The organism is Streptomyces netropsis, from assembly GCF_014203545.1.
Lineage (GTDB): Bacteria > Actinomycetota > Actinomycetes > Streptomycetales > Streptomycetaceae > Streptomyces > Streptomyces netropsis.
On sequence record NZ_JACHJG010000008.1, the window covers coordinates 295,192 to 352,862 of the forward strand.

General features: G+C 70.8%; 45 protein-coding genes, 1 pseudogene and 1 riboswitch (2 of these 47 only partly in view). Of the genes and pseudogenes, 17 read left to right on the forward strand and 29 right to left on the reverse strand.

The window, feature by feature from the left end; genetic code table 11:
• The 17 genes from FHS38_RS20850 to FHS38_RS20930 all read right to left on the reverse strand — a co-directional run.
• On the reverse strand, positions 1-3,401 hold the 5' portion of the coding sequence (locus FHS38_RS20850) for a putative baseplate assembly protein (protein WP_184735531.1). It extends 484 nt beyond the left edge of the window; the window shows 3,401 of its 3,885 coding nt (coding positions 1-3,401); its start codon is at positions 3,399-3,401; its stop codon lies beyond the left edge, outside the window.
• On the reverse strand, positions 3,398-6,592 hold the full coding sequence (locus FHS38_RS20855; RefSeq protein ID WP_184735533.1) for a putative baseplate assembly protein: 3,195 nt from the start codon (positions 6,590-6,592) through the stop codon (positions 3,398-3,400). Before FHS38_RS20855 ends, FHS38_RS20850 begins: the two co-directional genes overlap by 4 nt.
• On the reverse strand, positions 6,592-7,011 hold the full coding sequence (locus FHS38_RS20860; protein WP_229822617.1) for a GPW/gp25 family protein: 420 nt from the start codon (positions 7,009-7,011) through the stop codon (positions 6,592-6,594). The genes FHS38_RS20855 and FHS38_RS20860 overlap by 1 nt, the downstream gene beginning before the upstream one ends.
• Positions 7,008-7,340, reverse strand: coding sequence for a hypothetical protein (locus FHS38_RS20865; RefSeq protein WP_184735535.1), 333 nt, complete (start codon positions 7,338-7,340; stop codon positions 7,008-7,010). The genes FHS38_RS20860 and FHS38_RS20865 overlap by 4 nt, the downstream gene beginning before the upstream one ends.
• 15 nt (positions 7,341-7,355) lie before the next feature.
• Positions 7,356-7,871 carry a phage baseplate assembly protein V gene (locus FHS38_RS20870; protein WP_184735537.1) on the reverse strand — a complete coding sequence of 172 codons (516 nt, stop codon included), beginning with the start codon at positions 7,869-7,871 and terminating at the stop codon, positions 7,356-7,358.
• Positions 7,872-7,930: 59 nt separating this feature from the next.
• A complete protein-coding gene (locus FHS38_RS20875) occupies positions 7,931-9,073 on the reverse strand; it encodes a hypothetical protein (RefSeq protein ID WP_184735539.1) in 1,143 nt (380 codons plus the stop codon).
• Positions 9,066-9,431: a LysM peptidoglycan-binding domain-containing protein gene (locus FHS38_RS20880; RefSeq protein WP_184735541.1), complete on the reverse strand. Its 366-nt coding sequence runs from the start codon at positions 9,429-9,431 to the stop codon at positions 9,066-9,068. The genes FHS38_RS20875 and FHS38_RS20880 overlap by 8 nt, the downstream gene beginning before the upstream one ends.
• Positions 9,431-10,081, reverse strand: coding sequence for a hypothetical protein (locus FHS38_RS20885; protein ID WP_184735543.1), 651 nt, complete (start codon positions 10,079-10,081; stop codon positions 9,431-9,433). Before FHS38_RS20885 ends, FHS38_RS20880 begins: the two co-directional genes overlap by 1 nt.
• Positions 10,078-10,671: a hypothetical protein gene (locus FHS38_RS20890; protein WP_184735545.1), complete on the reverse strand. Its 594-nt coding sequence runs from the start codon at positions 10,669-10,671 to the stop codon at positions 10,078-10,080. Before FHS38_RS20890 ends, FHS38_RS20885 begins: the two co-directional genes overlap by 4 nt.
• Positions 10,672-10,698: 27 nt before the next feature.
• On the reverse strand, positions 10,699-16,842 hold the full coding sequence (locus FHS38_RS20895; protein WP_184735547.1) for an eCIS core domain-containing protein: 6,144 nt from the start codon (positions 16,840-16,842) through the stop codon (positions 10,699-10,701).
• Positions 16,839-17,165, reverse strand: coding sequence for a hypothetical protein (locus FHS38_RS20900; RefSeq protein ID WP_184735549.1), 327 nt, complete (start codon positions 17,163-17,165; stop codon positions 16,839-16,841). Before FHS38_RS20900 ends, FHS38_RS20895 begins: the two co-directional genes overlap by 4 nt.
• Complete coding sequence (locus FHS38_RS20905; RefSeq protein WP_184735551.1) at positions 17,156-19,141, reverse strand: ATP-binding protein; 1,986 nt, start codon at positions 19,139-19,141, stop codon at positions 17,156-17,158. The genes FHS38_RS20900 and FHS38_RS20905 overlap by 10 nt, the downstream gene beginning before the upstream one ends.
• A gap of 69 nt (positions 19,142-19,210) precedes the next feature.
• Positions 19,211-20,485 carry a Pvc16 family protein gene (locus FHS38_RS35535; protein ID WP_229822615.1) on the reverse strand — a complete coding sequence of 425 codons (1,275 nt, stop codon included), beginning with the start codon at positions 20,483-20,485 and terminating at the stop codon, positions 19,211-19,213.
• Positions 20,482-21,216 (reverse strand): hypothetical protein, encoded by a 735-nt coding sequence (locus FHS38_RS20915; RefSeq protein WP_184735553.1) that lies wholly within the window; start codon positions 21,214-21,216, stop codon positions 20,482-20,484. The genes FHS38_RS35535 and FHS38_RS20915 overlap by 4 nt, the downstream gene beginning before the upstream one ends.
• Positions 21,209-21,940: a T4 family baseplate hub assembly chaperone gene (locus FHS38_RS20920; protein ID WP_184735555.1), complete on the reverse strand. Its 732-nt coding sequence runs from the start codon at positions 21,938-21,940 to the stop codon at positions 21,209-21,211. Before FHS38_RS20920 ends, FHS38_RS20915 begins: the two co-directional genes overlap by 8 nt.
• Before the next feature lie 11 nt (positions 21,941-21,951).
• Positions 21,952-22,476: a contractile injection system inner tube protein gene (locus tag FHS38_RS20925; RefSeq protein WP_087924793.1), complete on the reverse strand. Its 525-nt coding sequence runs from the start codon at positions 22,474-22,476 to the stop codon at positions 21,952-21,954.
• 7 nt (positions 22,477-22,483) lie between these two features.
• Positions 22,484-24,334, reverse strand: a complete 1,851-nt coding sequence (locus tag FHS38_RS20930) for a phage tail sheath C-terminal domain-containing protein (protein ID WP_184735557.1) — start codon at positions 24,332-24,334, stop codon at positions 22,484-22,486.
• A 907-nt stretch (positions 24,335-25,241) separates the two neighbouring features.
• Here FHS38_RS20930 and FHS38_RS20935 point away from each other — a divergent pair.
• Entirely contained in the window at positions 25,242-26,717 is a 1,476-nt protein-coding gene (locus FHS38_RS20935) for a UDP-N-acetylmuramoyl-L-alanyl-D-glutamate--2,6-diaminopimelate ligase (RefSeq protein ID WP_184735558.1), read from the forward strand.
• Between the two features lie 42 nt (positions 26,718-26,759).
• On the opposite strand, the gene FHS38_RS20940 is transcribed toward FHS38_RS20935, so the two are convergent.
• From FHS38_RS20940 to FHS38_RS20950, 3 genes are all read right to left on the reverse strand, one after another.
• A complete protein-coding gene (locus tag FHS38_RS20940; protein WP_184735560.1) occupies positions 26,760-27,443 on the reverse strand; it encodes an alpha/beta fold hydrolase in 684 nt (227 codons plus the stop codon).
• Between the two features lie 84 nt (positions 27,444-27,527).
• Positions 27,528-28,628, reverse strand: coding sequence for a calcium:cation antiporter (locus FHS38_RS20945; protein ID WP_184735562.1), 1,101 nt, complete (start codon positions 28,626-28,628; stop codon positions 27,528-27,530).
• Positions 28,629-28,724: 96 nt separating this feature from the next.
• Positions 28,725-30,083: a glycosyltransferase gene (locus FHS38_RS20950; protein WP_184735564.1), complete on the reverse strand. Its 1,359-nt coding sequence runs from the start codon at positions 30,081-30,083 to the stop codon at positions 28,725-28,727.
• Between the two features lie 1,663 nt (positions 30,084-31,746).
• Here FHS38_RS20950 and FHS38_RS20955 point away from each other — a divergent pair.
• The 6 genes from FHS38_RS20955 to FHS38_RS20990 all read left to right on the forward strand — a co-directional run bounded on the left by FHS38_RS20955 (position 31,747) and on the right by FHS38_RS20990 (position 40,640).
• Positions 31,747-34,053 (forward strand): NHL repeat-containing protein, encoded by a 2,307-nt coding sequence (locus FHS38_RS20955; protein ID WP_184735566.1) that lies wholly within the window; start codon positions 31,747-31,749, stop codon positions 34,051-34,053.
• Between the two features lie 18 nt (positions 34,054-34,071).
• A complete protein-coding gene (locus FHS38_RS20970) occupies positions 34,072-36,378 on the forward strand; it encodes an NHL repeat-containing protein (RefSeq protein WP_229822614.1) in 2,307 nt (768 codons plus the stop codon).
• Between the two features lie 116 nt (positions 36,379-36,494).
• Positions 36,495-37,685 carry a non-hydrolyzing UDP-N-acetylglucosamine 2-epimerase gene (gene wecB, locus FHS38_RS20975; RefSeq protein WP_184735568.1) on the forward strand — a complete coding sequence of 397 codons (1,191 nt, stop codon included), beginning with the start codon at positions 36,495-36,497 and terminating at the stop codon, positions 37,683-37,685.
• 17 nt (positions 37,686-37,702) lie between these two features.
• Positions 37,703-37,864, forward strand: coding sequence for a hypothetical protein (locus tag FHS38_RS20980; protein ID WP_184735570.1), 162 nt, complete (start codon positions 37,703-37,705; stop codon positions 37,862-37,864).
• Positions 37,865-37,920: 56 nt separating this feature from the next.
• Entirely contained in the window at positions 37,921-39,456 is a 1,536-nt protein-coding gene (locus FHS38_RS20985) for a hypothetical protein (RefSeq protein ID WP_184735572.1), read from the forward strand.
• Positions 39,457-39,554: 98 nt separating this feature from the next.
• A complete protein-coding gene (locus FHS38_RS20990; protein ID WP_221495188.1) occupies positions 39,555-40,640 on the forward strand; it encodes an NHL repeat-containing protein in 1,086 nt (361 codons plus the stop codon).
• On the opposite strand, the gene FHS38_RS20995 is transcribed toward FHS38_RS20990, so the two are convergent.
• Positions 40,628-41,740 (reverse strand): CapA family protein, encoded by a 1,113-nt coding sequence (locus tag FHS38_RS20995; RefSeq protein ID WP_184735575.1) that lies wholly within the window; start codon positions 41,738-41,740, stop codon positions 40,628-40,630. The two genes, FHS38_RS20990 and FHS38_RS20995, sit on opposite strands and share 13 nt — an antisense overlap.
• Before the next feature lie 293 nt (positions 41,741-42,033).
• Here FHS38_RS20995 and FHS38_RS21000 point away from each other — a divergent pair, with 293 nt between their 5' ends.
• On the forward strand, positions 42,034-42,519 hold the full coding sequence (locus tag FHS38_RS21000) for a hypothetical protein (protein WP_229822612.1): 486 nt from the start codon (positions 42,034-42,036) through the stop codon (positions 42,517-42,519).
• A 142-nt stretch (positions 42,520-42,661) separates the two neighbouring features.
• Positions 42,662-43,111 carry a nuclear transport factor 2 family protein gene (locus tag FHS38_RS21005; protein ID WP_184735577.1) on the forward strand — a complete coding sequence of 150 codons (450 nt, stop codon included), beginning with the start codon at positions 42,662-42,664 and terminating at the stop codon, positions 43,109-43,111.
• A 5-nt stretch (positions 43,112-43,116) separates the two neighbouring features.
• Here the strand turns inward: FHS38_RS21005 and FHS38_RS21010 are convergent, their stop codons facing one another.
• A complete protein-coding gene (locus tag FHS38_RS21010) occupies positions 43,117-44,079 on the reverse strand; it encodes a GlxA family transcriptional regulator (RefSeq protein WP_184735579.1) in 963 nt (320 codons plus the stop codon).
• Between the two features lie 71 nt (positions 44,080-44,150).
• Here FHS38_RS21010 and FHS38_RS21015 point away from each other — a divergent pair, with 71 nt between their 5' ends.
• The gene (locus tag FHS38_RS21015) at positions 44,151-44,483 is read left to right on the forward strand and encodes a cupin domain-containing protein (RefSeq protein ID WP_184735581.1); all 333 of its coding nucleotides are present in this window, start codon (positions 44,151-44,153) and stop codon (positions 44,481-44,483) included.
• Positions 44,484-44,528: 45 nt separating this feature from the next.
• Here the strand turns inward: FHS38_RS21015 and FHS38_RS21020 are convergent, their stop codons facing one another.
• The 3 genes from FHS38_RS21020 to FHS38_RS21030 are packed head-to-tail and all read right to left on the reverse strand — an operon-like array spanning position 44,529 to position 48,590.
• Positions 44,529-45,191, reverse strand: a complete 663-nt coding sequence (locus FHS38_RS21020; protein WP_184735583.1) for a response regulator — start codon at positions 45,189-45,191, stop codon at positions 44,529-44,531.
• 1 nt (position 45,192) lies between these two features.
• Positions 45,193-46,368: a sensor histidine kinase gene (locus tag FHS38_RS21025; protein ID WP_184735584.1), complete on the reverse strand. Its 1,176-nt coding sequence runs from the start codon at positions 46,366-46,368 to the stop codon at positions 45,193-45,195.
• Positions 46,369-46,373: 5 nt separating this feature from the next.
• Complete coding sequence (locus FHS38_RS21030) at positions 46,374-48,590, reverse strand: MMPL family transporter (RefSeq protein ID WP_184735586.1); 2,217 nt, start codon at positions 48,588-48,590, stop codon at positions 46,374-46,376.
• A 219-nt stretch (positions 48,591-48,809) separates the two neighbouring features.
• A riboswitch (cobalamin riboswitch) is annotated at positions 48,810-49,033 on the forward strand.
• A 297-nt stretch (positions 49,034-49,330) separates the two neighbouring features.
• Between FHS38_RS21030 and FHS38_RS21035 the strand changes: the two genes are divergently transcribed.
• Entirely contained in the window at positions 49,331-50,197 is an 867-nt protein-coding gene (locus FHS38_RS21035; protein ID WP_184735588.1) for a GHMP family kinase ATP-binding protein, read from the forward strand.
• Positions 50,194-50,394: pseudogene (locus FHS38_RS36145) on the forward strand (cysteine synthase family protein); the annotation flags it as partial. The gene FHS38_RS21035 and the pseudogene FHS38_RS36145, both read left to right, overlap by 4 nt.
• Positions 50,395-50,788: 394 nt before the next feature.
• Here FHS38_RS36145 and FHS38_RS21045 read toward each other — a convergent pair.
• The gene (locus FHS38_RS21045) at positions 50,789-51,508 is read right to left on the reverse strand and encodes a TetR/AcrR family transcriptional regulator (RefSeq protein WP_184735590.1); all 720 of its coding nucleotides are present in this window, start codon (positions 51,506-51,508) and stop codon (positions 50,789-50,791) included.
• Positions 51,509-51,667: 159 nt separating this feature from the next.
• Positions 51,668-51,835: a hypothetical protein gene (locus FHS38_RS21050; protein WP_184735592.1), complete on the reverse strand. Its 168-nt coding sequence runs from the start codon at positions 51,833-51,835 to the stop codon at positions 51,668-51,670.
• A 272-nt stretch (positions 51,836-52,107) separates the two neighbouring features.
• On the opposite strand from FHS38_RS21050, the gene FHS38_RS21055 reads away from it, so the two are divergent.
• The 4 genes from FHS38_RS21055 to FHS38_RS21070 are packed head-to-tail and all read left to right on the forward strand — an operon-like array spanning position 52,108 to position 56,227.
• Complete coding sequence (locus FHS38_RS21055; protein ID WP_184735593.1) at positions 52,108-53,076, forward strand: alpha/beta hydrolase; 969 nt, start codon at positions 52,108-52,110, stop codon at positions 53,074-53,076.
• Positions 53,069-54,235 carry an acyltransferase family protein gene (locus FHS38_RS21060; RefSeq protein ID WP_184735595.1) on the forward strand — a complete coding sequence of 389 codons (1,167 nt, stop codon included), beginning with the start codon at positions 53,069-53,071 and terminating at the stop codon, positions 54,233-54,235. The genes FHS38_RS21055 and FHS38_RS21060 overlap by 8 nt, the downstream gene beginning before the upstream one ends.
• Positions 54,236-54,260: 25 nt before the next feature.
• Positions 54,261-55,559 (forward strand): sensor histidine kinase, encoded by a 1,299-nt coding sequence (locus FHS38_RS21065; RefSeq protein ID WP_184735597.1) that lies wholly within the window; start codon positions 54,261-54,263, stop codon positions 55,557-55,559.
• Positions 55,556-56,227: a response regulator gene (locus FHS38_RS21070; RefSeq protein WP_184735599.1), complete on the forward strand. Its 672-nt coding sequence runs from the start codon at positions 55,556-55,558 to the stop codon at positions 56,225-56,227. Before FHS38_RS21065 ends, FHS38_RS21070 begins: the two co-directional genes overlap by 4 nt.
• A 3-nt stretch (positions 56,228-56,230) precedes the next feature.
• Here the strand turns inward: FHS38_RS21070 and FHS38_RS21075 are convergent, their stop codons facing one another.
• Positions 56,231-56,596 carry a VOC family protein gene (locus tag FHS38_RS21075; protein WP_184735601.1) on the reverse strand — a complete coding sequence of 122 codons (366 nt, stop codon included), beginning with the start codon at positions 56,594-56,596 and terminating at the stop codon, positions 56,231-56,233.
• Positions 56,597-56,716: 120 nt separating this feature from the next.
• The gene (locus tag FHS38_RS21080) at positions 56,717-57,508 is read right to left on the reverse strand and encodes an alpha/beta fold hydrolase (protein ID WP_184735603.1); all 792 of its coding nucleotides are present in this window, start codon (positions 57,506-57,508) and stop codon (positions 56,717-56,719) included.
• Positions 57,509-57,643: 135 nt separating this feature from the next.
• Between FHS38_RS21080 and FHS38_RS21085 the strand changes: the two genes are divergently transcribed.
• Positions 57,644-57,671: the 5' end (the start) of a lipase/acyltransferase domain-containing protein gene (locus tag FHS38_RS21085; RefSeq protein ID WP_184735605.1), read on the forward strand. It continues 1,214 nt past the right edge of the window; only the first 28 of its 1,242 coding nucleotides appear in the window; its start codon is at positions 57,644-57,646; its stop codon lies off the right edge, out of view.

Below are 57,671 nucleotides of genomic sequence, written 5' to 3' on the forward strand. Positions count from 1 at the left end.
AGGTCCCACGTGTGGTCGGGGTGCACCCGGACGTTGGCCGCGACGATGAGCAGCACCAGTTCCCGTACGGCCACGGTGACCGGTACCCGGGGGTCGCCGTGGGCGGCGAGGGAGGACCGCAGGGTGCGGACGATGTCGGAGTCGTCGCCGAGTTCGATGTCGTCGACGCCGGCGACGGTCAGGTGCACGCTGCGCCGGGTGCCGTCGAAGATCTCCCGGGCGCTGGCGCGGCCGATGCCGGCCCGCGAGCGGGCGAAGTCCTCGTAGTCGGCCACGGAGACGAGGCGGTCGAGCGCGGTGACGGACAGGGGGATGTTGCGGCGGGCGAGCCCGGGGCCGTCCGGGTCGGCGCCGCCGGTGGCGGGCAGCGGGTTGACGACGGCGGTGACCCCGAGGGGGCGGGTGGTGGGCTGGGTGATGCGGCCGGCCTTGACGTTGGCGGATCTGCCGACGCCGATGCGGTACCGGGCGCGGACGTTCTCGTGTCCGGTGGGCAGGCGCGAGCCGTGCACGCCGTCGCCGAAGGTGATGGTGGTCCGCCCGGCGGCGGCATCGGAGGGATCGGCCGCACCGGTGGTGCCGGTGACGAATACGCGTTCCTGCGGGCCGCGTCCGGCGAGGCTGTCGACCTCCCGCCAGCGCACCCCGTCCACCCGGACCTCGAGGGTGCTCTGCGCGCCCAGCGCGTTCTCGGCGGCGAGCCAGGTCAGCGGGGACTGCCAGAGGGTGAACGTCTGGTTGGCCCGGCCCGCGTCGCCGCTGCCGATCGGTTCGTCGCGGGTGGCGCCGTGGGTGGCCCGTGCGACGTTGCCGTGGATGCGCAGGGTCTCGCGCCGGTAGCGGTGGGCCAGGTCCGCGGTGAGCACGAGCGTGGTGTGCACCGCGTCGCCCGGCAGCGCGGGGTCGACGCTCTGCCGGGCGCCGGCGACCATGGCGAGCTCCGTGCCGCGCACCCCGGTGGTGCCGGGGATGTCGGTGCGCTCGCCGCTGAAGACCAGCCAGCGGCCGGGTGCCAGCCCGTCGTACAGCCCGGCCAGCTCGATCTCGTTGCCGTGGACGTCCTCGGTCACCGTCTCCTCGGCGAGGCGGAGGGCGTCGCCGCGGGCGTGGACGGTGGCGTCCCTGATGTGGGCCAGGGAGACGTCGTCGGCGTCGAGCCAGTCGTCCTGGAGGGTGAGTTCGGTGACCTTGCCGGTGATGCCGAAGGCGGCACGGGAGAGGACCCGCACGCCGGTGACCCGGGTGACGACCAGGGCGAACTCCTTGCTGCCGGGGATCTGGCCGGGGCTGCCCTTGCGGGGGCGTTCGACGGCGACCCAGCTGCCGGGGCCGATGCCGTCGTAGACGGCGTCGAGGGCCAGCTTGTTCCGGTCGGTGACCTCCAGTTGCGTGCCGATGGTCACGCTGACGGTGGAGGGCTTCCCGGTGGGCGTCCTGCGGGCCACGTTGATCGTGAGCCGGCCGAGCGTCCGCTGCTGGGCCGACTCGTCGGGCCCCAGGGGGTATTCCACGGTGGCGGCACCGTCGGTGACGGTGACCAGCACCCTGTTGTCGCTGTTGGGCCGGGAGACGAACACGGTGGCCTTGGGCAGTTTGGGCAGCAGCTCCGCACGGACACCGAGCTTGTGCGGGTCCGGGGGCGGCGGGGGTGCAGCCTCGCCCGCCGGGTCGGGATCCCGCTCGGGGGGCGGCAGCTGGGTGCTGACCTGTACCTCACCGGGGCCGACGTCCTCGACCTTCTCGTTCATCTCCTCGTCGCTGCGGAGCTTGAGCTCCTTGGTCGGCGAGGAGGAGTCGGCGACCGAGTGGGTGAACGCGATCTTCGCCGGGACGGTGCCCGCGGTGTCGTAGGTGACCGTGGTGTCGAGCGAGGTGCTGCCGCTGAGCGGCCAGTCCTCGTAGTAGTCGATCTCGTTGTTGTTCTTGTAGTGGGGCTTCATGGGCGCGGTCGCGCCGAACGGCGTCGCGGTGGCCCTCATCACCTGGACCGTGGCCAGCGCCAGCGGCGCGGTCAGGTCCGCCTGCCGCCAGGCGTCGTGCAGACCGTCGCGGATCCTGGTGTCGAGCGCGGCCAGCAGTTGGGCACCGATGTCGGAGCCGGGCGCGTAGATGTGCTCGGGGTCCCGGGCGAGGTGGCGGGCGTTGGCCGGGGGCCGTACGGGCGCGGTCCGCAGGGCGGGCAGCAGGGCGCCCAGGCCACGGAAGGCCGGGGCGGCCGGTTCCGCCGCTGCGGACCGCTGCCCGCCGCGCTCCGCTCCGGGGGCGGTCCCGAGGCGCAGCCCGGCGAAGAGGGTTTCGCCCTTCCCGCCGGCGCCCGGCGGCTTCGAGGGCTGCGGCGGCTCCAGCGCACGGGCCTGCCCGATCAGTTCGGCGAACTTCGCGGCCAGCGCCTCGAACCAGCCGGCGATCTCCTGGTACCGGCGGGCGAGTTCGGCGGCCTCGTGGACCCGTTCCACGTCACGTGCCAGGCGGTCGGCGAGCGCGGTGGCGGTCTTGAGCGTGTCCAGGTCGCCCCGCAGCGGGGCGAGGACGTCCTTGTCGAACCGCTCGACGAGGCGGCTGCTCTTGGGCCGGGGGTGGGGCGAGTCCTTCGCCGCCGGCGTGATCCATTTCTCGAGCTCTTCGCGCAGCCTCTTCAGCGACGGCTGTGCGGCGACGGGAAGACCGATGGCGGTCACGTCGTTCTCACGGTCGAGGCGCACGTGGGGAACGGTGCGCAGAAACCTTTTGTCCCGGGCGGACTCCTCGGCGCTGAAGACGAACAGGAGCTGATCGCCGGGCTTCACGTTGTTCGCCGTACCCGCGACGAACAGCTCCGTGCGCTTCTCCAGCCGGTCGGGCGTCACCTGGTAGGGGCGGCGGCGCAGCACGGCGAGCTCGTTCCACGACCAGCGGGCGGACAGCTCCTCCGAGGTCTCGAAGGACTGCGGCTCCTCCCCCGGTCCCGGCACGCTCTGGCTGCGGGCGCCGCGCGGGATCAGCACGGGCGTCTCCTGGCCGGGGCGCGGGTCCCGGTCGAGGGTGTAGGCGAGGAAGGTGTCCGCGGCCACACCGGGGCGGGGCCGGTGCCCGACGAGCCTGCCGAGCAGGGTGAGGGAGCCCTCCTCGGTGGCGGTGCGCAGGTACCCCTCGTTGGCGATCCGTTCGGAGTAGAAGGTGAGCAGGTCGCCCAGGACGGCCCAGGTGTCCAGCAGGCCGATCGCCGGGTCGTCGGGGGTGCGTACGGTCAGGTCGCGCAGCGCCGGGTAGGCGGGTCCGGACAGCCGGGCGAGCATGGAGGACAGGAACTCCCGGTGGGTGCCCACCCGGTAGCGGATGGCGCCCTGGCCGGGCGGGTTCACCACCTCGGTGGGCGTGGCCGCCGAGGTGCCCCGGCAGCCGCAGTCGCATCGGCCGCTCATCGGCCGCCTCCGATCTCGATCGCGAGCCGGCCGTTCTCCGGCCGGTCCGGGTCGTTGTCGCATTGGGCGATCTCCAGCGGGCCCAGCCGCAGCACCCCGGCCTCCAGCTCACCGTCGTCGTGGTGGTGGAGCCGGCGCAGCCGGGTCGCGTGGACGCTCAGCACACCGGGAACCGCGGCGGCCGCGGCGACCAGACGGCTGACGCGGACGGGTTCACCGAAGGTGAGGGCGTCCGGATGGAAGAAGCCGAACCGTCCGTCGGGCAGGACCCCGGTGCCCAGGACCCGGCGCAGCTCGGCGAGGACGTGCCCGCGCTGGTGGCCGGGGGCGGCGCACACGGCGAGGGAGATGTCGAGCGGGACCGGGCGGGCCGGGTGGACCACCACGTCGTGGCCGATGCGCCGGTAGCCGTCGAGGACATGGCCGACGGCCTCCAGCAGGACGGGGCCGGGCGCGGCGGTGCCGAGCGGGTCGACGGCCACGTGGACCTCCTGGGCGGCGCCGGTCCAGCGGATGTCGGCGGCTGCGCGCTGCACCCCGGGGACGCGGGCGGCCAGTTCGGCGTAGTCGCCGGCGGTGACGGCGCGCAGCAGCGACCGTTTCGGAGCCAGGGGGGCGAGCTGGCGGACCTCGTCCAGGGACTCGGGTCCGGTACCCCCGGCGGCGGGCAGCGGGTTGCGTACCCGGGTGACCTCGCAGGAGCCGGAGCCGCACAGGAGAAGGTGGTTGACGGCCTCGGCACCGACATTGCCCGCCGGGCCGTTGCCGACCCGGTAGGCGATCTCCAGCCGGGAGCCGGGCGGCGGCGCGGCGCCGTGCCGGCCGTCGCCGAACCTCAGGGCGAGCCTGCCGTCGTCCTCCAGCTCGCCGACGAAGTGGCGGTCCCTGCGGCCGCTGGAGAGCAGGTCGCGGCGGGGCAGCCACCTCGCCCGGCGCCCGGTCCGGGTTCCGTCGGTCCGCTCGCCGACGGCGCTGACGGCCGGCAGGGCGGAGCGGGGATCCTGACCGGTCGCGGCGGCGGGGCCCGCGAGCCGGGGGTCTGCCGGGTCGAGGCCGTCGGCGTACTCCTCGCCCCAGCTGTGCCGCACCTCCCAGACGGTGCGCCGGTCGAGCACGCCGCCGGCGCGGGCCAGGGCCACGAGCACCGAGAGGCGGCGCAGCTTGCCCGCGAGCAGCCGCTTGCGGCGGGCGATCAGCTCGCGCAGGGCCTGGGCGGGCCGTTGGCCCAGCTGGAGCCGGTCGAGGGTGCGGGCGCCGAAGAGGACCGTCAGCTCGGCCGTCTGCTCCTGTGTCAGGTCTTCGCCCTCATGGACCTGGTGCCACAGTTCCTCCAGCCGTACGCGCATCCGCTCGGGAAGGGTGGCGAGGAGGTCGGCCTGGCCCGCGGCGACATGCGCGGGGGCGGGATAGGGGGTGGCCTGGGTGACGGGCGCGTACGGCAGTACGGGACGGAACCGTACGGGTGGGCGCGGATAGCCGGTCTGGGCGAGCAGGGTCTCCAGAGCGGCGGCCTGTGCGTCGGCGCCGGGCGGTACGACCTGCTCCTCGCCGTCGAGGCCGGGGACCAGGTGGATGTCGAGTCCGGCCCGGGCCACGGCCGCCTCGCCCACCAGTTGGTGCAGTTCACGGACGTGGTCGGGCTCCAGTTGGTGCCCCGAGCGGGTCAGGTCGAGAAGGTCGTGGAGGGCCGCGGCGGGGCCGGTGGTCTCCGCGCGGTCGCCGCAGCCGAAGTCGGGCGGCTCGCACCCGGCGACGACGACGGGGGCGGGCGGCACGCGAACGCACTCCGGGTCGCCGTCGCAGTGGGTCAGCGAACGGCCGTGGTCGACCAGGACGACGTTCGCCCGGGCGAGGCTGACATCGGTCAGGAGCGCGCAGTCGGTGCCGCCGCGGCTGGACAGGCACACCGGGAAGGTGAGGGCGTCTGCCGGGGCCCAGGTCACCTCCACGACGGGCTGGTCGTAGAGCTCGTCCACGGCAGGGGTGACCGAGGTGAGCCGGACGGCCTGGCGGTGGGCCGGGTCGGCGTCGGCGGGGGCGCCGGTGCGCGGACCGAGCACCTCCTCGATCAGCAGGACGTCGCCGGGGCTCAGTGCGAGGGCCCGTTCCCGGTCCTCGCCGTCTTCCCCGCCCTCTCCCGTGTCGCCCCCGCCTTGCCACTCGTCGCGCAGGGTCGCCGCGGTCGCTCCGGCGGGCAGGTAGCACTCCTCGTCGCCCCAGGTCCACAGGCGCACGGCGTTGTGTTCCGGGCGCAGGTCGAGGTCGCACCGGCCGAGCGGCTCGAAGACCTCCACCAGGGCGTTCTCGGCGATCGTGTCGAGTTCCCCGTCGGGGATCACGGTGCCCAGGTCCGGTCGTTCCTGCGGCTCGAGTCCGCTGACGTCCACGGCGGCGAACCGGAAGGTGCCGGCCTCCAGCGTCAGACAGCCGTCCACTTCCAGGGCCACGAACGCGCGGGCGTTGCAGCCATCGTGCATCGGGTAGTCGACGAGCCGGACGTGACGGCGTACGGAGACCCTGCGCCGGGCGGTGTCCAGGTACGCCTCCGTGGCCACCGCGTCCTGTTGGTAGCTGATCTGGTCGGCGGTGTGGGCGAGCAGTTCGACGAGCGTCACCCCGAGGTCCGGGACGTGTCGCTCGGCCCAGTCGGGGGTGGTGAGCGTCATCCGGTCCAGGGCCAGGCGCCGCAGGCTCTCGTAGTCGCGGGCGGTGTAGTCGATGACCGGGCGCGCCCCCGGCTCCGGCGGGCAGGGCTCCTGGGGGCGGCAGTCGAACGGGGTGGGACAGGAGCCTTCGAAGCCGAACTCGGCCTGGTGGTAGCGCGGGTCGAATCCCCGGTACGGCTGCTCGCCCGGCCGCCCGTAGGCGTCGGCCTCGACCACGCCCAGCCGGTAGCGGGAGGTGTCCCCCTTCCTGTCGACGGTGACCAGCATGCGGTCGTCGAGCTCAGGGTCCTCCTCCACCTCCACCGTGACCTCGACGGCGCGGATGCCCGTGACACGACGCCCGCCGTCGATGCGTATGTTCTGCGGGCCGATGTGGCACGGCGAGGGCGCCTTGCCGAGGAAGGTGACGGTGAGGGTACGGCCGTCGTCGCTCACCTCGATCCCGTCGACGCCGTTGAGTTCCGCCCGCCGGACGTCGTCCCGTCTGCGTTCCGTGGCGCAGTTCCGCGCCGTTGCCCCGCCCATCACGCCGCTCCCCGTCCTTCGAACTCCTCGACGCGGTGCGAACCGGTCCGGCGCACCACGTAGACCAGGTGCACCCGCACCACGTTCTCCTCGCTCACCACCTCGAGGGACTCCACCTCGATCACGTCACCGAGCCAGCGCTGCAGGGCCGCCTGCACGGTCAGCTGGAGCGCGGAGCCCAGCTCGGGGCTGTTCGGCGCGAAGACCAGGTCGAGCAGCCCGCAGCCGAAGTCGGGGCGCATCACGCGCTCGCCGGGGCTGGTGAACAGCAGTTGCTCGACGAGGTCGCGCACGTGGTCGTCGTATCCGGTGTCCGCGGTACGCCCCCGGCTGCCGATCCGGAACGGGAACGCGATGTCGGTCCGGCGCGGCCCCGCCTCGGGCGCCCGCATACCCACCGCCCCGCGCTGCTCGTTCATCGCCCCACCGCCCGCTGCTGGACCACGGAGACGTTGGGCGGGCCTTGCGGCGCCTGGTCGGCGGCCAGGCACAGGCCCGTGGAGGAGCGCAGTACGGCCGGCGAGCCGTTGATCCTGATCCGGGTGGAGGGCGCCACCCAGCGGATCGTCACGCACGGATGCGGCACGTTGGCCACGGTGAACGGGCAGCCGCTGACGGTGTAGAGGTCGGCCACCGAGCCGGCGACATTGCCACTGACCACGACCCGCGTCTGCGCGGGCAGGATCGTGGCCCGTGCGCCGTGCGGACAGGTCACCGTGGCGTTGACGTGTAAGAGATTCCCGGACAAAAGAACCCTCCCCTCTCAGGTCACGCTCAGGGCGTCCTGGTTGATGGTCACGGTCGGGCCGATGAGCGTGATCTTCGCTCCCTGGCCGTTGTCGATGTGGATCCCGGAGTCGTTGATCACGATGGAGGCGCCGTTCGCGGACTTGAGCGTGATCCCGGTGACCGGGTCGTCGGAGAGCACGAAAGTCCGCCGGCCCAGCGTCGTCTGCATGACGTGGTTGGGAGCGCCGGGAAGTCCGGTGAGCGCCTGGGCCGGCAGTTCGCTCTCGTGTCCGTACCAGCAGCCGGACCAGATGGGGTCGCTGGGGTTGCCCTGCTCGAACTCCATCCACACCCCGGACCCGACCGGGGGCACCGCGTAGTGCCCCATCCCCCGGCCGGCCACCGGGAAGCAGGGCATGGCCCAGTTGGACGGCGTCTCACCGAGGACGTCCGTCACCAGAGCCGTGATGCGGCCTCTCCGCTCCGGATCGGTGTTGTTCACCACGGTGCCCCGGTACTTGCCGAGGTAGCGGGTGGGTTCAGTGGCCATGCGTCTGCTCCTGTGCTCCTGCTCTGTCGGGCTCTGACAACTCTTGTGGCCCCTTGCGCTTACGGGCGCACGACGGGCGTGCGGGAGATCAGTCCCTCGCGGGCGAGGGTGAAGTTCTGTGTGTAGGAGCCTCGTTGGAGGTTGTGGGTGACGCTCTTGACGAAGTAGAGGCCGTCGTAGGTGATCCCGGCGCCGCGTACGCCGACGAGTTCGCGGGGGCGCAGCACATGGCCGTAGCGGACGACGTCGAGCTGCCCGGACCCCGACACCGCGTCGGCCGACTCCATGGCCTTGGCGAGGGTCTCGGCCAGGGCCGAACCGGTTTCCTTCTTGGCGGCGTCGTTGACCGTCGTCTTCTTCAGCGCGGGCGCGGGCTTGAGGGCCAGCGGGGGCCGCAGGATGCTCACTTCGGGGATGGGCAGCAGTGTCGAGATCTTGGTGGCGGGGATCTGCACCCGCGCCCTCGGCTCCTCGCGGGCGGTGCCGTCGAAGGCGAAGGTGAGCTGGTCGACGTTGGACAGGGCGTCCATGTTCACGTTGAGCGCGTGCTGGGGGATGCCGAGCCGCACTTCCGGCCCCCAGTAGGCCCGGCTCATACCGGGAACGGGCCCCGGGTCGAGGTAGAACACATAGCCGTTGGCCTTCGCCAGTTCGCTGATGTAGGCGAGGTCGGTCCCGTTCTGGGCCTCCACGCGGTGTGTCGGCACCGACATCTGCGGGATCAGTTCGGGGACGACCAGCGGGGTGATGCCGTACTGGGCGTACCGGGTCAGCATCACGGCGACCCGCCCGGCGGGCGACATCGCCGGATAGTCCGTACCGGTCCGGTCCTCCAGGTCCATCAGCACCGTCAGGTCCTCGCCGGTGACGGTGAGGGTGGACTGGCCGGGCTGGTTGCTGACCCCGACCTCCTGGCGGATGAGGACACCGTCCATGAGGACGGTCGGCGTGCCCTGGACGGTGACGACGAGCACGACCCTGATCTCGGGGTCGAAGAACCCACCCGGGAGCAGGGCGGTGTTGATCAGCCCGTTCTTCGACAGGTCGAACGCCAGCTGGAACCCGCTGCGCTGCCCGCTGGCCACGGTGACCTGGGCGGACAGCAGCGCGTCGGTGACGGGCTGCGGCACGGGCACGGGGATCCGCGGCCCCATCATCAGGGTCAGCCGGATCGGTCCGGTGGTGACCGGGGCGTCAGCCATTCGCGGCTCCGGGCACGCCCGCCGGAAGCGCGATCTTGAGCCTGCGCCCCGGCGTCCGGGTCAGCTCCCTGGGGTCGACGACGGGATTGGCGTCGGCGATCTGCCACCACTGCTCGGCACTGCCGAGGTAGCGGTACGCGAGCAGGTCCGCCCGGTCGCCGACGCTGACGGTGTGCTCGGTGAGAGCGCTCAGCCGGGCGGGATCGGGCAGCAGGCGCCGCCTCAGGTACGGGGTCTGCCGCCCGTCGTCCTCGGTGTGCACGGCGACGGGTATGCCGTGATAGCGGCTGGAGCGGGGATAGGCCGAGGGCGCGGGTATCGCGTCCGGTGTGCGGCCGTTCCCGGTCTCATAGGTCATCAGAAACCCCCTGCGTTCCCGAGCCCGAGAGCACTGCGGTTCCCGCCGGCCGCGGGCCCGACGAGCTGCTCCTTCTGCGCGAGATGCGCGAGGTAGAGCTCCGCACCGCGATGCCCGGTGGGCAGATCGTTGACGGTCAGCACCCGCAGCCCGATCCCGACCGAGGCCCGAATCGGATTGAGCTCGACGTCGAAGGCCTCCTCGGTGATGGTGAGCTCGGTGAGCCGGACGGGCAGCACGCGGCTGCGCCCCCAGGTGAACAGGGTCAGCGGCGCCTCGATCGGGGTGATCTCCAACGTCCCCAAGGAGGCGAGGTTCTGATTGCGCCGCAGCAGCGCGCTCGCCGGGTGCAGCAACGTCTCCAGCGCGGCCAGCTGAGGCTGGATCCCCTGCGGGACGGGCAGCTCCATCTGATCGGTGGCGTCGATCTCCGCCGTGAACTTCCACGTCTCGGCGGCGGGCCCCTTGAGCCGTAACGCCTCGGTCCGGTCACCGGCACCTTCGGCGCCGGCGCCTTGGGGGGCGAGGGAGCGCTCCAGGGAGTCGGGGTTGAACTGGAGGACGATGATGCCGCGGGGGGTGCCGCGTTGGGGGTCGACTATGACGATGCCGGAGCGGATGGGTTTGGGGAGGTCGGCGTAGCGGGTCATTGGCTCCCCTCCGCCTCGAATGCCTTCACAATGCTCAGCGCTCTCGACCGCACGTAGTCCTCTGGGTCTTCGAGCGAGACTCTGCGGATCACCGGTACGAACCGCTGGTACCCGGTGTAAGTCGTGGCCCACAGACCTGCGTAGCGCACTTTTGGCTCGCTGTTCGCGACGGTCTCACTGATTCTCCGGAACACACCCTCGTCGAACTCCGGCGGGGCGGCGAGCCCCATCCGTAGCACGTGCTGAGCACGCGTACGCGCGTCTTCCGCCTCATCGAACGCCCGGAACAGTTCATCGAGCCCCCATAGGGGGACCTGATCGAGAAACTGTTGCTCGAAGGGCTCCACACTGCTCCGACCGTCCCCGGTGAACACCACGTAGGCGACGCCGGACGTCGCGTCGACGATGAAGTGCAGCGCGACATCGGGCAGCCCTTGCCAGATCAGCTGACCGTCGACCTGCTCGTCCCGGTCACGATGGGTTTCATGAACAAGCGGCCAGCCCCACGCAAGAGCGAAATCATCGATATCGTCTGCCGAAACTTCCGAACGAAGCACATAGCGTCGCGACTGGTGTAGGTAATCTTTCACATCCGACCCCTTTACAGCAAAGGTGAGCTACTTCCGATGAGCGGCCGTGTACATCTCTATCACCGCTACCCGAACCTCTTGGAAGATCAGCTCCTTGACCTTCGCCTCGTACTCCTGACCGCTTTGAATATTCATGGCCCTCACCATAGCTTCGACCTTTCCCTCGACGCCGAAGTCCTTGATCCAGGCCGATACGGAATTAACGTGCCGGTCCGCAAGGGTACCGGCATTGCGAATGGGGCGCATGTCCCTTGCGTATTTATTGTCCAGCTTCTTGCGCTCTTCCGCCAAGTCCTCCGGCTTCGCGTTGGGGTCCGCCGCCTTCTGCCTCAACCGCTCCAGATCCCGGTCGCGTCGCTCCCGGATACTCGCCTTCTCCTCCTCTATGGGCCGAGCGCCGGTCAGATCCTCGCCAAGCCGCTCCCCTCCGGACTCGGATCCCGAAAAAGCCGCCGGCAGAGACTCAAATATCTTCTCCATCTCCCCGCTTCCACGACCTCCCTCGTTCGCCTTGACCAACCTTTGCACCGTCAGGGCATTCGTCACCATGGCCAGCGGATCACGCTCCACCTCCTGACCGCCCAGAAGCCACGCCGCCTTGAGCATGTCGGTCCGCTCCTTCCTGGGAATATCCTTGGCCTGCGGCTTCCCCCGGAAGAAGTTGTCGGCGTACTTCACGAAACCATTCCATTGATTTTTTTCAGTCAATTCCTCCGCGATGCCGACCTTCTTCTCTCCCTTGACCTCTTTGGTGAGGTAGATATGGCTGAGCTGTTCAGCCGATTTGAACCCCTCACCCACCACCACCTTTTTGGCAGACTTATTCCCCTTTTGGGTCCGACGCAGAGAGGCTTCCCCTCCAGCATCCGAAAAGTCCAGGGCGTCCTGCTCCCTCTGCTTAATCATGTCCATTCCCCGCGTCTTACGCGTAATGGCAGGAGGCGGAACAGGCTTGCTGACAGTATGCCGAGGGACGACACCCGGCTCCTTTGGGGAGATATTTACGTGCTCACCTGCCTTGACGATAACAGGATTGTTCTCTATTTCTATGGCAAGCTTGTGCAGGAACTCCAGGACCTCACGCTGAGGGATCGTTACCTTCAGCCCTTCGAGGACTAGGTCCTCTGGGTTGAGTACTGCCTGGATCCCGAACTTTTCCGCACCTCGGATTGCGAGGGCGGAGAGCCGATACCAGGTCCGCATCCCCGCGAGAACAGCACTCAGCACAGGTCTGGGAACGCCACGGGCGAACAGCTTCCGAATCTTGGGCCGGATACGGGCAACGATGCGAGCAAGCCGCTTTTCCTTCGCCTCCGGCGAGTTCTCGCGTTTCCTGCGCTCATCGCGCTGCTGCTTGCGCTTGTTCCACCGCTCGCGCAAACGGTCCCGCTGCCGCTTGAACGCCTCGCGAATCCTCTTCGCACTATTCGTCAGCGACTTCCCGAGCTTGCTGTTCTTGAGCCTGCGGCCCAGCGCCCGGGCGGCGTTGCCCACCTTCTTCAAGGCACCCTTCACCGCCGCCTTGGCGCCGTTCAGCGCACGGCCGGCCAACGACGGACGGCCCGCACGGGCCGGGGCCTTGGCGGGGGTCGCCTTGCCCGAGGGCGTGCGTTCACGCCGGGTCGGCCGCTTCTTGGGGGACGGCCGGGACCCCGTCCGGCGGGGGCCCTTCAACGCCTGGCCGGCTCGTTTCAGGCTCGCCTTCGCCCGGTTCACCGCGGCCCCCGCCGCCTTCCGTGGCCCCTTCGTCGCCTTCGCCAGGCCCTTCATGATCTTCTGGGCCATCGCCTTGAGCCGCCCGCCGACCCCCTTCGCCGCCAGCTTCAAGCGGCTCAGCAGGAAGTTGGTGATGAATTCGAAGAGCGCGACCACACCCGCCGCGACCGCCTGGGCGAACAGGCAAGCCGCTCCCACACCGCCCTTGACCGCCTTGAGGAAGCCGAAGAACTTGCCGAACGCGGCGATGATCTTGCTGATCGTGCCCCAGGCCGCCATCAGGCCCTGAATGATCGTCATGATCGCCCCGGCAGCCGGCACGATCATCGAGACGACCTTCTCGACCACGATCGAGATGATGATGGCGGGCAATGACTGGACCAGTGCCTGCCAGGCCATCCGTCCGATCTGGGCCATCGAGACGCAGCCCTTGACCAGGACGTTGATGATGGTCTTGCCCAGGCCGAGGACCGACTCGACCTTCTCGTTGAACCACGACTTCACCGCCGTCTTCACGGCGCCCCACAGGTGGTTCTGGATGCCCTCCTTGGCCGCGCTGCCCAGCTTCGACAGCCAACCGCCCGGGTCCGGGGCGATGTCCGCGACCAGCGCCGCGAACTGGCCCAGCATCGCGATCGCCTTCTGCGCGAAGTCGATGGCGGCCACCACGGCATCGCGGACCATGTTGACCGCGGCCTTGAGGCCCTTCTCCAGCAGGTTCAGCAGTTTGTTCAGGCCGGCGGCCAGCAGGTCGAGGAGCTTGTTGACCGCGGCCTTGAGCTTGTCGGCCCACTCGTTGACCTTGGCTATCGCCTGGTCACGCCATTGCCGGATCTTGTTCCGGAACTTCTCCCGCAGCCCGGGGAACGCCGCCAGCAGGACGTCGCCGATGGCGATCAGCGCGTCCGCGAGCTTCTTGATCAGCTCGACCGCGAACTTCCTGGCCTGCTCGATCGCCCAGTTCGCGAACTCCCGGAATTTGTCGATGATCCCGTTGACGATCTTGCGGAAGAAGTCGAAGATCCCGGTGATCACGTTCAGCAGCGCGTCGAACGCCGCCTTCACCTTGGACTTGACCCAGCCCCACGCTCCGGAGGACTCCTCCTTCTTGCGTTCCTTCTCCTTGCGGGCCTTCTCCTCCGCCTCCTTCCGGTTGTCCTGGATCTTCTTGTTGTCCTCGTCCTGGCGCTTGCCGACGTCCTTGTCCGTGTCGGTGCGCTTGGTGTCGATCTCCTTGTTCTTCTCGCCGTGTTCCTTCACCGCGTCGGTGTCGGCGCTGGCGATCTCCTCGTCCTGCTCCGTCTGCCACTGCGTCCGCTCGGCCCGCACCTGCTCGGCGGCCTGGCCGCGCTCGCCCGCCTGGGCTTCGGCGTTCTCGGCGACGGCCTGGTCCTGGGCCTCCTGGCTCTCGCGGCGCTCCTCGGCCTCGGCCTGCTTCTGCTGGGACTGTTCCTGGCCCATGCGGCCCTGACCCTGGCCGACCGCGGCCTGGATCTGCGGGCCGCGCTCCTGCTGGGCGACGACCGCCACGCCCGGCTTGGCGCCGGCGGCCGCACCGGCCCGGCGCCGACTGCCCGTGCCGCCGACGCCCCCGGGCACGTCGCCCCGGAGCGTCTCCCCGGGCACGTCCGGGTAGATCTGGTCCTCGCCCATAGGCTTGGCCGCGTCCTCGCGGCCGACGCCCAGGATCTTCGCCGAGGAGGTCTTGAGGTTCTCGGCCTGCTGGTCGGTGCGCCTGGGGTCGCTCTCCCCGCTCAACTGCACCTTCGGCGCCTTGACCGTGCGGTTCAGGGCGGCGTCGGTGACGGGCACCTCCCCCACCGCCTTCTGCATGTTCTGGACGTCCTGGGCACTCACCTGGTTCGCCGGATCGTCCGAGACCGCCGGACGGGGCACGTCGGCCGCCGGGTTCGGCCCCCCGGCCTTCTCGCCCTCGGCCTTCTTCTGCTCCTTGCCGCTCTCCGCGCCCTCCCGCTCCACGTGCTCGGTGACCTGCTGGGCGGGGGCCGCCTCCTCCGGCGTACCGGAGAGCGTGCGCGGGGCGCCCGAAGGACGTTGCGCGGTAGGGGCGTCGGCCTCCAGAGCGGCGTGCTGCTCGCCGACGGAGCGGTCCACCGCCCCGTCGACGCCGTCGAGCGTGGGCTCCATCTGGTCGGGCGGCAGGGTGCCCGCCGTGGCGAGGGCGCTCTGGGGGTCCTGGCCGGAGACGTCGGGAGGTGCCGGTTTCTCCGCCTCCTTCTCCTTGCCGCCCGCGCCACCGCCACCGCCGCCACAGCCGCCCTCGCCGCCACCGGCCTCCTCGGTGGTGGGCTGCGGGGCGCCGGCGCAGGCGCCACCGCCCTCCTCCATGGAGGCATCCGGACCGGCCTGCGCACCGGGGGCACCCAAGGCGCCGGGTGCCTCGGCCTGCTCCGCGGCGGGACCCATGGCCCCGAGACCGGGGCCGGGATCCTCGGTCTCCGCCATGGCGCCGGAGGCTCCGGCAGGGTCCGAGGGCCCTGGGCCGCCCGGTCCCGGGCGGGCCCGCTCGGCGCGGCCGCGCCCGTCCGTCGGCGTGGCCTCGGCGGCGGCCGGTTCGGCGTCCTGCCGCCCGGGGTCGTCGCCGTACGAGGACTCGGGCGCCGCCTCCTGTTCCGCCTCCGGGCCCTGCCGGCCTGCCTCGGGCCTCCCTGCCTCGGGGTCGGGTCCGACTTCCTGCTCGACCGGCTGGTCCGGCTGGAGGTCCCGCGCCGTGCGGCTCTCCGACTCCCGGTCGGTCTCCCGCTGGGCAGAGACATCGGCCTCGGGTGCCGGTGCGGGCCGGTCGGCCGCGGCTTGTTGGGGAGCGGGCGGTTCGGGTGCCTCCTCGGCTTCCTCCCCCGCCTCGTTCTCCCGGTCCTGCTGGATCTCGTCGGCCTTGGTGCTCGGTGGCTCGGGGAACGAGGGTGCTTCCTGCGCCGCCGATCCACCGGCGGAGACGTCGAGCCGGTCGGCAGTCGGCACGGACGAGACATCGAGATCGGTGCTCGGGACGAAGTCCTCCGGACGCAGCTCCGGACCGGCCGGCTTGGCGGCCTCCGGCTCCTCGTCCTTCGGGGTCTCGACGTCCTTCTCGGCCTCCGCCTCCACGCCCAGCGGCTCGTCCTCCGCCTTGCCCTTCTCGTCGTCGAGCAGGCCGTGCCGGGCCAGCGGACTGTCCTTGGCCCCGGCAAGCTTGTCCACCTGTTCAGGGCGCGCCGGACCCGGCTGCTGGTCCTGGCGCCGGTCGACGGCCTTGGGCCTGGAACCCTCGGCAGGGCGGTGCGGCCCGGCCATGCGCTGCTGCTCGGGTGCACCGGGGGCCTGCGCGGCGGCACCTGCCCGGGGTGGCTCGGCACCCACCAAAGCCCTGGCGGCGCCGACAGCGGCTTCTTGCGGACGCTTCTCTCCAGCCGGGTCCGTCTCCCCGGCCTGGGGCTTGGACTCCTTGTCCTTGGCGGGCTCCTCCTCCTTTGCCTCCTCCTCGGACTTCTCGTCCTTGCCCTTGTCTTTCTGCTTGTCCTTCTGCTTGCCTTCCTTTCCCTCCTCCTCCTTCTCCTCCTCCTTCTCCCTCTCCTCTTCCTCGCCCTTCTCCCCCGCCGGGTCCTTCGGCGGATCCTTCGGCGGGACTTCGGGCTCCTCGGCCGGTTCGTGCGTCGGTTCCGTGACCGGCCCCGGGATCACTCCCGCGTCCGTCTCCGCCGGGCCGCGTTCGCTCCGCTCCACCAACTCAAGCAGCCGCTCGTGGTCCGACGACGGCAAGCGGAGAGCGAGCCTCTCCAGCACCGACGCCTTCAACTCCGGTGCGAATCGCGTCAGTTGCTGCCTCACCCGGCCGGTCGTGTCCGTCGGGTCGCCACGCAGCGAGCGGAGGATCCCCGCGGTGAGGCGGTCCACCAGCGTCGCCGGGTCCAGCAGCTCGGTGCGGAACCGGTCGGCGCTCACCCGTGCGTACCGCAGCCAGCCCGGTGTGGCGTTCCGCGTCACCTCCGGGCGCGGGAGCTCCGAGCGGGCGCCGCCCTCGGCCTGCTGTTCCACCGCGTCCTGCGGCATGCTCACCGCGCCCAGGTCGCGGCCCGCCTTCAACGCGCCCAGGGGGTGCGGCGCCTGGACGGTGTGCAGCAGTTCGTGGGCGACCAGCCGCCGGCCGTCCTCCGTTCCCGGGCGGAATCTGCCCTCGGCGAAGAAGACGTCCTCGCCCACGGTGACGGCGTCCGCGCCCAGCAGATCGGTCAGCAGTGCCGCGTCGCGGTCGGTGTGGACACGGACGCGGCTGAAGTCGTGGCCGAGCCGCTCCTCCAGCTCGCGGCGCAGTCCGAGGTCGAGCGGCTGACCGGCCCCGGTGATGATCTCTTTGGGTTCCGGGGTGCGGGCCTTGGGCGCGCGAGCCTTGCGCTTGCGCTGCTGCGAGGCCTCGTTCGTCTGCTGTTGAGCGGCGGACACCTGGACCCGGCTCATGCGCCCCGCCCCCTGATGTCCGTACGGCTCGCGCCCGTGTCTCCCCGGCCCGTCAGCCCCGCGTGCACCGCGCGCGCCAGCGCCGCGCCCAGCCGGTGCGGGGAGGCGGTGGCCGGCAGCGGTGGCAGACCGCGGACGAGGTCCAGGCAGACGCCGGTGTCCTCGGCGATCGGAACACCGCGGTCCCGGACCAGCCGGTGGAGTTCGTGCCGGAAGGCGTCGGCAAGGAGTTCGTGGTCGACGTGCTCGAAGCCGTGCAGGGCCAACTCGCCGATCTCGACGTGGACGCGCCCCGGATCGCGCGCCGGATCCGTCACACCCATCCGCGTACCTCCGACGGGGTCAGCGAGCGTTCCAGCTTCACGTACTCGGTGCGCGCGGCGGCCAGCATGTGCCGCATCCGCAGCGGGCTGCCCTCGTCGGCGGCGAGGAACGCCGCCGACAGTGCGATGTTCCTGATGGAGCCGCCCGCCACGGTCAGCTGGGCCAGCCGCTCCGGATCCAGGGCCTCGCTCGGTGTCTGTTCGGGGATGACACGGCGCCAGATCTCGGCCCGTTCCGGCACCCCGGGGAAGGGGAAGTCGACGATGAAACGGATCCGGCGCATGAACGCCTGGTCGAGTGCCTGCTTCATGTTGGTGGTCAGGATGGCGAGTCCCCGGTACGCCTCCATGCGCATCAGCAGGTAGCTGACCTCGAGGTTGGCGTAGCGGTCGTGGCTGTCCTTGACCTCGCTGCGCTTGCCGAACAGCGCGTCGGCCTCGTCGAAAAGCAGCAGGGCACCACCGCGCTCGGCGGCGTCGAAGACCCTCCGCAGGTTCTTCTCGGTCTCGCCGATGTACTTGCTGACGATCTGGGAGAGGTCGATGACGAACAGGTCGACGCCCAGTTCGCCCGCGACGACCTCGGCGGCGAGTGTCTTGCCCGTTCCCGAGCCCCCGGCGAACAGGGCGGTCACGCCGAGGCCGCGCCGCAGCACCGCCTCGAAGCCCCATTCCTGGTAGACGGTGGCGCGTCGGCGCACGTGGGCCACGGCTTCTCTCAGCGCCTCGCGCTGGCGGTCGGCGAGGACGAGGTCCTCCCATCCGGCGCGGGGTTCGATCCGGCGGCCGAGTTCGTCCAGGGACATGCGCGCCTCGGTCAGGCCCGCTCGCCACGCCAGCTTCTTGACATCGCCCTCGGGGGCGCGACGCACCGCCGCGCCCGCCGAGCGGATGACATGGGCGGGCAGCGAGAACTGGGCGACGAGGTCACGCACGTCCTGTTCGCGGATGCCGACGACGCCTTCGAGTGCGCCTGTCCACAGCCGCAGTTGCTCGTCGGGGGTGAGGGGGTGGGCGGTGACGCGTTCGCGGCGGGCCGTGCCGCCCGGCTGGGGTTCGTCGCTGGAGACGATCACGGGTACGGGCAGCTCGGCGAGGAACGCCTCGGCCGTGCCGCGGCGTTCGCCCGCCCGGTCGCCGCCCTCGACGAGGAGGGCGGCCGGCAGGAGGATGGCCTCGCGCTGCCAGAGCCGGGCGAGCCGGTCCCGTTCGGCGGGCTCGGTGGGCAGGTCGTCCGCGGCGGCGGTGTACAGGGCCAGGCCCGCTCGGTCGGCGGCGGTGGCGGCGATGTCCCAGCGGGTGGCGCGGTCCGCGCCGACGAGTTCGGTGTGCGGCGGCCCGTCGAAATCGGCACCGGACCAGGCGCGGGCGATGCTCTCGGCGGCGTCCTGGTGGCCGGGGGGCAGCTCCTCCTGGCCGGGAGCCCGGTGTCTGAGCAGTCCGTGCAGGCGTACGTCCAGGTAGGGCACGCCGACCAGGAAGTGCAGGATGCGCTCGTCCAGGCGTAATCGTGACGTCGTCGGGGAGGTTTCGTCGTCGAGCTCGATCAGCCGCCAGCGGCGGAGCGGCCCGACGGGGGTCAGCGCGCTCCAGTGCGGGTCGTCGAGGGCGGCGAGCGCGAGGGCGAAGGTGGGGTGGGGGCGGGCCGGGTCGCCGCAGGCGGCGGCGCAGCGGGGGCCGGTGGTCGGGGCGGTCTCGGCCGCGGCGGCGAGGACCAGCACATCGCGTTCGAAGGGGGACAGGCCGAGGCAGGAGACAACGACCGTCAGGGCGTCGAAGGACGGGACGCCGCTCGCCGGGGCGGGCGGGGAGACGGATCCCCCTGCGTGCTCGGTGGCGGGTTCGCCGGTCGGTGCGTCCGGGGCGGTGCGGGTCCCGGCGCGCGGGCGCGCGGAGGCGTGCGCGTCCAGGCGTCGTAGCACCGCCTCCACGGCGGCGGCGAGCGCCCGCTGGTGTGCGCCGTGCCGCTCGTTCATGTCCGCCCCCGACGTGTCGCGGTGCGCCGCCCGGTCCCGGTCCCCCGTCTCGTCACCGTCCGGCCCCCGTCAGCGCGTCTCGCCGAGGTCGACCGCCGGTCCGTCGAAGGTCCCCTCGTCCGAGAACGTGAGGGTGCTCGGCACCCCGTCGACCTGGACCCGGACCAGGTAGGCGACCGGGCGTACGCGGGCGATCGCGATCCTCAGGCGTTTCGGGTCGGGCCGCTCGCCGAGCGGGAAGGGCGCACGGAACTGGTATCCGGCGGCGCGCCTGCCCGGGGGTGGCTGCTTCTCGTCGAGCAGGAGCAGCACCCGCTGGTCGGCGCGGAGCGGCATGTCGAGGTCGAGGACGAGGACGGCCGAGACCTCGTCGTCGCCGGCGCGGCCCTCGACGCCGATGGGGCCGGTGATGCCGGGGCGGCGGGCGAACGTGGCGGCGTTGGATTCCAGGCCCCAGTGCGGTGTCGCCGGGATGCCCAGGTTGACGGCGTGCAGCAGCTGCACCGGGTGGACTCCGGGCGGCAGGTCGTCCGGCACCCGGATGACGGCCTGGTCGTCGCGTACCTTGTCGGCGTCGAGCGGTAGCTCGCGGCCGCCCACCCGGGCGGAGACGCGGTCGGCGCGCAGCCCCGTGCCGCGGGCGACCAGTTCGTGGCCCGCCGGCACCGGTCCCTCCACCGGTTCGGTGCCCGGGGGTGATCCGGCGGGGCGGGACAGCAGCCGGTCGATGAGCGGCTGTCGGGTCGGGATGGCTCGCACGGTGCGGCGCAGGACCGGCTTCCCGGCCATGGGTTCCTGCCTGCCCTCGATGAAGACGGCGGTGCCCTGGTAGGTCAGGGACAGCGCGTAGGGGGTCTGGAAGAGCATCGACCAGAGCTTCGAGGCGTCGTCCACGTCCATCTGCGAGGGGGTGAACCGCACCCGCTGGGGTGCCGCCGCGAGGTCGCTGCCCACGAGGAACGGCGAGGCCACGGCCTCGTCGATCAACTCCTTGGGCAGGGTGGGGAGTTCGTGCAGGGTACGGACGACCGAGCCGAGCAGTCGCTGGGCGACGAGTTCACGCTCGTCGCCGTAGAAGCTGACCAGGTAGTGCAGGTCGAGGGCGGCGGCGGGTCTGGTGAGCAGGGTGCCGTCGCCGGTACGGGTCGGTGTGTCGCGGTTGCGCAGCGTCCCGTTGGGCGTGACCTGGTACAGGAAGACCGTGACCGTGGGCTGGGCCGGGGGCTGGGCGGGCGGTTTGATGGCGGCGACGTCGACGGCGAAGGGGACGTCGAGGGCGACGGAGTTCGCGATGAGCAGGCGCAGCGCTTCGGTGACGGTGGCGATGGCCAGCGAGTTGCTCATGACTCCCCGCCCCTTCCCGCTCCCAGGTACTGGTCGAGTGTCATGGCGGGCTTCGGTCGTCCGCCGTCTTCGGTTCCGGTGCGCCTGTCCGGCTTCGCCGGGCTCTGCCGGTGCCCGGCGGTGACCTCCAGGCGGCCGATGCTGACGTGGACGACCCGCTCGGGTGGCTTCTGACGCCGGCGCCGGTCTCCGACGGTCGTGGTGTCGGCGGGCCGCTGCGGCGGCTTGGGGCGGGCGGCCGAGACGGCGGGGGTGCCGGGTTTCGGCGTGGAGGGCCGGGAGGCCGGTGGGGTGGGATTCCGGGTGGTTCTTCCCAAGGGCCTGCCGGTGGCGGCCGGGTGTGCGGCGCCGGTGTGCCCGCCCGGCGTCCGTTCGCCGTTCGGTGCGGCGGTGGCGGCCGGTGGCAGGGGCGGGGCGACGAGCAGGGGCCGCGCGGGAACGAGGCGTACCGCGGGGGCGGGGCGCTGCGGGGCCGGCGTCGTCGCGCAGGGCGCGGGCGGAGCGGCTGGTGGGGCCGGTCGTGACGGGGCGGGTACGGGTGAGGGCCCGGCGGCCCGGGCGGCGCCGGGAGCGGGCGGGGGGCCGGCGGTCGGCCCGGGTGCGTCGGTCCCGGCCGTCTCGATCCGTTCGAACGGTCCTGGCAGGCGCGGGCGCAGCCTCGCCACGGCGGTCGGCGTGCCCTGCCGGCCGGGCACGTGGCGCGCCAGCAGGCGGTCGAAGAAGTCAGGCATCCGCACACAGCTCCAGGTAGTAGCGGCGCCGCAGCGGGCTGAGCGCCAGGATCTCCGGTTCGCTCCAGCCGTACGCGGTGGCGAGCAGATGGACGTCCAGGAGGGTGTCGCGGGCCCAGGCGTCCAGCTCGGCCCACAGGTAGGAGGCGATGTCGAGTTCGGCCTGGGTCGTCTTCCCGCACGCCGGGCAGGCGACGTTGAGTGTCACGTCGGCGAACGGGTCGGACTCCTCGGAGACCGCGGCGATCCGCCGCTGCACGTGTTCGGGCAGGGGCCGGTCCGTCGCGTCCTGTCCGCCGCGCTCGGACCGGAGGGTGCACCGGGCCAGCAGCGCGGCTCTGGCCCGGTCGTCCGGTACGGCCTCGACCGCGGCGAGGTCGGCGGGGGTGGGCAGTCTGAACTCGACCACCCACTCCCCCACTTCGACGCGGATCGGCTCGGCGGGCACGTCGCCGGCGGTGCCCGGACCGCCCGCGTCGAACTCGAACTCCATCTCCTCCCCGCACTCGGCGCAGTCGGTGCGCACCTCCAGTCGCGCCCCGAACAGCGCCCGCCGGACGGCGAACAGCTCGGCGTCACGCTGTCCCACCGGCACCGAGAGCAGTTCCCCGGCCTCGGAACCCGGGCGGGCGAGCCCGTGCAGGAGCAGGGCGCGCCCGCCGTCGTCGGACGCGAGTCCCGCCTCCCACGCGGCGAGCAGCGCCCCGGCCTCCAGGTGTTCCATCCGTGACCGGCCTAGGCCGGCTGCTGGTACGAGGGCTCTTCCGGCTCGGGGACCTCGTAGTCACGCTCCCAGCCCTCGCATTCGAGCTTGAGGCTCTGGATCGCGACCGCGTTGGCGTTCGCGTCCAGTTCACCGACGATCTGGTACTCGCTGATCCAGGCGCGGTAGAGCTTGTGGGAGACCGCGACCTGACCCGCCTCGTTGAGCACCTGGATGACGATGTCCTTGCGGAAGTCGGCCAGGGACACCTCGGAGCCGCGGCCCGCGCCGACCATCCACACCTTGTTCGCCCAGCGGTCGAACTCGGTGTCGTGGGTGACGCCGCGTTCCAATGTGACGGCTTCGAACTCGGTGCGCCCCGGTGACTTGCGCGGAGAGCTGGCGTCGCCTCCGTTGCGGTGCTTGACCACCTCGGTGGTGCGCTTGAGTGGACTGATCTTGCTGACGCCTGCGACGACGCGCCCGTCCCAGACGACCAGGAACTTGAAGTTCTTGTACGGGTCGAACCGCTGCGCGTTGACCGTGAACTCGGCCATGGAGCTCCTATACCTCGATCTGTCCGGCCATCTGCTCGATCTTGACGATCACGAACTCCGCGGGCTTGAGCGGAGCGAATCCGACCACGACGTTCACCACGCCGCGGTTGATGTCGTCCTGCGTGGTGGTGTCCTTGTCGCACTTGACGAAGTACGCCTCGCGCGCGGCCGTGCCCTGGAACGCTCCCTGCTGGAAGAGCGTGTGCAGGAACGCGCCGATGTTGAGCCGGATCTGCGACCACAGGCGCTCGTCGTTGGGCTCGAATACGACCCACTTGGTGCCGCGGTACAGGCTCTCCTCGAGCATCAGCGCCAAGCGTCTGACCGGTACGTACTTCCACTGGGAGGCGAGGACGTCCGCCCCCGCCAGGGTCCGCGCGCCCCAGATCACCGGGCCGACGACGGGGAAGGAACGGAGGCAGTTGAGCGCCACGGGGTTGAGCAGCCCGTTCTCCCGGTCGGTCATCGGCACGGTGAGCGCCCGTACCCCGGCGAGCCGGGCCTCAGTGCCGGCCGGTGCCTTCCACACCCCGCGCTCGCTGTCCGTGCGGGCCATGACCCCGGCGACGGCGCCCGACGGCGGGAAGGCACGGAGCCGCCCGGTGACGAGGTCGACCATCTCCAGGTGCGGGAAGTACAGGGCCGCGTGCGGGCCGGGAACGGACTCGAACATGGGCAGGCCGGCCCGTGCGGCGTCGATGCTCCGCCAGGAAGCGGGCGCGTCGGCCACCAGGAACATCCGCTTCTCCTGGCACAGGGCCACGGCGGCGGACAGGACGGTCGCGGCGTCGTCGACGTTGGTGTAGGCCGCCACCTCGGGCAGGATGAGGAGGTTGACGTCCTGGACCTCGCGGAGGGCGTTGATACCGGTCTTCCCGGCCTCGCTGCCGATCAGGTCGGTCGGTCCCGGCGGGCTCGCGTCCTGACCGCCGTCGAGGACGAAGGCGGGCGGCCGGGCGAAGTCCTCGAGGCCGAGCGGTCCCGCGGCGTCGCCGCTGAAGTGGACCACGTCGTCCTTGTCGAGGGAGCCCGCGACGACCTGGAGCCGCTGCCCGAACGCGGTGACCCGGGTGCCCGCGAAGGCCCGCTTGCCCGGGGCGTCGGGAAGGGCCCGCAGTTTGCGTTCCAGTAAGAGGGCGAGTTGCGGCACGGATTTCGGTGGCGCGTCGCCGTCGGCCTGCGGATCGTAGATCTTGAATGTGTGCTTGACCGCACCGATTTTCATGTCGATCGCCGAGGTCAAATCCGGAAGCCGCTCCCCGAACGGCTTGGAAACCGTTCCCACGGGGTCGGGGCGGCCGCCCCGGGCCAAAGTCACCTGGACCAGGGAAGAAGCGGAATCCACCAGGGCTTTCACGTAACGAGGGTGGGCCGGATCCATGGAGATTCCGGTGAAGGATTCCCGCGAACCGCCCGCACTGTCGAAAACGTGCAGGTTGAAGGTCTCTTTCGGCTTCGGCGTGTCGTAGTCGATCGCGACGCGCAGCCCGGAGCCCCATACGCCCGGCTCCTTGGCGGTCAGCCCCAGCGCGTCGGCGGCCGCCTCGGTCTCGCTCGACGTCAGCGTCACACCGGCGGACTTGCCGGTCCCGGCGGCGCCCACCCGTACGACGACCGCGACCGATCCCCCGTTGAGGAAGAACTGCTGGACGGCATAGCTGACCGCGCTGTCCGAGGCGAGACCGCCGAACCGGCGCTCGTAGTCCGCGAAGCTGGTGATGGTCACCGGCCGGTTGACCGGGCCCCGGCGGGTGTGCCCGAGGAAAGCCGCCACGGACGTGCTGACGGCCGTGATGGTGCGGACGCTGCTGGGAAGTTCTTCGATGTAGACGCCGGGATAGGTCGGTTGCACCGGCATTGACCCTCCATTTCCTCCGGACGCCAAGAGATATGAAGGGGAGCTGATCGTTTTTCAGCGTTCGGCGCGCCGTGCAGCGTCGCGCATGCGAATGCAAAATAGGACGTTCCCCGCCATAAACCTCGCGACTCCATGTCGCGAGGGACTCAAGCACCCGCTTGGGACTCCTGGTGCCTCTGCGCGTGCCCATCATGAGCGGAACTCGAAGCATGCGTCAAGATCTGAAAAGAATCTGCATTTTCTTCAAGTGCGCTTCCCCATAGATCAGTTGGGAAATGATCTACACCCCTGCAAGCCTGATCCACGGATGCGGAGAATTGAATTCCGATCCGGGGCGCGCCGCGCCGCGCATAAAGCGGCCGAGTCCGGTGGAAAGCAGCCGGTCAGCCGACGCGAGCGGGGCGGGTGGCGCGAGCGGGGTGCGGGTGACCGATGCCCACCGCGTCGAGCCGACCGTTCCCGCCCACACCGCGACGTACACTGCAGTGGTGTCGGGCAGGTCCCTGCTCCGCCCGGCCACCTGTTCGCCCCCTCCCCAGCCGGACCGGATGATCCGGCCACTCGGGTTTCAGCCGCCCCGGGAATCGGGGGCCGGTCCCGTCGACGGGTCGCATGCCGCAGCCCGTGCGGCAGTGGACAGGTAGCGAAGCCCTGCCGGTCCGGCCCAAGGCTCGCACGCAGATATCCCCCCTGCGGGGCCCGCTCTCCTTCACCCGTAGCACCGCCGGCGCCCGGCTCCCTCCGCACGTGCCCCGCACGTGCGCCGAGAGGCCGCATCCGGCGGTCAGTACGTTTCCCGGCGTCGCCGGGCCACGGCCACCCATGCGGTTTCCGGATCACCGTCAGCCCTGCCATCAGGCCGGGCCCCGCGCGCGGTGCGCCGTCGGCCGCCTCCAAGGGGACAGTCATGAAACTGAGCGCACTGCTCGACGGACACCACCACCACGTACTCCAGGGAGACCCGGGAACGCCGATCAGCGCGGGGATGACCTTCGATGCCGCCCAGGTCGCGCCCGGGTCGCTCTACATCGCGGTCCCCGGCCACGAGGGCGGCGGCCCGGGCCTCGTCGAACGAGCGCTGCGACAGGGAGCGGTGGCCGTCCTGACCGAAGACGACACTCCGTTGCCTGCTCCGGGGCCACCCGCGCGGGTGTGCGTGGTGCGGGTGGCGGACATCCGGGCGGCCACCGCGGTCGCCGCCTCCCGCTATCACGGCGACCCCGGCCGGGCCATGGACGTCGTGGCTATCACGGGAACGAACGGCAAGACGTCCGTCTCGTTCATGGTGGAGTCGGTTCTGCGGATCGCCGAAGGCGCGGAGGTGGGCGTCATCGGCACTTCGGGCAGCCGGATCGGCGGGCAGGACATTCCGATGCCACGAACGGTGCTGACCACGCCGCAGTCGCCGGACCTCCAGTATCTCCTGGGCCACATGCGCGACCGGCACGCGAGCAGCGTGGTTCTGGAAGCCACGTCCATGGGTCTGCTGGAGCGGCGGCTGGACCAGGCGTTCATCGACGTCGGTGTCTTCACCAACCTGACCCAGGACCACCTCGACGACCACGGAACCATGGAGAACTACAAGAACGCGAAACTCAGCCTCTTCAAGGGGCTGTGCGACCGGGCGGTCGTCAACGCCGACGACCCCGTCGGCTCCGGGATCCACGCCCTCATGCCCGGCGCCGTGACCACGTACGGCCTGGACACTCCGGCCGACTACCGGGCGACCGACCTCTTCGTGGACGCCGCCGGCAGCCGGTTCACGCTCCACCACGACGGCCGCAAATACCCGGCGGCCATCCCCGTACCCGGCCGCTTCTCGATCGCCAACGCACTGGCGGCCCTGGCTGCCTGCCATCTGCTCGGCCACGACCTCCCGGCCCTCGTCGGCGCCCTGGACCGGATGCCGACCGCCCCCGGCCGGTTCGAGCGCTACACCACCCCACGCGGCATCCGCGTGATCGTCGATTACGCACACTCGCCGGACTCCCTGGAGAAGGTCCTCACCACCGTCCGCGGCTTCGCCACCGGCCGGGTGATCACCGTCTTCGGCTGCGGCGGGGACCGCGACGCCACCAAGCGGGCCCCCATGGGCAAGATCGCCGGTGACCACTCGGACCTCTGCGTCCTCACGTCGGACAACCCGCGCGGCGAAGACCCCGAAGCCGTCCTGGACCAGATCGCCCCCGGCCTCGCCGCCACCGGAACGCCCTTCCACCGGGTGGCCGACCGCCGCACGGCGATCCACTGCGCGCTGTCCGCCGCACAACCCGGCGACATCGTGCTCGTCGCGGGAAAGGGCAGTGAGCCGTACCAGATCACCGGCGACCGGCTGCTGCCCTTCCACGACATGACGGTGGTCCGCGAGCTCGCCGAGCGGTGACAACCGTCCCGGTGGAGGCCCGCCCACCATGGCGGCTGCCTGCTATCGGCAGATCCGCTCGGCGAGTTCCGTCGGGCGGCTCAGGGCGAGGAGATGCCCACCGGGCATCTCCTCGACGGCGATGCCCAGTCGCTCCTGGGCGATGCGCCGTTGGAAGTCGAGGGGGAAGAACCGGTCCTCGCGCCCCTGGAGGAAGCGGGTGGGAACGTCCGGCCACCCGCCCAGAGGCCAGGGCTGGCCGAAGAGGGCCTCCGACGGCCCGGCCTCGCCCTGCGCCAGGGCCTCTTCGGTCACGTCCTGCGGTACGTCGTGGAAGAAGTCGGCCAGCAGGTCGAAGTCCGCGTCCGGGTCCCGGCCCTGCCGGGCCGCGAAAGCCGCGCGGGCCCCGGCCTGGCCGGTGTTCGCCCACCACTCCCCCGCGGTCTCCCCGGGGGCCGGCACCATCGCGTTGACGAGGACCAGTCCGTCGACGGGAGTGCTGTCGCAGACGAGCGGAGCGATGAATCCGGCCAGCGACTGCGCTACGAGGACGAGGTCGTCGGCGCGCTCGCGGCCGTCGCCGATCGCCCGCACCACGGCGTCGGTGTACTCGGCGAGGCCGGCGGAGTTGTCCTGCGGCAGATCGACGGCCACCACCTCATGGCCCCGCCCACGCAGCTCGGGCACGACCAAGTGCCAGTACCACGCGCGGCCGTCGGCGCCGGGGATGAGTACGTATGTCGCCATGCGGCTCTCCTCACGAGCTCGGAAGCCCATCGTCGCCCCGGCCCCCGGAAGCCGCACGCTTGCCACGGCCTCCGCGGCCACGCGTCAGGGGCTGACCGCGAGCACGATGTAAGCCGCCAGCAAGGAGAGGTGCACGCCGCCCTGCAGCGGAGTCGCGCGGCCCGGGATCACTGTCAGGGTGCCGACGGCGACCGTCAGGGCCAGCAGCACCATGTGGGTCGCGCCCAGGCCGAGCACGAGCGGACCCTCCAGCCAGATCGAGGCCACCGCGACGGCGGGAATGGTCAGGCCGATGCTGGCCATGGCCGAACCGAGACCGAGGTTGAGACTGGTCTGGACGCGGTCGCGGCGGGCCGCGCGCAGGGCCGCGATCGTCTCGGGGAGCAGGACCAGCAACGCGATGACGACCCCGACGACCGAGGCGGGCAGCCCGGCGGCGGCCACCCCGGACTCGATCGTCGGGGACACGCCCTTGGCCAGGCCGACCACCGCGAGCAAGGCGACGGCGAGCAGCCCGAGGCTGGTGAGGGCGACCTTGGCCGAGGGCGGATCGGCATGGTCGTCGGCATCGATGACCACGCCTTCGGCCGTCACCGGCAGGAAGTAGTCGCGGTGCCGCACGGTCTGGGTCGCCACGAACAGTCCGTACAGGATCAGCGCGGCGAGCGCGGCGAAGACCAGCTGGGCCGAGGAGAACCGCGGCCCCGGGGTGCTCGTCGTGAAGGTCGGCAGGACCAGGCTCAGCCCCGCCAGTGTCGCCACGGTCCCGAAGGCGGCGCCGGTGCCCTCGGCGTTGAACACCGCCACCCGGCGTCTGAGCGCACACACCAGCAGCGACAGGCCCACGATGCCGTTGCATGTGATCATGACGGCGGCGAAGACGGTGTCGCGGGCGAGGGAGCTGCTCTTCTCGCCGCCGTCGGCCATCAGGGTCACGATGAGGGCCACTTCGATGATGGTCACCGCGACGGCCAGGACCAGCGATCCGAAGGGTTCGCCGACTCGGTGCGCGATCACCTCCGCATGGTGCACCGCGGAGAGCACCGCACCGGCCAGACAGCAGCTCACCAGCGCCACCATCCCGGCGGACAGTGACCGCCCCCAGGTCAGGGCGAGTACGAGGGCGGCCAGGGCAGGCACGACGAAGGGCCAGCGCACAGCGAGCAAGCGGAGCTGATGGTTCATACGTCAAGCTTCGCAGATGGCCAGGAAAATCCGTTTCACCCGTGTTGCCGCAATAGGTCAGACACTCCGGCGCCTTGCCCGGCCACCGGGCGACCGTCAGGCCGCCTCGGCCTCCCGGGCGGTCTTGGTCCAGCCCGTCTGACCGCGGATCATGCGGAACAAGGCACTCCAGGCACAGAGGAACGACATGTAGTTCATGACGACGAAGGAGTGCCCGAGCACCAGGGCCCGCCCCACACCCACGGCCCTGTCCCGGCGCAGATACGTCCAGGACGTGGCGAGCGCGGGCGCGAAGGTGAGCAGGTACCAGGCAGTCAGGTTGGCCGGCCACTTCAGCCAGGTCGCGTTGACGGCGGCGACCCGCCGACCGTGCAGCACCAGCACATTGGGGCTGCGGATGAACCAGATCAGGCAGTACTGGAAGAGGATCGACCAGGGCAGGTCCAGCACCCAGGGGACCAGCAGGTAGGAGAACATCTCCAGGGCGGCCAGGTGCCGCATCCGGGGCGCCCGCCATATCTCGCCCATCCGCCGGATCGCCGTCATGTGGCCCTGGTACCAGCGAGTCCGCTGCCGGACGAGCCGTCGCAGATCGCTGACACCCTGCTGGTCCACGGAGGCATGGGCGGTGGTGCGCAGTCGCCACCCCCGTGCGGCGAGGCTGATGGCCAGGTCCAGATCCTCGGTCAGCGATCGTGACCAGGGGCGGTCCCCCAGGCCGTCCAGGGCGGAGAGCCGGGTGAACTGTCCATTGCCGCCGAGGCTGACGGTCGACGTGAGGTTGCGGCCGAACTGGGTGACCGCGGCCATCGCCCAGAACTGGTAGTCCTGAAACCACGTCAGGAAGTTTCCGCGGCGGTTACGGATGCGCACACCGAGCTGCACGCCGCCGACGCGGGGGTCGTCGAAGAGCGGCAGGACGTGGCTCAGCGCCCGGTCCGACAGACGGCCGTCCGCGTCCATCACGCACACGACCACCTCGCCGGGGTCCTGGCCGCGCGCCGCGACGCTCTCGCGGATCCGCCGGATCCCGTGGTTGAGGGCTTCGCCCTTGCCTTGCCGGGCGTTCGGCAGCTCCCGGCGCAGCACGACCGCCTCGCCCGGCCGCCCCGCCGCCCGCGCCTCCTCGCCGGCCCGCTCGGCCTCCTGCCCGGTGGCGTCGTCCGAGCCGTCGTCGATGACCACGACCGTGGTACGCGGGCCGAGCAGCCCGGTGACCGTCGTGCCGATCACGGACTCCTCGTTGAGGCACGGGATGAGGGCGTACAGATGCCGGCGGTCACGGCGGCCCAGATGCGGACTGCCGTAGACGGTGTCGCCCTGGACCCGTAACGCGGCTTTCTGACGGCGCAGTTCGATGAGCCCCGCACCCATGGCGAGGGCGAGGTAGCCCGCGGACATGCCGATGACGGCAAGGCCGATCGTGTCAACGGCCTTCAGCAGCCTGTGTCTCACCGGCGGGCCTCCCACTTCTGACGTCGCCATGAGGGCGGCCCTACAGGGACTGCGGGAGCCGAGTACGGGGGCGCGGGTACCACAGAAAGGTCGTTGCCCTTCTCCGGGGCGGGTTCAGCCATCCAGACGCTCCCGGTGATGCGACGCTGTATCTCCCGCCCCAGGACGAAGCCCAAGGGCAGCGCTGCCGCACCGATCGCCGCCAGGAGTGCGCCGCGACCGGGCGCGCCGCCTCCCCCGACACGGGTGGCCGCCATGCCGCCGACCAGCGGCCAGGTGAATCCCGTGTACATAGTGCGGCGGCACCTCCGGGCACCAATGGGCGCATCCTCTGCGCAGGGGGGAAGAGAGTCCGACCACTCTCGCCCAGGAAAGGGCCGGTGACCAGACCCCACCACAACGCCTATAGGGCACCGGAGGGCAGTTTCGCGCCGACCCCGGAGGTATCCGGATTCCCCGCCCGCCAGGCACACCAAGGGGTTTCCGCCCGGTAAATACGGACACGGTGCGGATCCGGCCAATCACGCCGAATCGAGCCCGTTGCACGCCGCGCGCGCGAGCAGTTAACTTCATCGGCGGACCGCACTCCACACCATGAGTGACAGGTATCCATTTCAACTTCCCTGCCTTTGCCCGGCCTTCAGCACTGCTAAGCGAGGGCGGTGGATTCTGTGCGCCATCCTTCCTTCGGGCTGCCATCCTGACGGGCCGCTCTTTTTCACGCCGCGACGGACGGAGAGCTTGGGACGTTGAACGGCCGACAGCACACCACAAAGGTCGTGGGCACCCGGCCGGAGGCCATCGCCCCCCTGCCGGCCTCCCCGGAATCGAATCGGCAGACGTGGAGGGATCCGGCTCTCCTCAAGACCGGCCGACATGGTGAGGCGATCCGGAATGCACTCTCCTGCTTCCGGCTGCGTGTGTCGGTGGCCCACGTGGTCGTCGCCCAGGGCGTGACGGGCCGGCGGATACCGGCGACCGGCACCGTGATCGGACCGGTCGGTAGCATGAGTCGGCGACCGCCCGATACGATTCCGATTCACATTAAATCGAACGGAATTCCGCCCGCGCTCGTTCCGGTGGCCGCGCACCGACGAAACCGGATGGTTTCGATCCGGCGCACCGTCCGGACGACGGCAGGACTTGGCCGTCAGCGCCCGGAATTCACCTTTGCGGTGGCAAGTCACCCGAGCTCGTTGGTCCGCACCACGAGCGAGGAGGCCTCGCACGGACACCCCCCGAGCTCACCTCCCGAATCCTATTCCGCACGGCGCCTTCGCTCCGGTGCCCGCCCGCTCCATTTCAGCCATCACGAACCCGGGCGGAATTCAGGAGGAGGCTGCCGTCCTCGGCGTACTGGTCCTGGTGCCCCACTGCCGACACCGAACGGACGGATCACGTCCAATTCGACCTCACCCGACTCGTGGGTACCCGTGGTCCGAAGATCTCCGCTGCCGCTCAAAAGGAATTCGCGGACACGGGAGGGATATCGGGTGCGACGAATCAACCCCACTCGCAGTGCAATCCCCGCAGGGGCGGACGGGCGGCCCATGCCCGTAGCCGCACCCGGCACGGTAGGCCGACGACCCAAGCCATCGGCCGTCGGTCCGTCTCCCTGCCGCTGAGCGCTCAAGTCACCGACCAGAGACAGGAGCACCGACTCATGGCAACCACGAGCAGCGCCGGAACCGGCCCGCAACCCGCGGGTATAGCCGAAGGCGCCATCGCCACGGTGGCGGGCAACGGCGCGGCCGGGTACGTCTCCGACGGCGGGCCGGGCGCACTGACCAGGCTCAACTATCCCGAAGGCGTGGCCGTCGACAAGAACGGCAACCTGTACTTCGCCGACCGGCTCAACAACCGGGTCCGCAAGGTCGCACCCAGCGGCATCATCACCACGGTCGCGGGCAACGGCGAGGCCGGGTACGTCTCCGACGGCGGACCCGCCATCGCCACCCGGCTCCACCAGCCCGTGGACGTGGCGGTCGACGACGCGGGCAACGTCTACTTCCCGGACATCTACAACCAGCGGGTGCGCAAGGTGTCGCCGAGCGGCATCATCACCACGGTCGCGGGCAACGGCGAGGCCGGGTACGTCTCCGACGGCGGACCCGCCATCGCCACCCGGCTCCACCACCCGCACGGGGTGGCCCTGGACCGCGAGGGCAACCTCTACATCAGTGAGTGGGACGGTCACCGCGTCCGGAAGGTGAACCGGAGCGGCATCATCACCACCGTCGCAGGCAATGGCACCGCCGGGTACGTCTCCGACGGCGGACCCGCCATCGCCACCCGGCTCCACTACCCCGACGGGCTGGCCTTCGACCGCGAGGGCAACCTCTACATCGCGGAGCACGGCAACCACCGGGTCCGCAAGGTCACCCCCAGCGGCATCATCACCACGGTCGCGGGCAACGGCACCGCCGGGTTCGTCTCGGACGGCGGTCCGGCCATCGCCACCCAGCTCAACTCGCCCCGGAAGGTGGCGGTGGACGAGGCCGGAAACCTCTACATCGCCGACGCGAACAACCACCGCATCCGGCGGGTCGGCCCGGACGGCATCATCACGACCGTCGCGGGCAACGGCACGGCCGGGTACGTGGACGACGGCGGGCCCGCCGCGGGCACTCGGATCTACTTCCCCCAGGGCGTGGCGCTGGACCGTGCCGGGAACCTGTACATCGCCGACTACAACAACCATCGCGTTCGCGGCGTCACGGGTGTGGCGCAGCTGACCCCGCCGCTGCCACCGGCCGCCGACCTGCACGGAGACGTGGTCAGCCCGTACCGGGTGCAACGCGGTGAGGAGTTCGACGTCGGCGCCCGCGTCGGGAACCGCGGGCCGAACCCGGCCGACGGCCGGTACGTCACCGTGGTCCTGACTCTGGCCGACGGCCTGCTCGGCGGACCCGGCACCACGGGCCGACGTCTCACCCGCACCTTCACCGGACAGCAACTCGTTCCCCACCAGGGCACGTTGGACGGTGTCTTCCGGGTCAGTGCACCGGACTCCACACCTCCGGGCCTGTACACCTGCACGCTGGAGATCCAGTACAGCGGCGACCTCAACCTCAAGGACAACACTTACACGCTCCCGATCACGGTCACGGTGCCCGCACCGGTCGCGGACGAGACGGCGCTGACGATCTACCAGGACACCGTCCCCGAGGTCGCGCCCGGCCAACGGACCAGCTTCGACGTGCGCTACACCTCACCCACCGGGCAGCCGGTCAACCCCGGTACGATCACCCAGCGCTTCACGGCCCCGACAGGTTTCGCCTTCACCGGGCAGCCCACATACGCCTACTACGAAACCGTTCACGGCATCGTCTCGGGGAATCTCGGTCACCGGATCGAGGACGGCGGCCGGACCCTGATCATCACAGCGAACCCGCACGTCAACACCACGACCAGTGACGCCGGCTCGATGATCTACACCATCCCGGTCCAAGCCCTGCCCGACGCCGCTCCCGGACAGTACGACAACGGCTCGGCCAGCGTCGGCAGGCATACCCCGGTCCAGATCTCCGGCAAGGTCACCGGTGGCTCGCAGGACGAGAGCGCACTGCGCGTGGTCCAGGCGTCGGTGCCCGCGGCGGCACCGGGCCAGACCACGAAGTTCAACCTCGAGATCCGCTCGCTCAACAACCAGCCGGTCAACCCCGGCACCATCGAACAACGCATCACCGCGCCCACCGGGTTCGCATTCACCGGGGGCGCCTCCTACGGCTACTACAACACCAAGCCGTACGTCACCGGCAACCTCGACACCCGGCTCGAGGACAGCGGCAGGACGCTCGTCATCCGCTCCAACCCCCATCTGAACACCGGGACCACCGACAAGTCCTCCCTCATCCACACCCTCGCCGTCAGGGCACTGCCCACCGCGACACCGGGCACCCAGCCCGACGACGGCAAGGCCGTCATCGGCCGCCTCGCACCCGTACCGCTCTCCGCCCGCGTCCTCTGACCAGACAGGAGTGCACACATGACCACCTCACCCAGCACCGGAACCGGCCCGCAGCCTGTGGGCCTGGCCGACGGTGCCATCGCGACAGTCGCAGGAAACGGCGTGGCCGGATTCATCTCCGACGGCGGACCGGGCGCACTGACCAGGGTCTATCACCCCCTCGGCGTCACGGTGGACAAGAACGGCGTCCTCTACATCGCCGACCAGCACAACCACCGGGTCCGCAAAGTGACCCCGAACGGCATCATCACCACCGCCGCAGGCGACGGCACCGGCGGTTACATCTCCGACGGCGGACCCGCGGTCGCCACCCGGCTCCACTACCCCGGGGGCGTGGCGGTGGACGACGCAGGCAATCTTTACATCGCGGACACCCACAACCACCGGGTCCGCAAGGTGACCCCGAACGGCATCATCACCACGGTCGCGGGCAACGGCGAGGCCGGCTACGTCTCCGACGGCGGACCCGCCATGGCCACCAGGCTCCACTACCCGTACGGGGTGGCCGTGGACGGCGGCGGAAACCTGTACATCGCCGACCACCAGAACCACCGCGTCCGCAAAGTCACTCCCAACGGCAACATCACCACCGTCGCGGGCAACGGCGAGGCCGGCTACGTCTCCGACGGCGGACCGGCGATCTCGACCCGGCTGCATTACCCCGTGGCGGTGGCCGTGGACGGCGAAGGAAATCTGTACATCGCCGACCGCCACAACCACCGCATCCGCAAGGTCACTCCCAACGGCATCATCACGACCGTCGCGGGCAACGGCACCGCCGGATACGTCTCCGACGGCGGGCCCGCGATCGGGACCCGGCTCCACTACCCGTGGGGGGTGGCGCTGGACGAGGCCGGCAGCCTGTACATCGGGGACCAGCACAACCACCGGATCCGCAAGGTCACTTCGGACGGCATCATCACCACCGTCGCCGGCAACGGAACTGCCGGCTACGTGGACGACGGCGGCCCCGCAGCGGGCACCCGCGTCTACTACCCCGCGGGGGTGGCCCTGGACCGGGCCGGCAACCTGTACACCGCCGACCAGTACAACCACCGGGTGCGCGGCGTGACGGCCGTGGCGCAGATGACCCCGCCGCTCCCGCCGGCCGCCGACCTGTACGGAGAGGTCGTCAGCCCGCTCCGGGTGCAGCGCGGCCAGGAGTTCGACCTCGGCGCCCGGATCAGGAACCGCGGCCCGAACCCGGCCGACGGCCAGCACGTGACCGTGGTGCTGAACCTTGCCGAAGGCCTGGTGGGCGGTCCCGGCACCACAGGCCGACGACTCACCCGCACCTTCACCGGGCAACAGCTCATCCCCAACCAGGCCACCTTGGACGGCGTCTTCCGGGTCAGCGCGCCCGACACCACCCCGCCCGGTACGTACGAGTCCACGCTGGAGATCCAGTACGGCGGCGACCTGAACCTGAAGGACAACACGTACGCCCTGCCCGTCACGGTCGTCGTGCCCGCCCCCGTCGAGGACGAGACGGCACTGACGATCTACCAGGACACCGTCCCGGAGGTCGCGCCGGGCCAGCGGACCGCCTTCAACATGCGGTACGCCTCGCCCACCGGGCAGCCCGTCAACCCGGGCACCATCACCCAGCGCTTCACCGCGCCGTCGGGCTTCCTCTTCGTCGGCCAGCCCACATACGCGTACTACGAGGCCGTCGACGGCGTCGTCACCGGGAACCTCGACCACCGGATCGAGGACGGCGGCCGGACCCTGATCATCACAGCCAACCCGCACGTCAACACCACGGCCAGTGACGCCGGTTCGGTGATCTACACCATCCCCGTCCAGGCCCGTCCCGACGCCGTGCCCGGACAGTACGACAACGGCTCCGCCAGCATCGGCCGTCACGTACCCGTCCAGATCTCCGGCAAGGTCACCGGCAGCGCCCAGGACGAGACGGCGCTGCGCGTCGCCCAGGCAACGGTGCCCGCGGCGGCACCGGGCCAGACCACGAAGTTCAACCTCGAGATCCGCTCGCTCAACAACCAGCCCGTCAACCCCGGCACCATCGAACAACGCATCACCGCGCCCACCGGCTTCGAATTCACCGGCGCCGCCTCCTACGGCTACTACAACACCAAGCCGTACGTCACGGGCAACCTCGACACCCGGCTCGAGGACGGCGGCAAGACGCTCGTCATCCGCTCCAACCCGCACCTCAACACCGGGACCACCGACAAGACGTCGTTGATCCACACCCTTGTCATCCGCGCCCTGCCGACCGCGACACCGGGTACGCAGTCCAACGACGGCAAGGTCGCCATCGGCCGCCTCGCACCCGTACCGCTGATCGGCCGCGTCCTCTGACAAGAAGGCAATTCCGCCACGGCGTTGTTGCCGCCGCCGTTCACCCGCGCGCCGGCTCGGCGTGGGTGAACGGCGGCCTGGTCCCCTTCCTTCCGCGACTTCTCTCACAGGCGGCCATGCACCCGGATTCCATCGACGAAGACCGTGAAGAACAGAACGGCCGACACCGCATAGCACTCGTCGTCGGCACCCGGCCCGAGGCCGTGAAACTCGCCCCCGTGGCCCTGGCACTGAGCCGGAGCGGTTGGGCCGAACCCGTCGTGATCACCACCGGCCAGCACGGCGAGGTCGTCCGGGAGACGCTCTCCTGCTTCGGGCTGCGGCCGGACATCGAACTGACGGTGCGTCGCGGCAGCGGCTCGGTCGCCGAACTGACGGGCAGCCTGCTCTCCGGGCTCGACACCACTTTCCGTTCCCACCCCGTCGGCGCGGTCGTCGTGCAAGGCGACACGTCGTCCGCTCTTGCCGGGGCCATGGCGGGCTTCTTCTCATCGATCCCCGTGGCGCACGTGGAGGCGGGCCTGCGCTCGGGTGACCTGCGCAGCCCCTTCCCCGAGGAAGCCCACCGCAGGATGATCGCCCAGGTCACCGAGTTGCACCTGGCTCCCACCCGCGCCGCCCGTGACAACCTGCTGACCGAAGGCGTCGCAGCCGAACGGATCCGGATCACCGGCAACACAGTGATCGACGCGGTGGTGGAAGCGAGCCGACGGCCCTCGGCGAGCGGCGACCCGGTCCTGCGGGGCATCGCGGAGTCGGGGACTCCCCTGGTGCTCGTCACCGCACACCGGCGGGAGAACTGGGGCGAGCCGATCCGGCGCATCAGCGGAGCCGTGGCCGATCTCAGCCGCCGGTATCCCGACATCACCTTCGTCGTCGCGGCGCACATGAATCCGTCGGTCCGGGCCGCCACCGAGCAGTCATTGCACGGGATACCCAACGTTCGGCTCACCGGCCCGATCCCCTATGGCCCGTTCGCGCGCATTCTGGCCAGGTCCATGCTGACGATCACCGACTCCGGAGGGATCCAGGAGGAGGCGGCCGCGTTCGGCGTACCGGTCCTCGTGACCCGGGACAACACCGAACGGATCGAAGGGATCGCATCCGGTCTCGCCCGACTCGTCGGAACTGAGGAATCGGAGATCGTGGCCGCCGTCGAGAAGGAATTCGCACGCGAGGACGCGTTTCCTCCCACCGGAATCCGCCCGGTCGTGCCCACCAATCCGTACGGCGACGGGCGGGCGGGGGAACGCTGCGCGGCGGCCTGCGGCCGGCTGCTCGGCATCCGGCCCTTCCACACCTCGTAGGGCCCCTCCGCCCTCTCATGCCCTGCAGAAAGGGACATCGCATTGACCACTGCAAGCACGCCTACAAGGTCACGTCCGACAACTTCATCAGCGCGCGGAACGACTCCGAGCGCGGCACGTACCAGGGCAGCGCCACCATCGGCTCCACCAGCATCCCGGTGACCGCACGCGTGCTCTGACACACGGCGGCCGCGCGCCGGAGTCCCGATCCCGCACCCACCCCGAAGGAGGAAAGATGCCGGTCGAAACGAACCCGAACCTCTTGAAGAACGGCACACTGACGGACCTTCCGGACCCCCGGTTCCGGGGCGAGAGAGACGGCCTCTACTGGGACTCCCCCGTCAAACGCCCCGGCGTCGACGGCAGCTCCCTGCCCGGCTGGACCGTCTGGACGAAGCCCGGCTGCGACTACGGCGGGGCACAGATCCTGGACGTCATGGAACGGACCGGGCCCAAGGGCAACGACGTCGCCATGTTCCCCCTGGACTTCAAGGAGGAGTTCCCCGACTGGCGCCGGGCGAACTTCCTGGAAGCCAACGGGGAGCGGGTCTACGGGGGCATCCAGCAGACGATCGACACGGAGAACGGAGCCGAGTACGAGGTCTCGTACTGGGCCGGGAAATCCCCCTGGGTCGGCGAGAGCAAGCACTGGGCCAACGGCCGTGTGCACGTCCTCGACGGCTACGACGAACTGATCACCCAGCAGGAGTGGCGCGCCACCACCAAGTCGAAGGACTCCTTCGGCGTCTGGGACCCGTCGTGGGAGCGCCATTCCTTCACCTTCACGGCCAAAGGGGCGTCCAGCACCGTCGTCTTCGCGGAGGACGGGTCGCACGAGCCGGGGCTCGGCACGTGCGACCCCGGGTACCACGGCGGGGCCTCCTACGCGGGCATGGCCGTGCGACGGAAGTCCCGTCCGGTGCCGGTGTCCGACGAGACGGCGCTGGAGATCCGCCAGGAGAGCGTGCCGAAGGCCGCCCCGGGCGGCAGCGTGAAGCTGAACCTCGCTCTCGACTCCCGCGACGGGAAGCCCGTGAACCCGGGAGTCGTCACCCAGCGCTTCAAGGCTCCCACCGGCTTCGTCTTCACCGGCATGCCCACCTACGGCTACTACACGGTGCGCCCCAAGCCCCACCTGGGCAACCTGAGCGACTACCGCATCGAGGACGGCGGCCGGACCCTGATCGTTCACTCCAACCCGCGGGTCAACACGGACGCCTACGACAAGGGTCCGCTCGTCTACACCCTGCCCCTGCGGGCCAACCTGTCGGCATCCGCCGGGCGCTACGCGGACGGTTCCGCGGAGATCGGCCGGCACGCCCCCGTCCGGCTCTCCGCGGAGATCACCGGCGGAAGCGGGAAGGAAGGCGCGCTGCTCGTCGCCCAGGAGAAGATTCCCGAGGCGGCGCCCGGCCGGACCGCCAATCTCAATGTGGAGATCCGATCGCTGGACAACCAGCCGGTCGACCCCGGGCCCATCGAACACCGCTTCACGGCACCCGGCGGCTTCGCCTTCACCGGCGGCGCCACCTACGGCTATCACTACTACGGGAAGGTCACCGGGAACCTCGACACCCGCGTCGAGGACGGCGGCAAGACCCTGGTCGTGGTGGCCAACCCGCACGTCAACACCGGCTCCACCGACCGGATCGCCCTCCTCTACACCCTCACGGTCCGGGCCCTGGCCGGCGCCGAGCGAGGCGCCCACGACGACGGCCGGGCGGTCATCGGACGGCTCGCACCTGTGCCGTTGAGCGGCCGCATCGTCTGAACGGTGTGAACAGCGCCCCGCCCGGCCCATCCGGCCCGGGCGGGGTTCGCACGCCGACCGTCATCCCCCCAGCGAGAAGGTGCTTCATGGATGTGGCAGTGACCAGGAACGGAATCGCGGCGCCACCGGCCGCGCTGTCCGGGAGCACCATCACCACGGTGGCGGGCGACGGTACAGCCGGGTTCAGCGGTGACGACGGGCCCGCCACCGCGGCCCGGCTGCGCTGCCCTTTCGGTGTGGCGCCCGCTGCCGACGGCTCTCTGTACATCGCCGACTACCAGAACCACCGGGTGCGCGTGGTGGGGCCGGACGGCGTCATCACCACTGTCGCCGGTGACGGGACCAAGGCGTACGGGGGTGACGGCGGGCCGGCACGCGCGGCCCACCTCATGGATCCGGCCGGGGTGGCACTGGACGGCAGGGGCAACGTCTACATCGCGGACCGCTCCAACCAGCGGGTGCGCAGGGTGGGCCCGGACGGCGTCATCACCACCGTCGCCGGTGACGGCACCCCCGGATTCGGCGGTGACGGCGGTCCGGCCACCGCCGCCTCACTGAACTTCCCCCACGCCATGGCGGTCGACGGCGCAGGCAACCTCTACATCGCCGACGACTACAACCACCGGGTGCGGAAGGTGGGCCCGGACGGCATCATCACCACCGTGGCCGGCAACGGTGCGGACGGGTTCGGTGGTGACGGCGGGCCCGCCACCGATGCCTCGCTCCATTTTCCTCACGCCGTGGCCTTCGACGGCGGCGGCAATCTCTACATCGCGGACCGGTACAACTACCGGGTGCGGAAGGTGGGTCCGGACGGCATCATCACCACCGTGGCCGGCAACGGAACCATCGGGTTCAGCGGTGACGGGGGGCCTGCCGTCACGGCCGCCCTGAACCTGCCGCAATGTGTGGTGGTCGACGGCATCGGCAACCTCTACATCACCGACTACGGGAATGAGCGGGTGCGGAGGGTCGATACGGACGGGATCATCACCACGGTGGCAGGCGGAGGGGCCAAGGGCTACGGCGGTGACGGCGGACCCGCTCCGCTGGCCATGCTCGATCAGCCCCTCGGCATCGCGGTCGATGTCACCGGCGAGCTGTACATCGCCGACTTCGGAAACCATCGGGTGCGGAAGGTGAGCGGTGGGGCGGTGCGGGCGCCGCGTTCTCAGGCCGGCTGAACGATCAGCGTGCCGTCCGGCGCGGAGTCGACGCGCGTACCGAAGCCACGGCCGATCCGCTCGAAGAGGCCGTGGAGCCATCGGCAGTCCTCCTCCGAGGCGTGCCGCAGCCGCATCCGCCAGGACTGCAAGGGGGTGATGCGCACCTCCCGGAGCCGACCGGTGCCGGGCTCGACCGAGACCAGGTACAGCAGCCGCAGGTCGTCCCGGTACGCCTCGTAGCCGGTGATGCCCTCGTAGTCGTTGACCAGGTCACCGCAGCCGTAGGCGATGAGCTTGCCCCGGTGTACCTCCAGCGGACGGGGATGGTGCGAGGAGTGCCCGTGCACGACATCCACGCCGCCGTCGATGAGGGCGTGCGCGAAGCGGATCTGGTCGCGTGAGACGTCGTAGCCCCAGTTGGAGCCCCAATGGATCGACGCGACGGTGATGTCGCCGGGGCGCTTCGACTGCCGTGTCCGGGCGACCACCTCGGCTGCCGCGGCGTCCGACGGCCCGGCCACGAAGTGGACGCCGTTCCGGGCTGCCGTGGCGGCCCATTCCTTCGGGATGCCGCTGGACGCCATCCCGAAGGAGAGGACCTGGACCCGTCGGTCCCCGGCGACGGGGACGATCGCGGGCCTTCGGGCCTCGTCCGCGTCGTGTCCGGCCCCTGCTGTGCGCAGACCCGCGCCGACGAGGGCGTCGAGGGTTTCTTCGAGCCCGCGACGGCCGTAGTCCAGGACATGATTGTTGGCCAGCACACAGACGTCGGGACGGGCAGCTGCCAGGCAGGGCAGGTTGGCGGGGTGCATGCGGTAGTGCACCTCTTTGCCGGGCGCGACGTCGCCGTTCCGCGTGACGCTGGTTTCCAGGTTGAGGATCCGTGCGTCGGGCGCGGCTTCCTCGAGCACCGCCAACGCGTCACCCCACGGCCAGCGGAAGTCGACCGGGCGGGGAATGAGGCCGTTCGTCTCCTCCGCCAGCTCGACATAGGCGCGGGCGTCCCTGATGTACGCCTCCCGCAGTGCCGGGTCACCGGGGTGCGGAAGGATCTGGTCGACACCGCGGCCGAGCATCACGTCACCGCTGAGGAACAGGGTGACGGGGTCACCACCCATTCCCCCAGGCTATGCCCATTCGTCACGGTTTTCACGTCACGGGTGACCGGCGCGATCCCGGGGCTGTTCACGGACTATGCCGAACGGCAGAGGCCCCGGCCCGGCACGCTCGAGGATCTCCCCAACGGCCCATGGTCGTGCCCCCGCTCCACCGCCGATGCTGGCCAGGCAGCCGGGCAACGCCCGGAAAGCACGGCCGACTCAGGAAGAGGCAGCGAACCATGACCATGCCCCTCACCTCCGCTACCACGGCTCACCATCACGGGCAGAGGACAACGCCACCCCGTTGGGCCGTGCGTACCGCCAAGGCGGCGGCGCTCACCACGGTGCCGAGCGGTCTGTGGCGAGTGGCCGCTGCCTTCGGCGTCCCGGTCGGTTTCTCCGGCGACAACGCGATGGCCGATGTGAGTTTCGGCAGCTGGTTCTCCCTGTACATGATCGCGCTCAGCGTGTTCGCCGAGTGCCTCGGTTTGTTGTCTCTGGGGCTCGTCCAGCGATGGGGCGAGGTCTTCCCGCGTTGGCTTCCCTTCATCGGCGGCAGAAGAGTCCCGGTCTGGTTCGCCGTGACGTCGGCGGGACTCGGCTCGCTGGCCCTCATGTGTCTGACCGTCAACGGCGCCTTCCACTGGAACGCCCCGGACACCATGGGCGCCCCCGAGTCCCCGAAGGGGACGGCGGCCCTGGTCATGGGCGTCTGCTACGCCCCTCTGCTGCTCTGGGGCCCGCTCCTCGCCGTGGTCACCGTCGCCTATGCCATACGTCGCCGCCCTCGGGCTTGAACGTCGAACGGGGAGCGTGGGCGGGGCGCCGCGCGACGCCGGCGTCGGTACTTCCATGATGACACCGGCGAGTTCGCCCCCCCGCATATCGATGTCTGATGACCGCCAGCAACGGCCGGCTCCGAGCATCACGCTGGTGGGTATGACGAATTCATCCACGACGGACTCGGTGGCCGTCCTCACCGGCATGTACGAAGCCGAGGCGAAGTACCTGGCAGCCGGCGGCCCCGGCGAGGCGCCCTTCGATCTCCTCGCGCCCTTCTTCGCGTCCGATGTCGTACTGCATCAAGCCGATGCGCTTCCCTACGGCGGGACCTGGCGTGGGCACGCGGGTCTGACGCGGTTCTTCCTCGCGATGAGCGACGTGTGGGAGTCGTTCGAGATGGCGGATCAGGAGTTCCTCGCCACCGGCGAGACCGCGGTGGTACTCACCCGGGTACGGGCTCGCGCTCGCGCGACCGGCCGCGAGCTCTCCTTCCCCATCCTGCAGACGATCACGGTCAGGGACGGCCGGATCGTCGAGGTCCGCCCCTTCTACTGGGACACCGCCGCGATTGCCGATGCCTGCGCGGTACCGGCACGGCCGGCGTGAGGTAGTCAGCGGCCGGATGCCGTGGGCTCGGCCCGGAAGGCTCGGCGGTAGGCGCCGGGCGTCGTGCCCAGGGCGCCGAGAAAGCGTCTGCGCAGATTGGTGGCCGAGGAGAGACCGACACGGCGGGCGACCGCGTCCAACGGGAGGTCTGAGCATTCCAGCAGTTCGCGGGCCGCGGCTATGCGCCGACTGAGCAGCCACTGCCCCGGGCTGGCACCGAGCTGCTCGGCGAACCGGCGGGCGAGGGTGCGCGCCGAGACGCCGACGTACGCGGCCAGGTCCTCGACCGTCAGGGGTTCGCCGAGGCGCCCGGCGATCCACTCCAGTACCGGCGCGAGCGAACCGTCGACGTGTGCGGGGCGCGGTGGCGCCGAGTACTGCAATTGCCCGCCCTCGCGGTGGGGCGGCATGACCATGTGCCGGGCGACGTGCGCGGCGTATCCGGCGCCCTGGTCGGTTCGCAGGAGATGCAGGCAGAGGTCGATCCCGGCTGCGGCGCCCGCGCTGGTGGCCACGTCTCCGTGGTCGATGTACAGCACGTCCGGGTCGACCAGGACACCCGGGAACCGGCCGGCGAACTCGTCCGCCAGCGCCCAATGAATGGTCGCCCGGCGACCCTCCAGCAGCCCGGCATGCGCCAGTACGAAGGCGCCGGAGCAGATGCTGACCACCCGCGCTCCGCGCTCATGCGCGCGGCGCAGGGCTTGGACGACGGCGGGCGAGGGCGGCTCCTCAGTGGGCAGCCAGCCGGGGACGACCACGGTATCCGCCCGGTCGAATGCGTCCAGGCCTTCGGTGACGAGCATGTCGTACCCGGCGCGGGTCGTGACCGGTCCGGGGTGCTCCGCGCACACGCCGAACGTGTACCGCGGCGGAATGCCTCGCCGTTCGGTGCCGAACACCTCGGCCGCGCAGGCGAGTTCGAATGTCGATTGCGGTGGGTGGACGAGCGCCACGACTCGATGCATGGCAGGAAAGTACCGCAGGATGTCATTCCTGACACTCGGCGGGGCAGCGGAGGCCTGCCAGGCTGATGCCCATGACGACACAACGAGACATATCCGCCTACACCTGGGCCGCCGTGCAGGACGCCCCGGTCCACGAGCTCTTCCCCGGCATCCGTCTGCGCCCGCTGTGGAGCGGAGAGAACGGCGCGAAGGCCGTTGTGGTAGAGCTGGATCCGAACTCCCGCTGGCAGGGCATCGACGTCCACGAACCGGGGCCCGAGGAGCTGTTCGTGGTGTCCGGCGTCTTCAACGACGGCGACCGGGACTACCCGGCCGGCTCCTTCATCCACGCCCCCGCGGGATCCTCGCACATCCCCCAGACGACGACGGGTTGCACGCTGTTCGTCTTCTATCCGGAAGGGTAGGCGGCTTCTGTCCGGAAGGGCAGGCGGCCGGCCGATGCCCGATCGCTACCCCCGCTCCGGCCGGGTGAGCAGGCCGCGTTCGAGGGCTGTGACCACCGCGTGCGTACGGTCGCTCACATCGAGCTTCGCGAAGACGCGCAGCAGGTGTGTCTTCACCGTGGCTTCCGCGATGACCAGCCGCTTGCCGATGTCGGCGTTGGACAGGCCGTCGGCGACCGCGTTCAGCACGTCCCGCTCCCGTGAGGTCAGGGCCACCGGGGCGGGTTGCCGCATCCTGGCCATGAGCCGTTGTGCGACGCGGGGGGCCAGGACGGTCTCGCCCCGCGCGGCGGAGCGGATGGCGTCGACGAGTTGCTCTCGGGTCGTGTCCTTGAGGAGGTAGCCGATGGCGCCCGCCTCGACCGCGCGCTCGATCTCGACGTCGGTGTCGTAGGTCGTCAGGATCAGCACACGGGTCCCGGTCCGGCCCGCCACGATCTGCGTGGTGGCGGCCACCCCGTCGAGGACCGGCATCCGCAGGTCGATCAGCGCCACATCGGGTTCGAGTCGCTCGACGAGCTCGACGGCCTCCCGGCCGTTGCCCGCCTCGCCGACGATGTCGATGGCGGGCTCCGAGGCCAGCAGGGCGACGACTCCGGCGCGCATCACCGTGTGGTCGTCCACCACGATGATGCGGAGCTTGCCCTCTGTCGCTGTCACAGCCGTCATGTCACACCTGACCGTTCGTGGGAACCATGGCGAGGACGCGGGTGCCGTCGCCGACCGAGCTGGTGACCGTGAGTTCGCCGCCGAGTTCGGCCAGCCGCTTGCGCATGCCGTCGAGGCCGAAGCCGCGGGAGTCACCGACGACGAAGCCGCGGCCGTCGTCGGTGATCTCCAGTTCCAGGCCGTGGCCGTGGTCGGCGAGGACGACGCCCACCGTGGAGGCGGCCGCGTGTTTGCGTACGTTGGCCAGCGACTCCTGGGTGCAGCGCAGGAGTGCGATCCGGGTCTGCTGGTCGCATTCGACGTCCGGCAGCTCCGCGTCGACCGCGAGCCCGGTGTCTTCGGCGAACCGGTCCAGGGTGCGGCGCAGGGTGCGGGCGACCGAGCCGGGGGCGACGCCGCTCTGGGGGGCGGAGCCGACCAGGACGCGCGCCTCGGCGAGGTTCTCGCGTGCGGTGTGCTCGATCGAGAGCAACTGCTGGGCGCTCTTCCCCGGATCGGTGCCGAGACCGGAGCGGGCCGCCTCGGCGAGCACGATGATGGACGCGAAGCCCTGGGCGAGGGTGTCGTGGATGTCCCGTGCGAGGCGTTCGCGCTCCTCCGCGGCGCCTTGGCGCTGGTGCGCCTCGGCCAACTGCAGTTGGGCGTTCTCCAGCTCGGTGTTCAGGCGGCGGGCGCGTTCGTCGCTCTGCTGCACGATGCGGTGCACCAGCAGCCCCACGAGCACACCGGCCGCGTAGCCGATGACGGTGAAGGCGACGTTGCCCGTGAAGAGTTCCGCGTGCCGCACGGCCCGGGCGGTCACGGTCGCCACCACGGCGGCGCCGCTGAAGGCAATGGCGGACCTCGGACCGGGGGCAAAGATCCAGAACTGCGGGAGCGACACGATGAACAGCGCGGCGCCTCCGCCGGGCAGACCGGCCATCGCCCCCACGCCGAGGGCGAGGACACACAGATGGACGTGCGGACGCAGCACGGGGTTGTCCGGGAAGAGGCGCAGGGTCGCGTAGCCGAGGGAGATCACGGCCAGCAGCGCCAGCGACCAGTACTTCGCCGCTCCGGAATCGTTCTGCACGCCGATGACGGAGGGCGCCAGACCGAGGAGCACCCAGGAGACGGTGTACCACCGGTGGAGCGTCTGTCTCCAGAACTGGTCGTCGGGCTGTGGCCGTTGGTTCATGCCGGTTAGCCTACGTTTTGGAAGGGCCGGTCGGCCGGGACGGTGTTCTGTGCTCCTCGGCCGTTCCGCGACGGCCACCAGCACCTGTCGCCGAGCAGCAGCATGAGCGCGGGCAGGATCACGATCCGGATGACGAAGGCGTCGATCAGTACAGCCACCGCCAGGCTGAACCCGATCTGCTTCATCTCCATGAAGTGCAGCGGTACGAAGCTGGCGAACACCGTCACCATCACGAAGGCGGCGCTGGTCACCACACTCGCCGAGCTGCCGATGCCCTCGAGTACGGCCTGCCGGGTCGGCACACCGCGGAGCACGGCTTCCCTGATCCGGCTGATGACGAAGACCTGATAGTCCATCGACAGGCCGAAGAGGATCACGAACAGGAACAGCGGTACCCGGGAGCCGATCGATCCGGTGGAGGTGAAGTCGAGCAGGCTCTCGGCCCGATCGCCCTGGAAGACCAGCACCAGCAGACCGAGCGAGGCGGCGGCCGAGAGCAGGTTCAGTGCCACGCCGACGAGGCCGAGGACCACGGAGCGGAACGCCCACACCGTCATGGCGAAGGTCACCAGGAGCAGGGATCCGATGATCAGTGGCAGCTTCTGCTTCTGGTGCTCGGGATAGTCGGCGTAGCGGGCGACGTCCCCGGTCACCGCGCTGTGGGCGCCGGGCACGTCGCCGACGGTGGCCGGGACGTATGTCCCGCGGAGGCGCTCGAGGGACGCCTGCGCCGCGTCGGAGCTCACGTAGTGCGGTACGGGCAGTTCCAGCAGGCTGACGCGCCGGTCGGGTGAGGTGCGCAGGTGCGCCGTGCCGGCGAGGGCCGGGTCGGCTTCGGCGCGGCGGGCGAGTTCGCGCAGCGCGTCGGTCACTTCGTCGGCGAGGGCGGGCTCGGCGCGTACGACGACTTGGTGCATGGACTTCAGTTCCGGGAAGGCGTGGTTCAGCCGGTCGTACGCCTGCATGGCGGGGATGGAACGGGAGTGGGTCTCGCGGCCCATGTCGGTCAGGTTGAGGCCCAGCAGCGGGATGGCCAGGGCGAGTGTCGCGAGGACGGCGACCGTCAGTGTGGCGGCCGGGTGCCTGCTCGTGGCGCGCAGTACGGCCCCGGTGATCCGACCGGCGCCGGTCTTCGGCTGCTGGGGCGGCGCCGGCTGTGCGGTCCCGCTCCCGGCCGCGCGGGCGGCCTTGCGGAGTGCGCGGCGCTCCGCCCGTTCGCCGAGGGTGGCCAGCAGCGCGGGGAGCACGGTGAGCGAGCTGACCACGGCGACCAGGGTGACGACGATCGCACCCGTGGCGATCGAGGAGAAGATGACGTCGTCCACGAGATACAGCGTCGCGCTGGAGACGGCGACGGCGAGCCCGGAGAGCACGACGGCCCGTCCGGACGTCGCCGCGGCGAGTTCCACCACGGCCTGCGGGCTGAGCCGGCCGCCCGCCCGGGCTCGTTCCTCCCGTTCGCGCTTGAGGTAGAAGAGGGTGTAGTCGACGCCGACGGCCAGACCGATCAGCAGGATGACGTTGGTGCCGACGCCTGCGTCGGGGAAGGCGTGCGAGGCCAGCATCGACAGGCCGATGGCGGCGGCGATCGAGGAGAGCGCCAGCAGCAGCGGCACGGTGGCCATCGCCACGGAGCGGAAGACGAACAGCAGGGTGATCAGTGTGACGGGCAGCGCGATGATCTCCGTGCGGGAGAGGTCGTCTCCCCGCAGTTTCTCGACGCCCTTGCTGATGGAGGGGCTTCCGGTCTCCTCCACGCGCAGTCCGGGGTGCGCGGCCTGCACCGCGGCGGTCTGCGCCCGCAGGGGGTCGACGTGCTTCTTTCCGTCGAGCTCGGGGCCCTTCATGGTCACGTCGACCCGGACCGCCTTGCCGTCGGCGGAACGCACGGGCGTGGCCACGGAGCCGACTTCGGGGAGTTTCCGCATCCGGGCGGTGACGTCCCGGGCGGCGGCTTCTGCCGCGGCCCGGTCGAGCGTGCCCGTGCCGGGCTTCGCGGAGATCAGTACCCGCTCCAGGGGCCGCTGCTCCAGACCGCCCCCGGCCGCCATGGCCTCCGCCCGACCCGCTTCACCGACGCGGAAGTCCTCGCTGGTGGCCGCATTGCTGCCGGCCGAGATCCCGGCGCCGAGACACAGCACGACGAAGAGGAACCAGCCGGCTGTCGCGCGCCACGGGTGCCCGGCACTCCAACGGGCCATACGTACAGGGAAAGTCGTCATGGCGTACATGCTGGTCGCCGGGGTGCCGCTGCCGTCAGCCTCGACCGGTTGAACCTCGTGTCCACCGGTCGGTGGACACGAGGGGATGCCGATCGCCTCAGCGGATGCGGAAGAGCGGCCCGGTGGGCGCCGAAGTCACCCACCCCCCACCCCAAGTCGTCTTCCCCGCAACCCCGGTGGGGCCGCCGTCAGCCCCCTGTCGCACGCGCGTCCGCCGCTTTAGTCTGGGGCGCAGTCGGTTCGCGCTGTCCGCCTGGCAGCCGCGTCGTAAGAGGGAACCCGGTGGGAGTCCGGGACTGCCCCGCAGCGGTGAGTGGGAACGAACGTCGCCATCGGCACCGGGCCGGGAAGCCGGCCCCGGGAAGCGACGGCCAGTAGGCGCGAGGTCGCGTGAGACCTCGTGGGCCCACGAGTCCGAAACCTGCCCACTGCGCGCGTGCGGCCCGCACGCGCTGATCACGGTGGCCTCGAGGGTGGGCCGGCGGTACAGGCGGGCACCGCGCTCTTGCCGGGCGGCGTCCGCCGTTCCTTCGTGTGCCCTCAGCGGTCCCGAGATCTCGGCGACGCGCGAAGGAGTATCCGGTGACCGATGGCCCTCGCCGCCCTCCCCTTGGACCGCTTCGGTGACGTCATCCGGGCAAGGGTGTGCGGCGACCTCGTCCTCCAGTGCTGCGGCCGACGAGGCGTCGCAGACCGATCAGGCCGTCGTCAGCGGGCGGCCCACGCTCCGAGTGCCGTGTGTGCGGGGTGAGCGGACCTGCTCGGGGGTGTGCCACGGCACCCTCGGGGAGCTGTTCCAGGGGCCGCTCAGGCACGAGGGCGAGCAGCGCATCGCGCTCGTCTCCTTCCCCGTCGACCGGCATTCCTGGGTGCATTTCACCCGGGGTGCCGGCCCCCCGGGCCCCGTCCCGACCGGTGAGAAGACGGCGAGGGCCGCCGGGCTGTTCCTGGAGCATTACGGCCTGGCCTTGCCGCCGGGCCGGTGGAGTGCCCATTCCGACCTCCGTGTCGGTGTGGGCATGGCCAGTTCCACCGCCGACATCGTGGCGACGCTGCGCTGTCTGTTCCGGATCTTCTCTCTGCCGTACGACCTGCGGGTGGTGATCGAGGTACTGTCCGCGATCGAACGCGCGGACAGTGTCTTCCTCGACGAGTTCGCGCTGTATCTCAGCGACCGGCACCGCGTCGTCCGCCGCATGGGAACCTCCATCGGCTTCCACACCGTGTTCATCACGGAGGCCGGTGCCGTCGACACCGCCGCGGTGACCCCGTTGCTGCTGCGGCACTACCGGCGGCGGTCGACGGACTACGAACGCTGTCTGACCGATCTTCTCAAGGGGTTCTCGGCAGCCGATCCGGCGGCCGTCGCCCGTTCGGCGACGGCCAGCGCCGGTCTTTCCCAGGAGGTACTGCCCAAAGCCACGTTCGAGACCGTGCTGGCACACCGCGAGGAGTTCGGGGCGGACGGTGTGTTCGTCGCGCACACCGGCTGTCTCGTCGGCTACCTCTTCGCCCGCCGCCCCTCTCTCACCCTCAAGGACGAACTGTCCGGCTTCTTCCACACGCTCGGCCACCAGTGCTCATTCGCCCAAGGAGGCTACGGGTGATACACACCCATATCGCCGACGCTCTCAAGTCCCCGCACCTGATCAGACTGTCCGACGGCATGGTCCTGGCTCGCTTCGAATCGATGAAGATCTACTCCGCGCTCGCCGCGGTGCGCCGATTGCTCGACCGGGGCACGGTCCGGCCCGGGCAGACCCTGGTCGACAGCTCCAGCGGAATCTACGCCCAGGCGCCGGCCTGCCCACGGGCGCCGCCTACCTCGCCGCCTCCTGGGAGGCGCGCCGGTTCCCCGGCCAACTCCACCTGGTGATCGGGGACTCCCCCGACCGCATGCGCGCGAACAGGAACAGGAACACGGTCGCGGTGACCCCCAGCGCGGCGCAGACATCGGGCACGGCGGACCGCGCGTCGGTCTTCAGCGCGGCCCGGCCGCGACGGTGCGCGCCGTCGGGTTCGCCCACGCCCTCTTCGCTGCCGGAGGCAGATGCCGCATCAGGACTCATACGGCGATCCTTCCGCGCAGGGGCGGGCGGTGTCCCTGGATCCTCAATTCCGTTCGTGGCGGCTTGCGTTGGGAAGGGAACAATGCGGGGAACCTCCCGCGCCCGACCGGAACGCCTTACCGACAGGGGTCACTGGCCGTTCGTGCTGCGGAGTCGGGCCTCCAGACCGTCGAGGACGCGCTGGAGCCCGTAGTCGAAGTTGTCCTCACGGATCTGCCGCGGGTCCTTGCCGTGCTGCACGGCCTGCCCCTCCGGCAACCGCAGGCGCTCCTGCGAGGTCCGCAGGCTCTTCACGAACTCCTGCTCGCTCTTGCCGCTGCGGGCGATCAGTGACAGATACGCGGCCTCGCTGGTCGCCATCCCGATGACGTACGCGATGAGCGTGCTCATGGCCTGGTCGGCCTCGTCCGGGGCGAAGCCCGCGGACTTGAAGACGGCGAGCATGCGCTCCGACATCCGCATCACGTTCGGCCCCAGATGGGCGAGGCCGACCTGCCCAAGCACGGAGGCGACCCAGGGGTGCCGCAGGGCCATCGACCGCAGACTGGCACCGCTGCGGCCCGCGGCCGAACGCCAGCCCGCCGCTTCATCGGCGGCCGGCACCTCGAGCTCGCCGTACACCTCGTCCACGACCAGCTCGATCAGCTCGTCCTTGTTGGCCACGTGCCGGTAGAGCGACGTGGCCCCGGCGCCCAGCCGGGTGCCCAGGCGCCGCATGCTCAGGGCCTCGAGCCCCTCGGCGTCCAGCAGTGCCACGGCCTCGGAGACGATCTGCTCCCGGCTCAGCTGCTCCCGCTGACGGCGCGGACGGGTCCACACCGAAGCGATCGGCTGCTCATCGGCTGACATACGGCTTCCTCTTCCCTGTCGGTCCCGCTCCCCGCCGACCCTAGCGCACAGCGTGCGCATTATGCGTACGCCAGCCCCATGGAACCCTTGCGCACACCGTTCCTTGCTGCGCACAGTGCGCGTATCGGACGGAACCCGGGCGAGCCCGGGGCAGGATCCTCAGGCGGCGCCGGCGTGGGATCTCATGCCCCGCTCGGCGGGTCCGTACGGCAGGATCTGCGCCACCGCCGCCGACGTGGCCCGGTTGGCGTGGATGCGCCACGACGGCAGTACGGCGCCGGACGGAACCCGCGCGCCGGCCGCCCAGACCGTCCGGCGATGCGGCACCGCGAGATCGACGTCCCCGACGGCACCGGCTGCTGCTGCATCGGCATGCGCGCCGCGCCGAAGGTCGCGTAGCCGAACAGCCGTCCGGCGTCTCCCCGTTCCCACGCCGACGGCCGGACGCCCCAGGAGCCGGCCGGGCGCCGCACCCCTACCCGTAGTACTCCAGAGCTACGCCGAAGGTGCACTCCCCGGCGGGACGCCGACCACTCGGCGCGATCCATAACTTCGGTACCGGAAACACACAGGACATCCGGTACGGAAGGACCCACTCCATGGCGTTCCGCCCGCGCGGCAGCCGCCCGCGCCGCACCCTGCTCGCCGTGCTCGTCGCCGCCTCGGTGGCGGTGCCGGTGGCGGGGGCGGCCCGCCCCGCGGCCGTCCCGGCCCCCGCCCCGGCCCTCCTCGCCCCGATGACGGCCGCGACGCCCGCCGCACTCGACGAGCGGTACGCCGTCAACCGCGACGGCATCCGGGCGGCCGAGCGGATGGCCGCGGACCACGGCGACCGGAAACGGGCCGCGGTGCTGCGCGCCATGACGGAACCGACGCGTCACTTCCTCTCCTTCGACGGCCGCGACGGCGGCCGCACCACCGAGGTCCTCGGCGACCTGTCCCGGGCCGAGCGGATAGCCGTGCTGGTACCGGGCTCGGACACCAACCTCGACACGTACGGGCGCTTGCGGGCCGGCGCCGTCGCGCTGCGGCAGCAGTTGGGCGACGGGTCCGCCGTCATCGCCTGGCTCGGCTACGAGACACCGGGCACGGTGAGTCCCGAGGCGATGACGCCGGGGCGGGCCGACGAGGCGGTCCCTCACCTTCGGCGCTTCATCGTCGAGTTGCGTGCGGCGAAGCCCACGGCCCGGACTTCGCTGCTCTGCCACTCCTACGGTTCGGTCGTCTGTGCCCGCGGCGCGTCGGGCCTGCGGGTCGACGACATCGTCCTGTACGGCAGCCCCGGCACCGGCACGGACCACGTCGGCCGACTGCACAGCCGGGCCACCGTCTGGGCGGGCCGGGGCTCCGACGACTGGATCGCCGCCGTGCCCCATGCCCGGCTCCGACTGCCCTTCGTCACCGTCGGCTTCGGAACCGACCCGGTCACGAAGGAATTCGGTGCCCGCACCTTCGACGCGGGGACCGGCGGCCACAGCGACTATCTGAAGCCCGGTTCCGTCCCCCTGAAGAACATCGCCCGGATCGTCTCCGGACAGACACGTTCCGTGGAGGGCCGTCATGCGTGATCTCGTCCGGCGGATCGAGGCCGCCACCCCGCCCGACCGCGACCGCGGCGTCGACGCCCTGCGTGCCCTGGCCATCCTCGGCGTGGTGCTCGGTCACTGGCTGGTGACCGCCCTGGTCTCCGACAGCGGGACGGTACGCGGCATCAGCCCCCTGCACTACATTCCCCACCTCACCCCCGTCTCCTGGGTGTTCCAGACGCTCGCCGTCTTCTTCCTGGTGGGCGGGTACGTAGGGGCCCGGAGTCATGCCCGCGCCCGCGCCCGGGGGGCGACGTACCGGCAGTGGATCGGCGCGCGGATGGGCCGGCTGTTCAGGCCGGTCGCCGCCGTACTGACGCTGTGGGCGGTGGTGGCGGGCACCATGCTGACGTCGGGGGCCGGTTTCGGGACCGTGCACGCCCTCTGCAAACTGGTCGTGTCGCCCCTCTGGTTCCTGTTGGTCTTCGCGGTGCTGACGGCGACGACCCCCGTAACCGCCCGGCTTCACCCGTTGTGGCCCCTGGCCGTCGTGCTGGCCGTCGACGTGTTCCGGTTCGGCTTCGACGGTCCCGAACCGCTCGGCTGGTTCAACGTGGCGGCAGGCTGGATGGTCCCGTACTGCCTGGGGGCGCTCTGGGCACGGCGCGGGCTGCCGCGGCGGCCCGCGACCGGTCGGTGGCTGCTCGTCGGCGGTGCGGCAACGACCTGCGGTCTCGTCCTCTTCGCCGGTTACCCGGCTTCGATGGTCGGCGTGCCCGGCGCCCGGATCTCCAACCTCAACCCGCCCACCCTCGCCGCCGTCACCTTCGGCCTCGCCCAGAGCGGGGCGGCCCTGCTGCTGCTCGGCCCGCTGCGCCGGGTGTTGCGGCGGCCGGCGGTGTGGGCGGCCGTGGCGCTGGCGAACCTCTCCGCGATGACGGTCTTCCTGTGGCACCAGACCGCGATGATCGCGGTCACCGCCCTCGGTCTGCTCACCGGCAGCGCCCTGCCCGGCCTGCACACCGTCCCCGACGGGACCGGCTGGGTCTTCGCCCGGCTCGCCTGGCTGCCGGTGTTCGCGGTGGCGCTGCTGGTGTGCTGGGCGGCGTTCCGTACCTACGAGCAAGGGCGGCCGCGAAGAGACAGCCGGGTCGTGCGCGAAGGGCGCCCCGCGCGGGAGACGGTGGTGCGCGGTGCCTAAAGTGGATCTTGTACAGGGGGAGAACATGACGAAGTGGCCGAAGGGCATACGGGCGGCGGCGCGCGCCCTGCGCGAGGACCTGTGGACGGCGGCCCCCGACCCGCTGTCCCACCCGCGACGGCCGGGCTGGCTGGAATGGCGGCCCGCGCTCGCCGTGCCCTTGGTGCTGGCGGCGGGCATGCTGATGATCCTCAACACGAACGACTACGCCTTCGACTACCAGTTGGGTACGGACTTCGGCCTTCTTCTCGCCGGCGTCCAGTCGGTGGCCCTCGTCGTCGCGATGTACCGGCCGATCCCGGCCTGGTGGGCCACGACGCTCGTCACGTTCGTGGCCGCCCGGTCCCTGACCGACAGCAGATTTCCCACTCCTTTCCCGTGGACCGCCGGCGGGCTCGGTGTGCAGGCCGGGGTGTTGTTCCTGGTGGCGTTGCGGGTCCGCCTCCGGGCCTCGGTCACGGTACTGGTGATCAGTTCACTGTCGGGGCTGGTCTGCCTGATGCACGCCCCACAGACGAGCTACTACCAGAACGCCGACGTGGCCATCCCGGTCTTCGTCGCCGCGACGGCGATCGGCGCCGCGCTGCGCGGCCGCGCGGTGGCCCGTACGCGCCTGGTCGAGCAGGAGGAGCTCACCGCGGAGGAGCGGGCCCGGCGCACCCTCCTGGAGGAACGCAACCGGATCGCCCGTGAGCTGCACGACGTCGTCGCGCACCACATGTCGGTCATCTCCATCCAGGCGCAGGTCGCCCCGCACCTGGTCGAGAACCCGTCCGAGGAACTGAAGGAGAATCTCGCGGGCATCCGCGAGAACGCCGTCGAGGCACTCACCGAACTGCGGCAGGTGCTCGGTGTGCTGCGCTCCGAGGACCCGCTCTCGGGGACCGTGCGACACGCCCCGCAGCCCACCCTGGACCGGCTGGACGACCTGTTCGGCAACGTACGCGGCGCCGGGCTCACGGTCACCCGCCGCACCAGCGGAGAGCCGCTTCCGCTGTCGCCGGGCGTCGAGCTGTCGGCGTTCCGCATCGTGCAGGAGGCGCTCAGCAACGCGATACGGCACGCGCCCGGAGCCGAGGTGCGGGTGGAGATCGGGTACCGCCCCGCCGGGGTCACCGTGCGGATCACCAACACCGCGCCGGACCGGCCCGCACCGGCCTCGCCGGGCGCGGGCCACGGCCTGCTCGGCATGCGCGAGCGCACTGCCATGCTGGGCGGCGAACTGGCCACCGGCCCCACCCCGGACGGCGGCTGGGAAGTGACCGCTCTCCTGCCCGCGCAGCCCCCTGCCGCACCCACCGACCCTGCTGAGGACACCCCATGACGACCATCCGCGTGCTGATCGCCGACGACCAGATGATGGTCCGCCAGGGCTTCACAGTGCTGCTCAATGCCGAGCCCGGCATCGAGGTCGTCGGGCAGGCCGTGGACGGTCTCGACGCCGTGGCCAAAGTCGCCGAACTGGATCCGGACGTCGTCCTGATGGACATACGGATGCCCGGGCTCGGCGGCATCGAGGCGACGCGCCTCATCACCGAACCGGCCGGCGCCACCGTGAAGGTCCTCGTCCTGACCACCTTCGACCTCGACGAGTACGTGTACGAGGCGCTGCGCGCGGGCGCGTCCGGGTTCCTTCTGAAGGACGCCTCCGCCGCCGAACTCGCCCAGGCGGTACGGGTGGTGGCGGACGGCGACGCCCTGCTCGCCCCGAACATCACCAAGCGTCTCATCGCCGAGTTCTCCCGGATGAGCGGCGCTCCCCGCGCCCCGCTCAAGGAGCGCGTCGGCGACCTGACGGAACGCGAGACGGAGGTCCTGTCCCTGATCGCGCAGGGCCTGTCGAACGCGGAGATCGCCAAGCGGCTGGTGGTGGCGGAGCAGACCGTGAAGACGCATGTCAGCCGGATCCTGCTCAAGCTGGGCCTGCGCGACCGTACCCAGGCGGCCGTCTTCGCCTACGAGACGGGGCTGGTGCGCCCGGCCGGGTATTGAGCGCTACGGCGTGTGGCAGACGGCTTCGACGTTGTTGCCGTCGGGATCGCGGACGAAGGCTCCGTAGTAGGACGCGTGGTACCGGGGCCAAAGCTGCGGGGCGTGCAGGGACTCGGCTCCGGCGGAGACGGCGGCGGCGTGGAACGCGTCGACCGCCGCGCGATCGGCCGCGGCGAAGGCGAGATGCACCTCACGGGCCGGTCCGTCCTCGGTGGCGGGGACGAGCCAGAGGGAGTGGCCGGTCGTTCCGAAACTGACGAATGCGCCGAACTCCTTGGTCCGCTTGCCACCGAGGGGCGCGAGGGCAGCGTCGTAGAAGCTCGCGCTGGCGGCGACGTCCTGTACCTGGATCGCGATGTGATCAAGCATGCCCTCACCCTTGCACGGCATCCGCGTGCCTGTCTCCCCGATATCCGGCGGCAGTTGGTGGTGTCGGGCACCGCGATGACGTGCCGACCGAGGCCGGTTGGGGAAGGCCGACCGGACGGTTCACGCGGTGCCGCGGTCGTACGCGTCGAGAAAGTCCAGCACGAGTGGCCCCGCGGTGGCGCGGAACTCCTCGAAGTAGGCATGCCGGGCACCGGGGATCAGCTCCAGGCGGGCGCCCGGGATGCGGCTCGCGAGCCGGGCGGCGTTCGCGGTGGGGTTGAGAAGGTCGTCGCTCCCGTGCACCACCAGTGTGGGTGCGCAGATGTCGGGCAGTGCGTCCCACGCGTCGTGCTGGTGACTTGCGGCCAGATGCCGGCGTCGGGCGTGCGGCGGCATGGAGGGGTCGCCGAGGGTGGCGTAGGGGCCGGGGTGGGTGGCCAGCCATGCCGGGGTGTACATCAGCTCGAGCAGGGCCTGACGGGCCTCGGGCCCGGGCCGGGCCAGGGACCTGCGCACCTCCTCGCCGCGTTCGATGCCGTGCGGGCCACCGGGTGACGTGCAGCCGAGTATCAGGGCGCGGATCCGCCGCGGGTGGCGGGCGGCGAGCCACTGGGCGACTCGTCCGCCCATGGAGGTGCCGTAGACGTGCGCCCGGTCGACTCCCAGATCGTCGAGCACCGCGATCACGTCCCGCGCGAAGCCTTCGGTGCTGTAGGGCTCGTCGGGTTTGTCGCTCTCGCCGGTGCCCCGGTAGTCGAAGGTGATGGTCCGGTGGGCGACGTGGAAGTCGGCACGGACGCGATCCCACCAGTGGTGGGAGTTCGCCTGACCCGCCAGCAGAACGACGGGGGTGCCGTCACCGTGGGATTGGTAGGCGATGCGGATCCCGTCAGCGCTCTTGGCGTGCGGCACGACCTGTCCTTTCGACGCGGGCTGCTGCGACGAGTATCCCCGGCCTGTGCCGGGTGTTTCGCGGCGAAACACCCACGGTGGCACGGGGACATGGCTAAGGTGAACGAGAGTCTCAAGTGACGGGGGTGGTCACGGATGTTCAGCAAGTCCTGGCTTCGGGGTG

Coding starts and splice junctions, on each gene's coding strand:
- FHS38_RS20855 (WP_184735533.1), bottom strand. CDS start 6,592: ATGGGCGGGGCAACGGCGCGGAACTGCGCCACGGAACGCAGACGGGAC.
- FHS38_RS20860 (WP_229822617.1), bottom strand. CDS start 7,011: ATGAACGAGCAGCGCGGGGCGGTGGGTATGCGGGCGCCCGAGGCGGGG.
- FHS38_RS20870 (WP_184735537.1), bottom strand. CDS start 7,871: ATGGCCACTGAACCCACCCGCTACCTCGGCAAGTACCGGGGCACCGTG.
- FHS38_RS20875 (WP_184735539.1), bottom strand. CDS start 9,073: ATGGCTGACGCCCCGGTCACCACCGGACCGATCCGGCTGACCCTGATG.
- FHS38_RS20880 (WP_184735541.1), bottom strand. CDS start 9,431: ATGACCTATGAGACCGGGAACGGCCGCACACCGGACGCGATACCCGCG.
- FHS38_RS20885 (WP_184735543.1), bottom strand. CDS start 10,081: ATGACCCGCTACGCCGACCTCCCCAAACCCATCCGCTCCGGCATCGTC.
- FHS38_RS20895 (WP_184735547.1), bottom strand. CDS start 16,842: ATGAGCCGGGTCCAGGTGTCCGCCGCTCAACAGCAGACGAACGAGGCC.
- FHS38_RS20900 (WP_184735549.1), bottom strand. CDS start 17,165: ATGGGTGTGACGGATCCGGCGCGCGATCCGGGGCGCGTCCACGTCGAG.
- FHS38_RS20905 (WP_184735551.1), bottom strand. CDS start 19,141: ATGAACGAGCGGCACGGCGCACACCAGCGGGCGCTCGCCGCCGCCGTG.
- FHS38_RS35535 (WP_229822615.1), bottom strand. CDS start 20,485: ATGAGCAACTCGCTGGCCATCGCCACCGTCACCGAAGCGCTGCGCCTG.
- FHS38_RS20915 (WP_184735553.1), bottom strand. CDS start 21,216: ATGCCTGACTTCTTCGACCGCCTGCTGGCGCGCCACGTGCCCGGCCGG.
- FHS38_RS20920 (WP_184735555.1), bottom strand. CDS start 21,940: ATGGAACACCTGGAGGCCGGGGCGCTGCTCGCCGCGTGGGAGGCGGGA.
- FHS38_RS20925 (WP_087924793.1), bottom strand. CDS start 22,476: ATGGCCGAGTTCACGGTCAACGCGCAGCGGTTCGACCCGTACAAGAAC.
- FHS38_RS20930 (WP_184735557.1), bottom strand. CDS start 24,334: ATGCCGGTGCAACCGACCTATCCCGGCGTCTACATCGAAGAACTTCCC.
- FHS38_RS20935 (WP_184735558.1), top strand. CDS start 25,242: ATGAAACTGAGCGCACTGCTCGACGGACACCACCACCACGTACTCCAG.
- FHS38_RS20940 (WP_184735560.1), bottom strand. CDS start 27,443: ATGGCGACATACGTACTCATCCCCGGCGCCGACGGCCGCGCGTGGTAC.
- FHS38_RS20945 (WP_184735562.1), bottom strand. CDS start 28,628: ATGAACCATCAGCTCCGCTTGCTCGCTGTGCGCTGGCCCTTCGTCGTG.
- FHS38_RS20955 (WP_184735566.1), top strand. CDS start 31,747: ATGGCAACCACGAGCAGCGCCGGAACCGGCCCGCAACCCGCGGGTATA.
- FHS38_RS20970 (WP_229822614.1), top strand. CDS start 34,072: ATGACCACCTCACCCAGCACCGGAACCGGCCCGCAGCCTGTGGGCCTG.
- wecB (WP_184735568.1), top strand. CDS start 36,495: ATGCACCCGGATTCCATCGACGAAGACCGTGAAGAACAGAACGGCCGA.
- FHS38_RS20980 (WP_184735570.1), top strand. CDS start 37,703: ATGCCCTGCAGAAAGGGACATCGCATTGACCACTGCAAGCACGCCTAC.
- FHS38_RS20985 (WP_184735572.1), top strand. CDS start 37,921: ATGCCGGTCGAAACGAACCCGAACCTCTTGAAGAACGGCACACTGACG.
- FHS38_RS20995 (WP_184735575.1), bottom strand. CDS start 41,740: ATGGGTGGTGACCCCGTCACCCTGTTCCTCAGCGGTGACGTGATGCTC.
- FHS38_RS21005 (WP_184735577.1), top strand. CDS start 42,662: ATGACGAATTCATCCACGACGGACTCGGTGGCCGTCCTCACCGGCATG.
- FHS38_RS21010 (WP_184735579.1), bottom strand. CDS start 44,079: ATGCATCGAGTCGTGGCGCTCGTCCACCCACCGCAATCGACATTCGAA.
- FHS38_RS21015 (WP_184735581.1), top strand. CDS start 44,151: ATGACGACACAACGAGACATATCCGCCTACACCTGGGCCGCCGTGCAG.
- FHS38_RS21020 (WP_184735583.1), bottom strand. CDS start 45,191: ATGACGGCTGTGACAGCGACAGAGGGCAAGCTCCGCATCATCGTGGTG.
- FHS38_RS21025 (WP_184735584.1), bottom strand. CDS start 46,368: ATGAACCAACGGCCACAGCCCGACGACCAGTTCTGGAGACAGACGCTC.
- FHS38_RS21030 (WP_184735586.1), bottom strand. CDS start 48,590: ATGACGACTTTCCCTGTACGTATGGCCCGTTGGAGTGCCGGGCACCCG.
- FHS38_RS21045 (WP_184735590.1), bottom strand. CDS start 51,508: ATGTCAGCCGATGAGCAGCCGATCGCTTCGGTGTGGACCCGTCCGCGC.
- FHS38_RS21055 (WP_184735593.1), top strand. CDS start 52,108: ATGGCGTTCCGCCCGCGCGGCAGCCGCCCGCGCCGCACCCTGCTCGCC.
- FHS38_RS21060 (WP_184735595.1), top strand. CDS start 53,069: ATGCGTGATCTCGTCCGGCGGATCGAGGCCGCCACCCCGCCCGACCGC.
- FHS38_RS21065 (WP_184735597.1), top strand. CDS start 54,261: ATGACGAAGTGGCCGAAGGGCATACGGGCGGCGGCGCGCGCCCTGCGC.
- FHS38_RS21070 (WP_184735599.1), top strand. CDS start 55,556: ATGACGACCATCCGCGTGCTGATCGCCGACGACCAGATGATGGTCCGC.
- FHS38_RS21075 (WP_184735601.1), bottom strand. CDS start 56,596: ATGCTTGATCACATCGCGATCCAGGTACAGGACGTCGCCGCCAGCGCG.